At 61.1% G+C, this 55808-nt stretch carries 57 protein-coding genes and 2 pseudogenes (1 of these 59 running past the window's edge); 41 read left to right on the top strand and 18 right to left on the bottom strand.

Annotation, left to right across the window (positions count from 1 at the left end; all coding sequences use genetic code 11):
• Window positions 1–1304, bottom strand: partial view of a cytochrome c biogenesis protein DipZ gene (locus IB244_RS17495; protein WP_192304910.1) — the 5' portion only. The gene continues 463 nt to the left of window position 1, outside the view; only the first 1304 of its 1767 coding nucleotides appear in the window; it begins with the start codon at window positions 1302–1304; the stop codon falls past the left edge of the window.
• Between the two features lie 336 nt (window positions 1305–1640).
• Between IB244_RS17495 and IB244_RS17490 the strand changes: the two genes are divergently transcribed.
• From IB244_RS17490 to IB244_RS17480, 3 genes are all read left to right on the top strand, one after another.
• The gene (locus IB244_RS17490) at window positions 1641–2573 is read left to right on the top strand and encodes a LysR family transcriptional regulator (protein WP_018117202.1); all 933 of its coding nucleotides are present in this window, start codon (window positions 1641–1643) and stop codon (window positions 2571–2573) included.
• A 140-nt stretch (window positions 2574–2713) separates the two neighbouring features.
• Window positions 2714–3427 carry an SDR family NAD(P)-dependent oxidoreductase gene (locus IB244_RS17485; RefSeq protein ID WP_025660047.1) on the top strand — a complete coding sequence of 238 codons (714 nt, stop codon included), beginning with the start codon at window positions 2714–2716 and terminating at the stop codon, window positions 3425–3427.
• A gap of 80 nt (window positions 3428–3507) precedes the next feature.
• On the top strand, window positions 3508–3747 hold the full coding sequence (locus IB244_RS17480) for a tautomerase family protein (RefSeq protein WP_018117200.1): 240 nt from the start codon (window positions 3508–3510) through the stop codon (window positions 3745–3747).
• A 100-nt stretch (window positions 3748–3847) separates the two neighbouring features.
• Here the strand turns inward: IB244_RS17480 and fabI are convergent, their stop codons facing one another.
• The 7 genes from fabI to IB244_RS17445 all read right to left on the bottom strand — a co-directional run bounded on the left by fabI (window position 3848) and on the right by IB244_RS17445 (window position 10976).
• A complete protein-coding gene (gene fabI / locus IB244_RS17475; RefSeq protein WP_113471275.1) occupies window positions 3848–4630 on the bottom strand; it encodes an enoyl-ACP reductase FabI in 783 nt (260 codons plus the stop codon).
• Between the two features lie 38 nt (window positions 4631–4668).
• Window positions 4669–5841, bottom strand: coding sequence for an acetate/propionate family kinase (locus tag IB244_RS17470; protein WP_113161538.1), 1173 nt, complete (start codon window positions 5839–5841; stop codon window positions 4669–4671).
• 4 nt (window positions 5842–5845) lie between these two features.
• Complete coding sequence (locus tag IB244_RS17465; RefSeq protein WP_246734432.1) at window positions 5846–6814, bottom strand: phosphate acetyltransferase; 969 nt, start codon at window positions 6812–6814, stop codon at window positions 5846–5848.
• 31 nt (window positions 6815–6845) lie between these two features.
• On the bottom strand, window positions 6846–9095 hold the full coding sequence (locus IB244_RS17460) for a DUF3141 domain-containing protein (RefSeq protein ID WP_192304908.1): 2250 nt from the start codon (window positions 9093–9095) through the stop codon (window positions 6846–6848).
• A gap of 380 nt (window positions 9096–9475) precedes the next feature.
• The gene (locus IB244_RS17455) at window positions 9476–9808 is read right to left on the bottom strand and encodes a hypothetical protein (RefSeq protein WP_018117196.1); all 333 of its coding nucleotides are present in this window, start codon (window positions 9806–9808) and stop codon (window positions 9476–9478) included.
• Window positions 9809–9990: 182 nt separating this feature from the next.
• Window positions 9991–10473, bottom strand: coding sequence for a peptide-methionine (R)-S-oxide reductase MsrB (msrB, locus tag IB244_RS17450; protein ID WP_018857299.1), 483 nt, complete (start codon window positions 10471–10473; stop codon window positions 9991–9993).
• A 107-nt stretch (window positions 10474–10580) separates the two neighbouring features.
• Window positions 10581–10976, bottom strand: a complete 396-nt coding sequence (locus IB244_RS17445; protein ID WP_018857298.1) for an organic hydroperoxide resistance protein — start codon at window positions 10974–10976, stop codon at window positions 10581–10583.
• A 153-nt stretch (window positions 10977–11129) separates the two neighbouring features.
• On the opposite strand from IB244_RS17445, the gene IB244_RS17440 reads away from it, so the two are divergent.
• Together IB244_RS17440 and IB244_RS17435 are read left to right on the top strand one after the other, a co-directional pair.
• The gene (locus IB244_RS17440) at window positions 11130–11636 is read left to right on the top strand and encodes a MarR family winged helix-turn-helix transcriptional regulator (protein ID WP_018857297.1); all 507 of its coding nucleotides are present in this window, start codon (window positions 11130–11132) and stop codon (window positions 11634–11636) included.
• 202 nt (window positions 11637–11838) lie between these two features.
• The gene (locus IB244_RS17435) at window positions 11839–12312 is read left to right on the top strand and encodes a VOC family protein (protein ID WP_018857296.1); all 474 of its coding nucleotides are present in this window, start codon (window positions 11839–11841) and stop codon (window positions 12310–12312) included.
• A gap of 130 nt (window positions 12313–12442) precedes the next feature.
• Here the strand turns inward: IB244_RS17435 and IB244_RS17430 are convergent, their stop codons facing one another.
• Window positions 12443–13522 (bottom strand): DUF3095 family protein, encoded by a 1080-nt coding sequence (locus IB244_RS17430; protein WP_409564070.1) that lies wholly within the window; start codon window positions 13520–13522, stop codon window positions 12443–12445.
• A 782-nt stretch (window positions 13523–14304) separates the two neighbouring features.
• Between IB244_RS17430 and IB244_RS17425 the strand changes: the two genes are divergently transcribed.
• The 4 genes from IB244_RS17425 to IB244_RS17410 all read left to right on the top strand — a co-directional run bounded on the left by IB244_RS17425 (window position 14305) and on the right by IB244_RS17410 (window position 15375).
• A complete protein-coding gene (locus tag IB244_RS17425; protein ID WP_167354905.1) occupies window positions 14305–14454 on the top strand; it encodes a hypothetical protein in 150 nt (49 codons plus the stop codon).
• 33 nt (window positions 14455–14487) lie between these two features.
• A complete protein-coding gene (gene rpsU, locus IB244_RS17420) occupies window positions 14488–14724 on the top strand; it encodes a 30S ribosomal protein S21 (RefSeq protein WP_018857293.1) in 237 nt (78 codons plus the stop codon).
• 59 nt (window positions 14725–14783) lie between these two features.
• On the top strand, window positions 14784–14978 hold the full coding sequence (locus IB244_RS17415; RefSeq protein ID WP_018117188.1) for a hypothetical protein: 195 nt from the start codon (window positions 14784–14786) through the stop codon (window positions 14976–14978).
• 139 nt (window positions 14979–15117) lie between these two features.
• The gene (locus IB244_RS17410; RefSeq protein WP_018117187.1) at window positions 15118–15375 is read left to right on the top strand and encodes a DUF982 domain-containing protein; all 258 of its coding nucleotides are present in this window, start codon (window positions 15118–15120) and stop codon (window positions 15373–15375) included.
• A 134-nt stretch (window positions 15376–15509) separates the two neighbouring features.
• Here the strand turns inward: IB244_RS17410 and IB244_RS17405 are convergent, their stop codons facing one another.
• On the bottom strand, window positions 15510–15809 hold the full coding sequence (locus tag IB244_RS17405) for a DUF2934 domain-containing protein (RefSeq protein WP_018857291.1): 300 nt from the start codon (window positions 15807–15809) through the stop codon (window positions 15510–15512).
• A 188-nt stretch (window positions 15810–15997) separates the two neighbouring features.
• Here IB244_RS17405 and IB244_RS17400 point away from each other — a divergent pair, with 188 nt between their 5' ends.
• Complete coding sequence (locus IB244_RS17400) at window positions 15998–16258, top strand: YMGG-like glycine zipper-containing protein (RefSeq protein WP_018857290.1); 261 nt, start codon at window positions 15998–16000, stop codon at window positions 16256–16258.
• Between the two features lie 28 nt (window positions 16259–16286).
• Here IB244_RS17400 and IB244_RS17395 read toward each other — a convergent pair whose 3' ends face one another.
• A complete protein-coding gene (locus IB244_RS17395) occupies window positions 16287–17009 on the bottom strand; it encodes a 3-keto-5-aminohexanoate cleavage protein (RefSeq protein WP_018857289.1) in 723 nt (240 codons plus the stop codon).
• A gap of 303 nt (window positions 17010–17312) precedes the next feature.
• On the opposite strand from IB244_RS17395, the gene IB244_RS17390 reads away from it, so the two are divergent.
• Genes IB244_RS17390 through IB244_RS17375 form a run of 4 tightly spaced genes read left to right on the top strand, consistent with a single transcriptional unit; the run spans window position 17313 to window position 20987 of the window.
• Window positions 17313–17933 (top strand): TetR/AcrR family transcriptional regulator, encoded by a 621-nt coding sequence (locus IB244_RS17390; protein WP_018857288.1) that lies wholly within the window; start codon window positions 17313–17315, stop codon window positions 17931–17933.
• Window positions 17930–18895, top strand: coding sequence for an HlyD family secretion protein (locus IB244_RS17385; protein WP_018857287.1), 966 nt, complete (start codon window positions 17930–17932; stop codon window positions 18893–18895). The genes IB244_RS17390 and IB244_RS17385 overlap by 4 nt, the downstream gene beginning before the upstream one ends.
• A complete protein-coding gene (locus tag IB244_RS17380; protein ID WP_018857286.1) occupies window positions 18892–19842 on the top strand; it encodes an ABC transporter ATP-binding protein in 951 nt (316 codons plus the stop codon). The genes IB244_RS17385 and IB244_RS17380 overlap by 4 nt, the downstream gene beginning before the upstream one ends.
• Entirely contained in the window at window positions 19839–20987 is a 1149-nt protein-coding gene (locus IB244_RS17375) for an ABC transporter permease (RefSeq protein ID WP_018117179.1), read from the top strand. The genes IB244_RS17380 and IB244_RS17375 overlap by 4 nt, the downstream gene beginning before the upstream one ends.
• 59 nt (window positions 20988–21046) lie before the next feature.
• Here IB244_RS17375 and IB244_RS17370 read toward each other — a convergent pair whose 3' ends face one another.
• Window positions 21047–21679 carry a PQQ-binding-like beta-propeller repeat protein gene (locus IB244_RS17370; protein ID WP_192304906.1) on the bottom strand — a complete coding sequence of 211 codons (633 nt, stop codon included), beginning with the start codon at window positions 21677–21679 and terminating at the stop codon, window positions 21047–21049.
• 9 nt (window positions 21680–21688) lie between these two features.
• On the bottom strand, window positions 21689–22909 hold the full coding sequence (locus IB244_RS17365; RefSeq protein ID WP_018857284.1) for a hypothetical protein: 1221 nt from the start codon (window positions 22907–22909) through the stop codon (window positions 21689–21691).
• A 121-nt stretch (window positions 22910–23030) separates the two neighbouring features.
• Here IB244_RS17365 and IB244_RS17360 point away from each other — a divergent pair, with 121 nt between their 5' ends.
• The 5 genes from IB244_RS17360 to IB244_RS17340 all read left to right on the top strand — a co-directional run bounded on the left by IB244_RS17360 (window position 23031) and on the right by IB244_RS17340 (window position 27750).
• The gene (locus IB244_RS17360) at window positions 23031–23828 is read left to right on the top strand and encodes a DUF899 domain-containing protein (protein WP_018857283.1); all 798 of its coding nucleotides are present in this window, start codon (window positions 23031–23033) and stop codon (window positions 23826–23828) included.
• Between the two features lie 5 nt (window positions 23829–23833).
• Window positions 23834–24115: a hypothetical protein gene (locus IB244_RS17355; RefSeq protein WP_018857282.1), complete on the top strand. Its 282-nt coding sequence runs from the start codon at window positions 23834–23836 to the stop codon at window positions 24113–24115.
• Window positions 24116–24187: 72 nt separating this feature from the next.
• Entirely contained in the window at window positions 24188–25066 is an 879-nt protein-coding gene (locus IB244_RS17350; protein WP_192304904.1) for an aldo/keto reductase, read from the top strand.
• 234 nt (window positions 25067–25300) lie between these two features.
• A complete protein-coding gene (locus IB244_RS17345) occupies window positions 25301–26758 on the top strand; it encodes a CHAD domain-containing protein (protein WP_018857280.1) in 1458 nt (485 codons plus the stop codon).
• A 203-nt stretch (window positions 26759–26961) separates the two neighbouring features.
• Window positions 26962–27750 carry a DUF481 domain-containing protein gene (locus IB244_RS17340; protein ID WP_018857279.1) on the top strand — a complete coding sequence of 263 codons (789 nt, stop codon included), beginning with the start codon at window positions 26962–26964 and terminating at the stop codon, window positions 27748–27750.
• Between the two features lie 60 nt (window positions 27751–27810).
• On the opposite strand, the gene IB244_RS17335 is transcribed toward IB244_RS17340, so the two are convergent.
• Window positions 27811–28515 carry an SDR family oxidoreductase gene (locus IB244_RS17335; protein WP_018857278.1) on the bottom strand — a complete coding sequence of 235 codons (705 nt, stop codon included), beginning with the start codon at window positions 28513–28515 and terminating at the stop codon, window positions 27811–27813.
• Window positions 28516–28644: 129 nt separating this feature from the next.
• On the opposite strand from IB244_RS17335, the gene IB244_RS17330 reads away from it, so the two are divergent.
• The 3 genes and pseudogenes from IB244_RS17330 to IB244_RS17320 all read left to right on the top strand — a co-directional run.
• On the top strand, window positions 28645–29538 hold the full coding sequence (locus tag IB244_RS17330; protein ID WP_025660063.1) for a LysR substrate-binding domain-containing protein: 894 nt from the start codon (window positions 28645–28647) through the stop codon (window positions 29536–29538).
• A gap of 260 nt (window positions 29539–29798) precedes the next feature.
• A complete protein-coding gene (locus tag IB244_RS17325; protein WP_018857276.1) occupies window positions 29799–30158 on the top strand; it encodes an RT0821/Lpp0805 family surface protein in 360 nt (119 codons plus the stop codon).
• 753 nt (window positions 30159–30911) lie between these two features.
• Window positions 30912–31028 (top strand): annotated as a pseudogene (locus IB244_RS17320) (DUF3175 domain-containing protein); the annotation flags it as partial.
• A 115-nt stretch (window positions 31029–31143) separates the two neighbouring features.
• Here the strand turns inward: IB244_RS17320 and katG are convergent.
• Window positions 31144–33324, bottom strand: coding sequence for a catalase/peroxidase HPI (gene katG, locus IB244_RS17315; protein ID WP_169682242.1), 2181 nt, complete (start codon window positions 33322–33324; stop codon window positions 31144–31146).
• Between the two features lie 469 nt (window positions 33325–33793).
• Between katG and IB244_RS17310 the strand changes: the two genes are divergently transcribed.
• From IB244_RS17310 to IB244_RS17275, 8 genes are read left to right on the top strand one after another with little or no spacing between them, the layout of a single operon-like run.
• On the top strand, window positions 33794–34525 hold the full coding sequence (locus IB244_RS17310) for a FadR/GntR family transcriptional regulator (protein WP_026371801.1): 732 nt from the start codon (window positions 33794–33796) through the stop codon (window positions 34523–34525).
• Entirely contained in the window at window positions 34522–36105 is a 1584-nt protein-coding gene (locus tag IB244_RS17305) for an ABC transporter substrate-binding protein (protein ID WP_018857271.1), read from the top strand. Before IB244_RS17310 ends, IB244_RS17305 begins: the two co-directional genes overlap by 4 nt.
• Window positions 36106–36162: 57 nt before the next feature.
• Window positions 36163–37122 carry an ABC transporter permease gene (locus IB244_RS17300; protein ID WP_026371800.1) on the top strand — a complete coding sequence of 320 codons (960 nt, stop codon included), beginning with the start codon at window positions 36163–36165 and terminating at the stop codon, window positions 37120–37122.
• A gap of 2 nt (window positions 37123–37124) precedes the next feature.
• Entirely contained in the window at window positions 37125–38000 is an 876-nt protein-coding gene (locus IB244_RS17295) for an ABC transporter permease (RefSeq protein WP_018857269.1), read from the top strand.
• Window positions 38001–38020: 20 nt separating this feature from the next.
• On the top strand, window positions 38021–38941 hold the full coding sequence (locus tag IB244_RS17290; RefSeq protein WP_018857268.1) for a dihydrodipicolinate synthase family protein: 921 nt from the start codon (window positions 38021–38023) through the stop codon (window positions 38939–38941).
• A gap of 5 nt (window positions 38942–38946) precedes the next feature.
• A complete protein-coding gene (locus IB244_RS17285) occupies window positions 38947–39960 on the top strand; it encodes an ABC transporter ATP-binding protein (protein ID WP_037089755.1) in 1014 nt (337 codons plus the stop codon).
• Entirely contained in the window at window positions 39961–40929 is a 969-nt protein-coding gene (locus IB244_RS17280) for an ABC transporter ATP-binding protein (protein ID WP_192304902.1), read from the top strand. It begins immediately after the preceding gene.
• Complete coding sequence (locus IB244_RS17275; RefSeq protein ID WP_113471484.1) at window positions 40926–41858, top strand: dihydrodipicolinate synthase family protein; 933 nt, start codon at window positions 40926–40928, stop codon at window positions 41856–41858. The genes IB244_RS17280 and IB244_RS17275 overlap by 4 nt, the downstream gene beginning before the upstream one ends.
• Window positions 41859–41979: 121 nt before the next feature.
• On the opposite strand, the gene IB244_RS17270 is transcribed toward IB244_RS17275, so the two are convergent.
• Window positions 41980–42462 (bottom strand): BON domain-containing protein, encoded by a 483-nt coding sequence (locus IB244_RS17270; RefSeq protein WP_018857266.1) that lies wholly within the window; start codon window positions 42460–42462, stop codon window positions 41980–41982.
• 217 nt (window positions 42463–42679) lie between these two features.
• On the opposite strand from IB244_RS17270, the gene IB244_RS17265 reads away from it, so the two are divergent.
• From IB244_RS17265 to IB244_RS17220, 10 genes and pseudogenes are all read left to right on the top strand, one after another.
• Window positions 42680–43450: an SDR family NAD(P)-dependent oxidoreductase gene (locus tag IB244_RS17265; RefSeq protein WP_018117156.1), complete on the top strand. Its 771-nt coding sequence runs from the start codon at window positions 42680–42682 to the stop codon at window positions 43448–43450.
• Window positions 43451–43810: 360 nt separating this feature from the next.
• Window positions 43811–45145, top strand: coding sequence for a histidinol dehydrogenase (hisD, locus tag IB244_RS17260; protein WP_018857264.1), 1335 nt, complete (start codon window positions 43811–43813; stop codon window positions 45143–45145).
• Window positions 45146–45213: 68 nt separating this feature from the next.
• The gene (locus tag IB244_RS17255; protein WP_018857263.1) at window positions 45214–46230 is read left to right on the top strand and encodes an ABC transporter substrate-binding protein; all 1017 of its coding nucleotides are present in this window, start codon (window positions 45214–45216) and stop codon (window positions 46228–46230) included.
• A gap of 25 nt (window positions 46231–46255) precedes the next feature.
• A complete protein-coding gene (locus tag IB244_RS17250) occupies window positions 46256–47116 on the top strand; it encodes an ABC transporter permease (protein WP_018117153.1) in 861 nt (286 codons plus the stop codon).
• Between the two features lies 1 nt (window position 47117).
• Window positions 47118–47900, top strand: a complete 783-nt coding sequence (locus IB244_RS17245) for an ABC transporter ATP-binding protein (protein WP_018857262.1) — start codon at window positions 47118–47120, stop codon at window positions 47898–47900.
• Between the two features lie 402 nt (window positions 47901–48302).
• Entirely contained in the window at window positions 48303–49649 is a 1347-nt protein-coding gene (locus tag IB244_RS17240; protein WP_018857261.1) for an LLM class flavin-dependent oxidoreductase, read from the top strand.
• Between the two features lie 26 nt (window positions 49650–49675).
• Window positions 49676–50521, top strand: a complete 846-nt coding sequence (locus IB244_RS17235; RefSeq protein ID WP_018857260.1) for an ABC transporter permease — start codon at window positions 49676–49678, stop codon at window positions 50519–50521.
• Between the two features lie 80 nt (window positions 50522–50601).
• Window positions 50602–51576: an ABC transporter substrate-binding protein gene (locus IB244_RS17230; RefSeq protein ID WP_409564071.1), complete on the top strand. Its 975-nt coding sequence runs from the start codon at window positions 50602–50604 to the stop codon at window positions 51574–51576.
• 12 nt (window positions 51577–51588) lie between these two features.
• A complete protein-coding gene (locus IB244_RS17225; RefSeq protein ID WP_018857258.1) occupies window positions 51589–52359 on the top strand; it encodes an ABC transporter ATP-binding protein in 771 nt (256 codons plus the stop codon).
• Between the two features lie 70 nt (window positions 52360–52429).
• Window positions 52430–52668, top strand: a pseudogene (locus IB244_RS17220) (LysR family transcriptional regulator); the annotation flags it as partial.
• 59 nt (window positions 52669–52727) lie between these two features.
• Here the strand turns inward: IB244_RS17220 and IB244_RS17215 are convergent.
• Both IB244_RS17215 and IB244_RS17210 read right to left on the bottom strand, forming a co-directional pair.
• Window positions 52728–54044, bottom strand: coding sequence for an epoxide hydrolase family protein (locus IB244_RS17215; RefSeq protein WP_018857256.1), 1317 nt, complete (start codon window positions 54042–54044; stop codon window positions 52728–52730).
• Window positions 54045–54068: 24 nt separating this feature from the next.
• The gene (locus IB244_RS17210; RefSeq protein ID WP_018857255.1) at window positions 54069–54464 is read right to left on the bottom strand and encodes a cupin domain-containing protein; all 396 of its coding nucleotides are present in this window, start codon (window positions 54462–54464) and stop codon (window positions 54069–54071) included.
• Between the two features lie 392 nt (window positions 54465–54856).
• On the opposite strand from IB244_RS17210, the gene IB244_RS17205 reads away from it, so the two are divergent.
• Window positions 54857–55744, top strand: a complete 888-nt coding sequence (locus IB244_RS17205) for an alpha/beta fold hydrolase (RefSeq protein ID WP_246734431.1) — start codon at window positions 54857–54859, stop codon at window positions 55742–55744.
• The last annotated feature ends 64 nt before the right edge of the window (window positions 55745–55808 follow it).

Raw genomic sequence — 55808 nt, 5'->3', positions numbered from 1 at the left:
GCCGCCTCGGCGCCCTTGGCATCGAGCGTGACGGTAGCTGCGTCGACCTTCTTGCTTCCAGCGGCTTCCGCCAGCAAGTCCTGGATCACCCGTTCGGACTGTTCGTAGTCTCCCTCGCCGAACTGGGTGTGCCGGATCTGGCCCTTGGCATCGATGAAGTAGTGGGCGGGCCAGTAGTTGTTGGCGAATGACCGCCAGATCTTGAAGTCGTTGTCGATCGCAACGGGATAGCCAATCTGGAACTTGTCGATCGCCTGACGGACGTTATCAACACGCTTCTCGAAGGCAAATTCGGGCGAATGGACTCCGATCACGACGAGGCCCTGATCCCGGTACTTCTCTGCCCAGGCCCGAACGTAGGGGATCGTCCGGATGCAGTTGATGCAGGAGTAGGTCCAGAAATCGACCAGAACGACCTTGCCGCGCAATTCTTCAGCCGTAAGCGGCTTCGAATTCAACCATTCCACGGCACCGTCAAGCGACACGAAGCGGCCGAGCACAGGCAGATCGCTTTGGTATCCCTTGCGCGCATCGTTCGCGGCGAGCTGCATCGCACTGCCCGACGGCTTTCCGGCCGTATCGCTTGCGTTATGCAGCCTGTCGAGCAACGACTGCTCGATGCGGGTACTACTCGCATAGGAAAGGCGCGACAACAGGCCGGTATCGAGCCCGAGCGCAATTGCCGTGACACCGGCCAGCACGGCGACGCCAAGCGCCTGCCGCAGACGTTCCCCAATGCCGAGCGATCGCTTCATCGCGGCAAAGACCTTCTCCCCGGCAAGGACAGCCATTGCTAGCGAGGTAGCAGCACCCGCAGCGTAGGACGTCAGCAGGAGCGTCGTCTGAACGTTTGCCCCTTGCAGTGCGGCGCCAGTCAGGACGAGCCCGAGGATCGGACCGGCGCAGGGCGCCCAGAGAAGGCCGGTTGCGACGCCGAGAAGGAAGGACGTGCCCACGCTCCCCTTCTTGCCGCTCGCCTGCTGTGACAGGCGGCTGCCCAGGGCCACCGCGGGCCGCGTTACCACCGCGGCGATACGCGGCGAAAGCAGCGTCACGCCAAAGCCCGCGATCAGGGCGACGGCAGCGTATCGACCAATTTCGTTGGCATGCACAGCCCAGCTTCCGCCGACCGCAGCAAGCGTTGCCACGCCGGCAAAGGTCACGATCATACCGAGTAACATCGGCAGGATGCTTCGTGTAAACGGCTGACCTGCCCGCGACAGGACGAATGGCAGGACCGGGAGAATGCAAGGGCTGACGATGGTCAGCGCCCCTGCGAGATAAGCAATCAGGAATAGGATCATGTCGTCATCCCCTGCAGTTGACCGATGCTCACACACTGGTCGTTGATGGTGCCTGCATAGGACCGGTCCGAAGTATCCCGGATGTGTCGCATTCCCCCCGAATTGTATCAGAATGCAAGCGACCTCAGCAGCCGCCGATCAACGGCGAAAGCCGCCCAACTTGGCCCGCGCCAATTGCCAAATGGCGGTAGTCACTTCCCGCTGCCAATCTCCTTGCGCCACTTGGATTGGTAGACTTACCAGAAGCCAGTTGCTCCCGGCCCATGCGTATTTACTTCCCACCGACTTCGGGTGAATACTCGCCGCCGAACAATCACTATTCCGCGAGGCGGCAGAATGGATCGCATCGACGCAATGAAGGTGTTTGTGACGGCAATTGACGAGGGCAGTCTCGCCGGAGCCGCCCGTAATCTCAAACGATCGCCAACGGCAGTCAGCCGCGCTCTGAGCTTCCTGGAGGCGCATGTCGGTGTCGAACTGCTCCACCGGACGACCCGGACGCTGAAGCTGAGCGAGGCAGGTCAACGGTATGCGGCGGCCTGTCGGCGTGTGCTGGTGGATCTCGAGGAAGCCGACATGCTTGCCGGCGGCGAGCGCGCGGCACCGCGCGGAACGCTGACAATTTCGGCGCCGCCGATCCTGGGAGAAGAGGTGTTGCGCCCCATAGTGGACGACTTCCTCGAACTTCACCCGACGGTCTCTGTCCGGTTTCTTATGCTGGATCGGTTGGTGAACCTGGTTGATGAGGGCGTCGACCTTACCGTGCGCATTGGTCACCTGCCGGACTCCTCGCATGTCTCCACCCGTCTCGGTGGCGACGTGCGACGCGTCGTCGTCGCCTCCCCTCGCTATCTGGCCAACCATCCTCGTATCGTCGAACCCGCCGACCTGGCGAAACATCAGATTGTCGCGTTCAGCAACTTCGGCCTGGATTCCTGGAGCTTCACGCCGGCGAAGGGCTCGTCCATTCCGCGCACGGTTCACTTCACACCGCGCTGCATCGTCAACAGCGTTCGTGCAGCAGCGGCATCCGCTGCTGCAGGCGGCGGCTTGACGAGGCTCTACTCCTACCATGTGGCATCTTATGTGCGCGATGAACGCCTGAAGATCGTGCTCGCCGACGCCGAACACCCGCCACTTCCGGTGCACCTGCTCGCGCCGCAGGGCCGGATGTCTGTGCCGAAGGTTCGCGCCTTTGTCGATTTCGCGACACCTCGCCTCCGTTCCGAATTCGCGAATATGGCAGCGGCAGCAGGCACTCTCGCCTGATTATGCCGACATTCGGTTGATTGTTGTCCGAACAGCGACAATTCTCTCAAATGTCGAATGGATCTAAATAAATTGCACCAACGCCGAGGGCGGAGGGCGGCCTCACCTGAAACGGCCGCGGCAATTGAAAGGATCACATCATGAGCACGCAACAGAAGGTCGCCATCATCACCGGCGCATCGCAAGGCATCGGCGCAGAATTGGTGCGGGCCTACCGCGACCGGAACTATCGCGTCGTCGCCACCTCCCGGTCGATCAAGCCCAGCGTCGATGCGGACATTATTGACGTCGCAGGCGATATCGGCAAACCGGAGACCGCGGAGCGGATCGTGCGCGAAACGCTCGAGCGCTTCGGCCGCATCGACACACTGGTGAACAATGCAGGCGTTTTCCTGGCCAAGCCGTTCGTCGAAATGACCCAGGAAGACTACGACCATAACCTCGGTGTCAATGTGGCTGGTTTCTTCCACATCACCCAGCGCGCCGCCACGGAGATGCTGAAGCAAGGTTCGGGGCACATCGTCAACATTACCACCAGCCTCGTCGACCAGCCAATCGCTGGCGTGCCCTCTGTGCTTGCTTCCCTGACCAAGGGCGGTCTGAACGCAGCCACCCGGTCGCTGGCGATGGAGTTCTCGAAGAGCGGCATTCGTGTAAACGCGGTTTCTCCAGGGATTATCAAGACGCCGATGCATGCGGTTGAAAAGCACTCGGCACTGGCCGGGCTTAATCCGGTCGGCCGCATGGGCGACATTCGCGATGTCGTCGACGCCGTTCTCTATCTGGAGACCGCGGGCTTCATCACCGGCGAGATTCTCCATGTCGACGGCGGCTCGAACGCGGGCCGCTGGTAGCCAGCACTATGGAGCGGCTGCGCTGCAACAGCGCGACTGCCGTCAATGACGCAACCAACCCTCTTTCATTGGAGACGGAAATGCCTATCGTCACTGTACAGGTTACCCGCGAAGGAACCACGCCTGATCGCAATTCGGTCACGGCCGAAGAGAAGGCCGCAATCATCGAGGGCGTCAGCCAGGTTCTGCTCGACGTCCTCAACAAGCCGCTTGAATCGACCTATGTGGTGATCGAAGAAGTCGATCTCGACAATTGGGGCTGGGGCGGTCTGCCGACCGTGCAATACCGCAAACAGCGCGCCGCGGCAGCCAAATCCTGACGCTCTCCGAAACCTCAACCGAACCCGTCGCTCGCACTCTGAGCGTCGGGTTCGGCTTGTTTTAGCGACGATACTTCCGATGGCGCCACCCCTTGTCGGATCAATCTATGATGTGATAGCCGCCATCGATGTAGATGGTATCGCCCGTCATCAATCGCGCCGCGTCATGCGCCAAGAAGGCAGTCGCCATGCCGACATCGTCAATCGATACGAGGCTGCGCGCCGGGGCCGTTTCCTGGGCCTTGTTCAGGAGTTCGTCGAACTCGGGAATGCCCGAGGCTGCCCGCGTTGCCAGCGGGCCCGGCGAGATCGCATGCACGCGGATGCCTTTGGGGCCGAGTTCCGCGGCAATGTACCGAACGGCGCTTTCCAGCGCCGCCTTGGCGACCCCCATGACGTTGTAGTTCTTCACGACCATCTGGCTGCCGTAGTAGGTCATCGTGAACAGGCTGCCGCCGCGTTTCATCAGCGGTTCGGCAAGATGCGCCATGCGAATGAACGACCAGCAGGAAATGTCCATCGTCTTCAAAAACCCCTCCTGCGGCACATCCACGACGCGTCCCTGCAGCGTATCCTTCGGCGAAAAGGCGATCGAATGCACGAGAAAATCGAGTTCGCCCCATTGTTCCGCGACGCGGTCGAACACCGCCTCCAATTGTCCCGGGACCGCGACGTCGAGCGGCATGAAGATCGGCGCTTCCAGCTCCTCGGCCAGTGGCTCGACATGAGGCCTGGCCTTGTCGTTGAGATAGGTCACTGCAAGCTCCGCGCCAAAGGCGCGAAATGACCTGGCGCAACCCCAGGCAATCGACTGGTCATTGGCAATGCCGACCACCAGTCCGCGCTTTCCTTCGAGAAGCTTGGCCTTTACCTCGGGAATCATGTCAGCCCTCTCTTCAGCTCAATAGGTGTGGCAGGCGCCTATGCAGCGATAAGCGCGAACGTATGCCGTGCGATCATCAGTTCCTCGTCGGTCGGCACCACATAAAGAGCGACCTTGCTGTCGTCGCTCGAGACGAGCAACTCACTGGCCTCGTTTCGTGCTGGGTCGAGCGAGGCTCCAAGCCAGCCAAGTTTTTTGGCAATCCGGGCGCGCATCACCGCTGAATTTTCACCGACACCCGCCGTAAACACGAAGGCGTCCAGCCCGCCGAGGGCCGCAACCAGCGCGCCGGCATTGAGGCCGATGCGATGCACGAAATGGTCGAGCGCGAGCCTCGCGCCGGCGTCGTCGCTGGCAAGCAGGTCGCGCACGTCGTTGCTGATGCCGGAAAGCCCCTTGAAGCCCGACTCCTTGTAGAGGAGATCCTGCAACTGCGGTGCCGTCATTCCATGCTGCTGGAGCAGGTAGAGAAGTACACCAGGATCGATCTGCCCGCATCGCGTGCCCATCGGCAACCCGTCGAGCGCCGTGAATCCGAGCGTGCTCTCGACGCTTAGCCCCTTATACAGCGCGCACATGGATGCGCCGCTCCCGAGATGCGCGACGATGACCCGTCCGTTGCCAACGTCAGGCGCGATCTCGGCCAGGCGTCCGGCCACATATTCGTAGGACAGCCCGTGAAAACCATAGCGCCGGATACCCTCGTCGAAATAGTGCGCCGGAATGGCATAGTGGTCCGTCATTGGGTCATGGCCGCGATGAAAGGCGGTGTCGAAGCAGGCGACCTGTGCAAGCTGCGGCTGGCGTTCCAGCAACACACGGATCGGCGCGAGGTTGTTGGGCTGGTGCAAGGGCGCCAGCGGCGTGTATTGCTCCAATTCGCGGAGCAACTCCTCATTGATGCGCGCTGGACGTGAATGGTTCGGACCGCCATGAACAACCCGGTGGCCGACAGCAACCAACCGGCCCTGCTGCCTCTGACGCAACCACTCCCCCACCAGCCGCATCGCCGCCGGCAGATCGGGAACGGCTTCGGGTGGATGATTTTCGTTCGCCAGCCGCTCGCCGCCGGCGCTCTTGACGGTCAGGTGCGGCGCGGTGCCGATCCCCTCCATCTGCCCCTTGATCAGCCGCTCCAACGAGTCCGCGACCGAAAATACCTCGAACTTCAGGCTGGACGAACCGGCATTCACGACGAGGATGGTGTCCATGGCCTCAAGCACCCTGTATCGGTGCCGTGCGGCGGCGCGCATCGGCAAGCAAGACGCCGACGGCGCAAGAGGCAAGACGGGCCCGCACCGAATCTGCCCGCGATGTCAGGATGATCGGCACGCGCGCACCGAGCACGATGCCAGCTGCATCTGCCCTTGCCAGGAAGGTGAGGTTCTTCGCCAACATGTTGCCGGCTTCCAGATTGGGAACGACGAGGATTTCGGCGTGGCCGGCAACCGGAGAGTGGATACCCTTTATCCTCGCCGCTTCCGGGTCGATTGCATTGTCGAAGGCAAGCGGTCCGTCGAGAATACCGCCGGTAATCTGTCCGCGCTCGGCCATCTTGCAGAGCGCGGCGGCGTCGATTGTCGAAGGGATCTTCGACGTGACCGTCTCGACGGCCGAAAGGATCGCCACCCGCGGCGTGCCAAGGCCGATCTGCGTGAAAAGGTCGATGGCGTTCTGGATAATGTCCCGCTTGGCGTCGAGATCCGGCGCGATGTTGATGGCTGCGTCGGTGATGAAGAGCGTTTCCGCATGATGCGGGACGTCCATGACGAAGACATGGCTGATCCGCCGCGCTGTCCTCAGTCCTGTGGCTGATGAGGTCACGGCCCGCATGAGCTCGTCCGTGTGCAGACTGCCCTTCATCAGCAGTTCAGCACCGCCTTCGCGGATGATTTCCACTGCCTTTGCCGCGGCCGCGTCGCTGTGCGGCGTGTCGATCAGTTCGAACGGCGAGATATCGAGGCCGTGCGATTTTGCGACCGCACGCACCTTTTCCACCGGCCCGACAAGGATCGGATGCATCAGCCCGACCTCGGCTGCTTCGACAGCGCCGCGCAGCGACGTCTCATCGCAAGGATGGACGACGACCGTTCGCATCCGCGGAACCTGCTTTGCTTTAGCGATCAGCCGCTCGTATTTCTCATGACTCTCGGCTTCTTCCCTGGCGTTGTTCAGATCCGGCATCTGCGTCTGCTCCATGTTGAAAAGACCGGGTTCAAGCCCCGCGTCTGACAGCCTTGACCGGGGTGGGCTTCATCGGCGGCGTTACGGGCTCGGCGACGGTCTCGCTGCCAACGTCGAAGAGCCCGATGATCCTCTGCCACCGCTTCTCGGCTTCTTCCGAAAGCGGACCCCGCGCATTCAGAACCTGCCGAAGCGAATACAATGCTTGGCGGCGAACGCCCTCCTCCGGCGGCAGCAGGCGGGGGATCGCGTTCACGGCGTCTTCCTCATCGATCAGCAGCATGAAGAACTGATCGCGGATTAACGCCTTGAATTCGCTGAGCGTCATTGCCGGCATTCCGTCCTCGGCGCGCCGCATCCGGCGGATGGCGGCAAAGCCACGCTCATCGGCTGCGCCACTCGCCATCGCGACGTAAAGCAGGCTGCGCGCCATGCCCTCCCGAAGCCCGCCGTTGCCGATTTGCGCCTTGAGTTCCTCGATCCTCGCCTTGAGCATCTGGACATGCATGCCGGTCTTGGCCGCGCGCCGATGTGGCGTTGCATCGGACGGATCGATACCGACAGCCGCCTGCAGCAGCGGAGACCCATAAATGGTGAGAAAGGTCGCCTCACTCAGCGCCTCCATCCCCTCGCGCCAGGCGTCCAGCCCCGCTACCATCTGGCGCGAGACGGCCTGCTCCATGGCCAGAAACGGATTGTCCGCAGGAACCGGACGACGTTCGTCCGCCACCTCGACAGCGAGATCCGCAATCGGCGCCATCCAGGGATTAACGTCGGAGAAGAGCTCATATTGCAGCCGCAGCGGGTGCGTTGCCCGCAATTGTTCCGCCGCCCAGTCGGGCACCATGGCGCGGACGAAAGGCTGGAGGAACGTCTTGTAGAGCGACAGGTTGATGTCCGAGACCTTTGCGACGGTCGCAAAGCGGCGATCGTCCTCGGCGTCATTGCAACCGAGCTCACGGATATCGTCGAGCGTTCTTGCCTCGCATCGCATGATCCAATCGCCCTCGACCAGGTCTCCGCCGATGGTCTCGTCTGTCCTTGCTTCGAAGGTCGCTTCGTAGAGACCGGGCGGCAGCGCATCGATCAGGTCGATATTGCTGGAGAACTCGCCGTGCTCCTTGCGGGCAACGCTCGCGGACACGAAGATCCCGAGATGGCCGATCGTTTCATGTACCGTGTAGACGATCGTCTGCCCGTGCGAACGTATCTCGTTCACATCGTCGTAGAGGTCCAGCACCCAGCCGAGCGCCTGCGCGGGCGGCGTGATGTTGTCCCCTTTCGAGCAGAAGACGACGATCGGCGCGCGAATATTGCGTAGGTCGATCGCCTCGCCATTCGATGTCTTTATGCGGCCCGCCGCCAGATTATTGCCGACGAAGAGCTCGTCCACGATGAATTGGATCTCTTCGGCATTCAGGCTGACGTGCCCGCCCCACCACTCTTCGAAGCCGAGATAGCGCGGCGCCTCGGTGTCGATCTTGGAGTAGAGGTTGTACTGCTTGGTCCAGAGCGTGTTGGCCGGGTTCTGGTTCTCGAAATTCTGCACCAGCCATACGCCGTCGAACTGCCCGTGTCCGAGGTCGCTGGTAAGCGCCGTCAGCCAGCTGCCGCCGAGCAACCCACCCGAGTAGCGCATCGGGTATTTGCCGCGTTCGCCGGCCCAATAGGACAGCGGCGCGCCGGCAATGATGACCGAGCCGAACAGTTCCGGGCGCATGGCGGCCAGCATCATGACGGCCCATCCGGCCTGGCAATTTCCAATCACACAGGGCTTGGCGTCCGCCTGAGGATGCAGGGAAATCACCTTTACAAGAAAAGCAGCCTCGGCCTGCGCGATGTCTTCGATCGTCTGCCCCGGCACTGGCTGTGGGAGGAAGCCGATGAAATAGCAAGGATGCCCAGCCTTGAGCGCGACACCGATCTCGCTGTCCGCCTTGAAGCCGCCGATGCCGGGCCCGTGTCCGGCTCTCGGATCGACGACAACGAACGGCCGGCGCGTGTCGTCAACCTCGATCCCCTTGGGCGGGACGATCCGAACCAGCGCGTAGTTGACGGGTCTCGGGAGGGAACGTCCATCAATGACGATCTCCGGCGTGAAGCTCAGTACATGCGGCGCCGTCGCTTCGGCGTGAGCCCGATATTGGTTGCCGCGCTTTCGCATGACATCCCAGAACAGCACGCTGCGCTGCGTGGCATCCATGGCATAGTCGAAAAAGAAGCCCGCAGGACCGAAGTGAGTGGCGAAATCAGCTGTCGGAAGATACGAAGGGTACCGCATGCCAAATCTCCTCGTTCACCCTCTCGGCGAGAGGTCAAAGACTTATGCTCGGAGTGTATTCGCGATCTGCGTCTGCACTGTGAATAGTTAACCGCACCGTCATTCATGCGCTTTGTTCGCACATGCAGCATAAGTCCATTCGGTCCACGGCACCAACGTATTTTACGGTAGCATACGGAATTCGACGCAGGTCGGGCGAGACCGCGATGGAGCGACGTGCAAAACGACCGCAGCGCGTCACGAAGATTATTTGCTGCCCCAACATCAGGTCACAAGCATTTTATAGGCTGGCAGCATGGCTACAGCGTTACCCAGCCTGAGGAACCGTCGCGCTCAATTACCTCGAGGGACCGGCGTCCGGTCAACGGTCGTGGTTAACCTCAGCGCCTGGGTTGGCTCGGTTGCAGATCCTGAAAGCCGATCTCAGGACATCCTCGAATGTTGGCAAAGGTGATATCGCGGCGTTCACCCCACTCGGTCAGCCCTCTCAGCGTCACGACGTTCTCGTCGCGATAGACCAGGTCAGTCCGACGGATACCTGCTCGCCGTGCCCTGTTTTGCGCTTGGCTGACGTTGCAGGTGCCTTCCGATGGCGACACTTGCCAGGTGCTCGTCCCTCTGCCGTCGGATTGCCAGCCGCCTGACTGAGCTGAGGCCACCGACGGCGCTAAAGCGACGAGGATCATCAAGGTCTTGTGGAAGGCGGCTTTCATGATCCCTGCCCCGGTTGCACTGCGCTTGAGCACTCAGGGCCAAGATAGACGGACCTGCGCATAGCGCAATCACCAGTGGGCGGACCCGCGCTCCATTTGCTCGCAAATGAAGGTGAAGTCGTGCGCCAGCGTTAATAACCGCCTAACGCTGGCGCCGATCGTCTGAGTTATCGAACCCGCAACTACCGCGCAAGCTCGCCCTCGGGACGACCGCGTCCAAGCTTGTCAGGGAGCGGCTGCCCTTTCGGCGTGAACTCGAGCGACCCTGAATTTATGCAGAAGCGCTCGCCTGTCGGAGGCGGGCCGTCGAGAAAGACGTGCCCCTGATGCGCGCCGCAGCGTGCGCAAACGATCTCTGTTCTGACCATGCCGTAGCGGGTATCGCGAATGCGCCGCAGGTGATCCTTGGCGGCAGGCGCAGTGAAGCTCGGCCAGCCTGTCCCGCTTTCGAATTTGGAAACGGCCTTGAACAGGGGAAGACCGCAGAGGCGGCAAGTATAGAGCCCCTCGCGTCGCTCGTGGAGGAAGACGCCACAAAACGGCGCCTCCTCGCCATGCTCCAAGAGCAGATGACGGTCGTCCTCACTGAGATCCGCCACAAGCTGCTGCATCTGTTCTTGTGTGGGAGGGGTGAGATCGAACTGCAATTCGACGACATCACGCATTCCTGTTTCTCCTTGGGTGCTCCGGCGGATTGCCGGAACGTCACATGAGTTTACCTCAGCAGGGCCGGCGCCGATGTAGCGCTGCGCCGGGCGCGTTCTTCATCCGTTCAGATGAGATTGAGCGCCACGTCGATATTGCCGCGCGTTGCCTTGGAGTACGGGCAGATCTCGTGCGCTGCGTGGATCAGTTCCTCTGCGACATCTCGGTCGATGCCCTGCAGGCTGACGTTGAGCCGCGCGCGCAGAAAAAAGGATCCGCCGTCGGCGTTCAGATCGATTTCCGTGTCGATCTCGGGCTCGACGGGCAGCTTGATCTTTCTCTGGGCTGCAGCGAGCTCGATGGCGCCAATGAAACAAGCAGACCATGCGGCGCCAAAAAGGCGTTCGGCAGCCGGGTGCGGCTGCGACAGGCGAAGATCCAGCTCGCCATCGCTGCTGCGTGTGAAACCGTCGCGACCACCCTTGTTATGGGTCTTGCCGGTAAAGAGGAGCTTCTCAGTCATCGTAAAATCCTTTCGGGTCAGCTTTTCATTCGCATCCGCTTTAATCGAATACGATCTAAATATGTTGCTCGAAAGGTGTCGTCAATACCATTGCGATTTAATCGGATGCGATTTATATAGAGAGAAGCGAAAAGCAACCGAGTAGGATCTCCCATGTCCGCATCCAAAACCGCCAAAACCCTGGAGACAGAGGCGCCCGTTTCCGGCGAGGCCGACAGCAAGAACAACAAGCTTTCGAACTTCCTATGCTTCGCGGTCTATTCCGCAAACCTGGCCTTCGGCCGTGCGTACAAGCCGATCCTGGACCAGCTGAACCTGACCTACACTCAATACATCGCGCTGGTTGCCCTCTCCGATAAAGACGACCAGACGGTCGGAACACTGGGCGAAAAGCTATTCCTGGAATCGAACACGCTGACCCCCATGCTCAAAAAACTTGAATCTCTGGGCTATATCCGCCGCAAACGCGATCCCGCTGATGAGCGGCAGGTACGATTGAGCCTGACGGCGGCTGGACGCGACCTTGTCGCTGCGGATCCCGGCGCGCCACTGGTCGATGCGACCGGCCTCGGAGAGGACTTCCCAGTCGTGCAGAAATCCGTGGTACGCCTGCGCAACAACCTCCTGAAGGCAACGCAGGACGGATCGGCAAAGGATTGATCTCTACTGCGCCCGTGAGCGTCGATGTATTCGGCGCTCCGCCGCCTCAGGTGCAGATGCCACCAAGGAGAACTTCCATCCCGGCGATTGGCATGGCGCTTGGCAACTGCGCGCGTGAAATCGCCTGCATAGGGTGGAGAAAGACGGGTTGCCCCTTATCTGAGGAAGGAGATCCGAAACGGAGACCGAAAGGACCCGCGCAATGGCAAAGAACACGATCTGCCTGTGGTACGACAAAGATGGTGAGGCTGCCGCCCGGTTTTACGCCGAAACTTTTCCCGATAGCGCAGTGGACGCCGTCATTCGCGCACCTGGAGACTATCCAGACGGCAAGCAGGGAGATGTATTGGTTGTCGAATTCACGGTTGCGGGCATTCCGTGCATCGCCTTGAATGGCGGTCCAGTATTCAAGCAGACCGAAGCCTTCTCATTTCAGATCGCAACGGAGGATCAGGCGGAGACCGACCGCTATTGGAACGCCATTGTCGGCAATGGCGGTCAAGAGAGCGAGTGTGGCTGGTGCAAGGACAAGTGGGGTGTGTCCTGGCAGATCATACCGCGCATCCTGACCGACGCGCTTGCGGCAGGCGGTGATCAGGCAAAGCGTGCTTTTGATGCGATGATGACCATGAAGAAGATTGACGTTGCGGTGATCGAAGCCGCCCGGCGTGGTTGAGGTGCCAGCGCGGCGCGCCACATCCTCTCTCCGCCCGAACGTCCATCTAGCGCGCAGCCACGGTTAGGGGCTGCAGTGGCAGTACGCCGGCAATTCTCCTGAATGGGACGCGCGTCGGGCAGCGTTTACCCTAGCGAGCTGACACCATCGGAAGCTCATTTGCCTCCATCATCTCGGCCGCCTTGGCGTATCCGCCACCCATGCCGTCCAGAAAGTGCAGATGCGAATCTGGTTTGCCCGAAGGCACGAAGCAGGTCATGAGCGCGTGAGATTGGCGATGCAGTCCGAAGTTGACCTCACCCCGCGCCTTTGCTGCAACCAGGATGGCTTCGACCGCTTCAATCTGTTCGCGTGTGCAATCCAACGTTAGACGCAGGCCATCGTCAAATTTGCGGAAGTCTGAGTTGGAGGCGACCGCCAACCAGGTTTCGAGGTTGACCGACCTCGCCCTGTCCTTGGTGATGGCGGTATCCCGCGACAGGGGATGGGCTTGCCGCGTGCCGGCGTCGAGAACGGAAAGCACGCACTTCGCCAATGCCGCGAAGGCTTCGGGGCTCCGGCCCTCGGATGGCTCGACCAGTAGCGACAGGATCTCGCCCCTCTGGCTCGGAAACGGCTCCCAATCGCAGCTCAGGCCGGTCAGATCGGGCTCGGTTGTGTAGCTGCCTGGCTTCACCAGATATCGGCCGTTCTTGATTTGCCGCTCTGCCCACTTGAGACCGCCGCCGGCAAACATCGCGTAAGTCGCGTCTTCAGAGGCGGCGTAGCGCGCGACGCGCACGTCGCGTCCGTTGGCACGTATCTCGCCCACGGACAGGTGGCCGGCCCGGAGAGCAAGGTTGAGATTGGTCTTGGCAAAGGCGACAACCTGCCGCAACGCTGATGTCGCGGTCATGATCCCCTGCGGTGGCAGCGCGAATGCCGCACCGTCTCCGCGAAACACAAAGGGGAAATCAAAGTCGCCCCAGGCATTCCCAACCGCGGCAATCACCGATGCGCCGGCATAGTTGACGTCTTCATAGCGCCCGGACTTGATCGCGGACGTCGAACCGACGACGTCTGTTATGCCGACCAGCCAATCGTCGGGCAGCGCCTCATAGATAGACGGGTCAAGCACTCGCGAAAACTCACTATAGGCCTGGGGCGCGTTTGGGTGTTGGCCGCCCATCGCGCGTTCATCGGTTTGCACGGCATCGACGGCTGGCTCCATGAACCTTTTCCCTTGCCTCATAGCAAAGTCCCTTTCTGTTGATTTACTTCGTACACGAATAACTCGGATGCGCTTTAAGTACACAAACAGGATCGCGAGGTCAATACATTTGCGATTTAATCGGATGCGATGTATGCGTCGCGGAAAATTGCGAAGATCACTCGGCGCCAGTAGGACCGAGACAGTCGCCGCGGCTTTCTTCGAAAATTCGGACCTGGGACATCCTGACCCGCAGCGGAAAGAGCATCATCCGAATTGGGGTCGGCTACGAACGGCGGATCACCATTCGAGCCCGGCATTCCCCGAAAGGTTCATAGCGGACATCCGCGAAACAGGTGACAGCTCCCAAAGTTCATGTGGATTACCGTATGTGATAAATTCCCTATTTCCATACTTCAGGTAGCATGTGCTTGGATGATTACATTTCCTAGTCATCAAGAGGTCACTGCAAAACTCACATCGTCTGTTTTGCGGTGACCTCGCCAAAATCCCAACCAAAATCTCAGCGGACCGACGCTTAGAGACGCCCTCTCAGAGTTTGGCCGCAATGTCGCCCGCAACATAGAGCAAGCAGCGTCGACGGCGTAGGCGACGGGCGTATGACGCAACGAAGCCTTGCAACGCATCGCTCGCGTTCCCATCTTATGGCGGTCACCCGAAAAATTCGAACCTGACATGGTCGACGCATCGTGCGTCCCATCTCACTGCGTTTCCTCCGGTCTGCGTGATGGAAACAAAGGTCGCCATGTCGAGCATGCCGCCAGTGCGGCAAAGGACTTCAATTGAACAAACCCATTACCGCCGCCGCCCCAGCGGCGAGTCCGCGCGAGCGCGATGACGCCGCTCGCCGCCCGGACAAGAACTGGAAACCTTACCCCTGCCTTCTCACCCGTCGTGAGCTGCAGGAGCTGATCGCCGAGCAGCTTGGCTGAGAGGCACTCAATCGCAACAACAAGGAGAAAAAGATGCAGGTCATTGTCAGAGACAACAACGTCGAACAGGCCATGCGCGCATTGAAAAAGAAGATGCAGCGCGAGGGTGTTTTCCGCGAAATGAAGGAACGCCGGGCTTACGAGAAGCCATCGGAGCGACGCGTGCGCGAACGAGCACAGGCGATCGCCAGACAACGCAAGGCCAACCGCAAGAAGTTGCAGCGCGAAGGTCTCCTGGCCTCGCCCAAGCGCCGCTCATCGGGCCGATAACTTTATAAGATGACCGCCGGGAGTCCTCGGCGGCATTCCACCCCAAGAAAGGGTCGATTATGGAAGAACTGCATAGCTTGACTGTTTCGGACGAACGACTCGAAGACTGCCGGGAGGTGATCGAGCCGGATCTTCAGGATCTGATCCGAACGACGATAGCATCCGGCTTTACCGCTGAAGAGGTTCTGATCGCAATCAGCGAACTTGTGGCGGAGGACTTCGCCGTATCGGCAAGACTGCCAAGTGTCCACTGACTCGCGTCGAGTTGGCTGCCGAAACAGCCTCGCATCAATATGTTGTCGAGGCATCGTCTTGAGGGCGGGATAGGTGTTGAACGGCTCCCGCGAACACCTACATCCCGCTTATCGTTTGTTGGCAGAGAGGAGGTTCATCATGAACACGATCAGCCATGCAACCGAACCAAGGTGGGCCGCACCGGTGGCTATCCGGATTGGAACGCGCCCCTCTGAACATATTCATGGTCCGGCTGAAGCTGTTGACTATCTGGAGCACAGGTGGCCACTCCAAAGCAGCATGCACGTTGAGGCGGCGAAGCGTCGGTGCGTGGAAGCCATGAACCACCTTGCACACCTGGAAGCCGCCAGAGATGCCTTTGTCGCAGCCGCGGTCGAGGCCAAGGTTTTGGCGTGACTTGCTCCGAGGCGAAGGCCGCTGATGATCACGGTCGTCTTCGCCGCCCAGTTGCGCAAAGTCCAACAGCTGCGCCCGACATCCGAACGCCCTGTGTCAAACCACGTTGGCCCGGGCGGGGAAGGCGCTGACGATTAGTGTGTCGTGACGGACTTTGGAGAACGCGTGCGACGGGGCTTGTCTCCGGGCGCAGCCGTTATCGCGATCGCGGCCGCCTTTGTCTTCTTCGCCGTAGGCTTGTCGGCAGCGGGTTTCGGCGCGGCGCGCGGCTTGGCGGATTTGGCCTTGGCCGTCGGCTTGCTTGCATTGTCTGCCTGCTGGCCGAATTCCTTGAACGCCTGTAGCCAGTGTTTCATATCCTGGCCGTGCGGGCGCCCCTCCTGCTCCCAGATTTCATAAGCACGACGACGGATTTTCTCTTCACGCTCGTTCATGATGGGACCCTGCTTTTGGTTGAAACCCAATCTTAATTGGAGCAAGCGGTCCAATAGGCAATGGAGATACCAGCGGTCGATTGATCGAACGAAGCAGGCTTGGCGGCGAACTAAAAGCAACAATTGTCTTTTCCGAAATCCCTCTATCTACCCTCGCGCGAATTAAATCGAACAGGAAGGAAAGCGAGATGAAACGCACGTCGATTTTGCTGCTTCTGGCAGGGGCCACGATTGCCGGATGCACGCCCACCGAGCAAGGCGCGGGAATTGGTGCAGCCTCCGGCGCGGTCATCGGTGGCGTGGCGACCGGCAACGTGCGCGGTGCCGCCGTGGGCGCAGCGATCGGCGGTGCCACTGGCGCGGTCATTGGCAACGTCGCTGGGCGGCCTGGTCAGTGCTACTTCCGTGACCGTTACGGTCGGCGATACATCGCCAGCTGCCCGCGTTGAGCGGGCGCTCGCGGCACGGGCTCGAGGATCAGCTCTCGCTGCTAAAGATCTCGACGGCCGCCGCGACAAGCTCGGCATTGTTCGCGGCGATCATCCCGCTGGGAAGGAGCTTTCCATCTTCCAGGCCGACGCGGGTGGAATAGCGTCGTTCCTTCGCCAGCCGGACAAACGGCCAGACGGTCGCGTCGAAGCCATGCATCAGGACGGACCGCTGCACATTCCCACGCTGTAGCGTGCCGACGATCCCCTCCGCGACATCGAAAGCGCCCCTCAGGTCCTGTTCGTTGTCAAGTTCGATGAGGATGCGCAAAACGCGCTCATGGGCTTCAAGTCCGATGTACCGCTCCGCATCCGCGACTGACGCCAACCCGACTTCAATCCCAACTCCCTTATCGCGGAGCAATGCCATGACGGCGGGGGCATCGTCCTCCGAGAGGTTCACCGACGCATAGTCGGGCAGGACACTCCAGCAACGAATGGCCTCAAGGGTGCGGTGCGCGTCGCCTTCAATCCAGGCACCGGTGGATATGCCGAGAAACGAACCCGGACAGGAGCCCCGAACCGCAGCAATGGTCTCATCAACAGCGCCGAGACTTTCCTTCCCGTCAACGGCACGCGGATGAATGTGGAGTTCCGCGGCACCGGCAGCGACCACGGCGGCGGCATCCCGTGCGATTGCTTCAACCGTGACAGGCAATTGCGGATGATAGTCGATTGGCCGCGCGCCGTTGATACAGGCCTGAACGATCATGGAAATTGAACCTCTTTCGTGTCTGCCTGGCGCAGTTGATACCTGCTGACGAGAAATGGCAACAAACGCGATCCGTCGTCGACGATCCGCATCTCCGTCGTGAGGAGACGATGGCCACGTTCCGAAGACGCTACCGGTTGACGGTCTGGAGTGAGGACGCCCCATCATGAGGCCCTCGCCCCCTTAGCGCGGAATGTCCGTTCGTCGTCATCATCGTAGGGCCGCTTCACATCGGACTCGGCTTGCGAAAAAGCGCACGTTGCGTTAATGACTGTCCAGTCAGTCATAATTGGATGCAAGAGAATGGCAGAGAGAAAGCGGGAGAAACGAGACCCCGAGCAGCGCCGCGCCGAGATCCTCGCCGCCGCCTTCGCCTGCTTTGCGGAGCGCGGTTTCGCGGCGACCCGCATGGAGGACGTCGCGGCGCGGGCGGGCATCGCCAAGGGCACGGTGTACTTGCATTTTCCCGACAAGGAGCGGCTGTTCATCGATCTCGTCTCCGGCATCGCCTCGCCGATCCTCGGCGAGGTCGGCGGCATGGTTGAGAAGGATGCGATCCCGGCGCGGGCCGCCGTTGCGATGTTCTATTCCATCTTCAAACGCGAGGTTTTGGAGACAGAGCGCCGGCACCTTCTGCGGTTGATCCTCGCGGAAGGACCGATGTTCCCTGTCGTGACCGAATTCTATTACCGCGAGATCATCACCAAGGGTCTAGCGATCCTGCGGATCGTGCTTGCCCGCGCCGCCGCACGCGGTGAACTGCGCAATCCCGCCGTCGCAGACGTTCCGCAACTGGTTATGGCGCCTGCTTTGATGTCGATCGTCTGGGCGACGCTCTTCGAAGGCTACGAGCACCTCCACGCGCAGAAGCTATTCGACACATTCCTCGACACGCTCTTCGTGCCCCAAGGAGGCGCGATATGAGACGAATCCTTACCGTCGCTCTCGTGGCCGCCGCGGCACTTGCCGCTCTGCCCCTCCTGTTTTCTGACAGGTCTCAACGTGCCTACCAGGGGTGGGTCGAGGCCGACACACTTTTCATCGGCGCCGACACCGGCGGGCGGCTGGTCAAGCTCGACGTCGTCGAAGGCCAGGCGACTGCGCCCGGTTCGCCGCTCTTCAGCCTGGATTCGCGGAGCGAGGAGGCAGCCGTCGGCTCCGCACGCGCTTCGCTGGCGCGCCTGCAGGCAGAACTGGAACTCGCCGAGGCCGCGCAAAAGCGACCGGAAGAGATCGATGTACTGCGCGCGAGCGAACGTGAGGCGATCGCCCGGCTGGAGCTTGCCGCACAGGAGCTCGACCGCACCCGGGTGCTGGTCCAGCGCGGCACCGCGACAAAGGCGGACCTCGATACGGCGACGGCCACCGAAGCCGCCAACCGTGCCGTCCTCGATAATGTCCGCGGCCAGATCACGCTCGCCAACCTGCCTGCCCGCATCGAAACGCTGCGCCAGTCGAGGGAAGCAGTCGCGGTCGCAAAGGCCGATCTCGCCGCTGCGGAAGCCGCGCTCTCCCGTCGCTTCGTCTCGGCGCCGGCAACAGGCAGTATCGAGACCATCTACTATCGCGCGGGTGAGGTCGTCCCTGCCGGCCGGCCGATCGTGGCGCTCCTGCCGCCGGAGAACATCCGTGTCCGCTTCTTCGTACCCGAAACCGAGCTTGCGCTTTTCTCGCTGGGCCAGCCGATCCGCGTTGCATGCAGCGCGTGCCAGCCGACCGACGCGACGATCAGCTTCATCTCAAAGAACGCCGAATACACGCCGCCGGTAATCTACAGCCTCGATGAGCGTGCCAAACTCGTCTACCGCGTCGAGGCGATCCCGACCGATCCCACGGCGCTGCGTCCTGGCCAGCCGGTGGATGTCACCGCGGGAGCGCGACCATGAGCGACACAGCCATCGCCGTCGATGCTCCGGAGACCGTCATCGACGTCCATCACCTCACCAAGAGTTTCGGCAGCCGAAAGGTGGTCGATGACGTGTCGATGACGGTCAAGAAGGGCCGCATCCACGGCTTTCTTGGCCCCAACGGTTCCGGCAAGACCACGACAATCCGTATGCTCTGTGGTCTGCTGACGCCAGACAGCGGCAATGGCACATGTCTTGGCTTCGACATCCTGACCGAGAGCGATCGTATTCGCCGCCGTGTCGGCTACATGACTCAGAAGTTTTCGCTTTATCAGGATCTGTCGATCCGGGAAAACCTCGAGTTCGTCGCCCGCGTCTACGGTCTGGCCGATGCCCGCGGCAAGGCAAGCGCCGCCATAGACCGCCTTGGCCTGAAGGGCCGCGAACAGCAGCTTGCGGGGGAGCTCTCGGGCGGCTGGAAACAGCGTCTCGCGCTCGGCGCCTGTATCCTGCCCGAACCGGCGCTACTCCTCCTCGATGAGCCGACCGCCGGTGTCGACCCCAAAGCCCGCCGCGACTTCTGGAACGAGATCCACGCCCTCGCCGCTGACGGCCTCTCTGTCCTGGTCTCCACCCACTACATGGACGAGGCCGAGCGCTGCCACGAGATCGCCTATATCGCCTACGGCAAACTGCTGGCGCAGGGAACGGTGGACGAGGTGATTGCCGGCACCGGCCTCGTGACATGGACCGTCTCCGGGCCCGAGGTGCATCGTCTCCAGTCCGAACTTGAGAATGTGCCGGGCATCGACATGATGGCACCGTTTGGGACCAGCCTGCATGTTGCCGGCCGCGATCCGAAGGCGCTCGAAAAGGCAATCGCGCCTTATCGCGAACGGCCCGACCTCAAGTGGCAAAAGGGTGAAGCGACGTTGGAAGATGCCTTCATCGACCTGATGCGTCGCGCGGAGGATAATTTCCAATGACGACGCGACCGGCAAACCGCAACGGCATCTCATTCGGGCGCTTCTGGGCGATGACCATCAAGGAATTCATCCAGATGACCCGCGACCGCATAACGTTGGCGACGATGGTCGCCTTGCCGATCATGCAGTTGTTCTTGTTCGGCTTTGCGATCAACACGACGCCGCACAATCTGCCGACCGCTGTGTTGATGCGCGAGAACACGGATGTCGGCCGATCTATTTTGGCCGCCCTCGAGAACACCGATTTCTTCCAGATCCGCTCTGTCGTTACCCGAGCCGAAGACATGGATTCGCTTCTGGAATCCGGCAGGGCTTTGTTCGTCGTGGAAATTCCGGAAGGGTTCGAACGCTCGCTTCGGCGCGGCGACACGCCCTCGCTACTGGTCGCGGCCGATGCCACCGATCCGGTCGCATCGAGCTCGGCGCTGGGTGCGCTATCAGGCATCGTGACGTCGGCGCTCGCCAATGACCGCCAGGTCGAGTTCTCCGAGCCGACCAGGCCCGCATTCTCGATCGTCCAGCACCGGCGCTACAATCCGGCCGGTTCGTCGACTTTGAATATCGTGCCCGGCTTGCTCGGCACGATCCTGACGATGACGCTGCTGATCTTCACGGCTCTTTCGGTCACCCGGGAATTGGAACGCGGCACCATGGAAAACCTGCTTTCCATGCCGATCAAGCCGCTGGAAATCATGCTGGGCAAGATCGCGCCCTATGTGCTGATCGGCCTCATCCAGTCGCTGCTCATTATCACGGCCGGCCTGTTTGTGTTCGGCGTTCCAATCCTCGGCAGCCCGGCTTCGCTCGCGGCCGCAACCGCGCTCTTCGTCATCACCAATCTGTCGATCGGCTACACCTTCTCGACGATTGCGGCCAATCAGCTGCAGGCGATGCAGATGGCGATGATGTTCTTCCTGCCGAATATCCTGCTGTCTGGGTTCATGTTTCCGTTCGCCGGCATGCCGCAATGGGCGCAATGGATCGGTGAGGCACTACCGCTGACCCACTATATCCGGATCGTCAGGGCAATCATGCTGAAGGGCGCCAGCATCCAGACCCTTGCCTACGACACCACTGCCCTGGCCTGCCTGATGGCGGTCGCCATGTTCATCGCCGTGCGCCGCTTCCGCAGGACATTGGACTAGTCACAGGCCGAACTCGCGGTTTCCCGCGCCGACCGCGCACATGCGCGAGCACGGTCTGACTATTTCGGCCGGCGGACGGCCCGGATCTTGCCGCTGTTTCCACCGCCGCAAAACAGCCGGTCCGCGCCATCGGACTCAAGTCCCGATACACCGATACCAGCCAGCATCTCGACCCGTTCCAGGACCTGCCCGGTCTCTGGTTCAATGTGCCTGATATCGCTTTCGTCGCCCTCCCAGGTGGCATGCCAGAGCTCATCGCCGATCCAGGTCACCCCGGTAACAAAACGGTTGGACTCGATACTGCGAAGGACAGCGCCGGTTTCGGGATCAATCTGATGGATCTTCCGGCCGCGATACTCTCCGACCCAAAGCGTTCCCTCCGCCCAGGCGAGCCCGGAATCACCGCCATTGCCGGGGGCCGGAATCGTCGAGACTATCTCGCCCGTCTTCGGGTCGATCTTCTGGATCCTGTCCTCGGCAATCTGGAAAAGATAGCGCCCATCGAAAGCCGTTCCGGCGTGTGCCGCAACGGCGATCGTATTCACGACCTCACCGACATCGGGATCGAGGGCATTCAGCCTGTCGCCGGACGCGAACCAGACATTCCGACCGTCAAAGGTCACGCCGCCCACCTGCTTCACATCTGGAAAGGGGCCATATTCACGAAGGATTTCAGCTTGGGAGTGTTTCATGGGCTTATCCTAGTCGTTGGGCAGTGGACCTGGGAGTAACAAAGTTGACGGGAATCCCGGTAGTGACGGGATAGTCCAGCGGCGTGCTGGTCCTCGTCCGAAAAACTGCACCTTGCCCGTTTCAGCGAGGGCATCAAGCGCGCGTTGCACGGTGCGCGCGCTCGCACCAATCGCGATTGCCAGCGCCGAACTCGACCAGGCCTCCCCATCGGCCAAAAAAGCAAGGATCTCACCATGCTGCTCCTCGACCGGTGGAGCCAGGATGACCACCTGGTCGGCACGCCGCGGCGCGAGCACAAAGCCGTCCTTGGTTGCCTTGATATCTGCTATGCGGTGAAGCTCGCCGCGCAGCCGCCCGATTTCGACGCGCAACCTGGCGCGATGCGATTCATCGGCATCCTTCGCCCTGAATGCACGGGCAACGAGCACGTTCCTCGATACATCCGCCGGCCAACTCTCCGCCAGTGCACGGGCGAGCGCGAACAAGACCGGGCGCGTTGTCAGCGACACGAACGCGTCGCCCTCCCGCACGACGTAGCGGCACGCGTCGACGACAAGCGTGCCGGACGACAGGACTGTCTCGACTTCTTGCAGCAGCAGCAACCGCTCCTCGCCGCGGCTGGTCAGTCGCGCCGCCGGCGCCTTCAGAACCTCGGAGACCCCTTCGACCTCCGCACGAAGCGCGGGGATTCCCGCCTCCCTCGCCGCATTTTCCGCCCGGAGCAGTGCCGCGCGCGCAACGCCCGTCTGGAGCCGGCGGATGGCGATCCCTGCGACGACAAGCTCGTTCGCCGTTCGCAAGGGCGGCGGGAGCGGTGTTGGATCGACCCCGGCGAGCAGCCGTTCGGCTTCGTCGAGATGGCCGATGAGCAGCGACCGCCTGGCTTCGAGATGTCGCGCATGTGCGGCGTTCAAGCGGTCATCATGCGCTTCGAGCACTTCCCGCGCGGAGCTGAGTGTCTTGGCAGGCCAGGTTAGATCGCGCGAGACCAGAGCGATTTCCGCCTCGGCGACGAGACAGCGCGCCCGTGCGACCGGCTCCCTTGGCCCAAACGCACGGGCAGCCGTCTTCAGCAGGACCTTTGCCCTCGCGAGATCCCCGAGCTGGGCCATCGCGATGCCGCGAAGGGCGAGCGCGGGCGCGTCATTCCGCAGCGCCACCCTCTTCAGCGCACCGAGAAGATCGCCTGTCGCAAGCAGCCTCGCCGCGGCGATGATCATCGAGTCCATCGAAATCCCGTCAAACTTGTAACTCCCACCCTCGCCCACTGCGGTCCTAGTCTGCTCACGATCACCAAGCAGCCGCAAGGAGCGGCATGCTACGTCAACAGGCACCAAGAGGAGAAGTATGATGACGATGCACATGACAGGCACACGCGAAGAATGGCTTGCGGCGCGGCTCGACCTGCTCGCAGAAGAGAAGGAACTGACCCGTCGCAGCGACATGCTGGCACAACGCCGTCAGGAACTGCCGTGGGTACGGATCGACAAGGACTACAGGTTCGAGACCGACAGCGGCAGCGCTTCGCTGGCCGACCTTTTCAAGGGCCGCTCGCAACTGCTCATCTACCACTTCATGTTCGGTCCTGACTATACAGCCGGATGCCCCTCTTGCTCCTCGATCGCGGACGGCTTCAACGGCGTTGTCGTTCACCTCGAGAACCATGACGTCGCCTTCACCGCCGTTTCCCGCGCGCTGCTTCCCAAACTACAGGCCTTCAAAGAGCGGATGGGATGGACCTTCGACTGGGCCTCTTCCTTCGGTAGCGATTTCAACCACGACTTCAGCGTTTTGTTTAGCCAGCAGCAACAGCGCGAAGGCGGGATAGAATATAACTACCGGCGTGAACCGCCGGCACCGGGGCCGCAGGAGAGCGAAACCGTACAGGAATGGAAGTTGCGCGGCAGCGAGACCCCGGTCGGCCAGATCGCCGCGATGACTGGAACCGACATCGCCACCTATACGCGCGACAGGCCGGGCCTCAGCGCCTTCGTGCTCGAGGACGGCGTGGTCTACCACACCTACTCCAGCTATGCCCGCGGCCTGGACGGTATTTGGGGCGTGTATCAATGGCTCGACCGCGCGCCCTTCGGCCGCAATGAGCAAGGTATCTGGTGGCGGCATCATGACGAATACGGCCGGAGGTAGAGCCGATGCTTTCCTCCGACCAGACAAGGCGCAGCGCATCGGTCGAGAAGCCGGCCGACAATGCAGCAAACATCGCCGACTGGCTGTGTATTGCGGCAGCGCCCACCTTCGCCATCATGGCGGTTGTCACCATGGCAAGCGGCGGAGCAGAGACAATCTGCTCCGCAATGCAGGATGTCTTTCCCATGGATGGCATGGCCATGATGTACCTGCTGATGTGCGCTTTCCACCTGCCGCCGTGGCTGCGTCTGATCTCCGGGCGCACGGTCAAGTCTGAACAGTCCTGACTTGCATTGCTCCCTGCCCGCTCCACTTAAGGCCCGAGCAAATCCACCTAACAGGCAATCGGGAGAAGATCAGTGCCAGGCAATTCCACGATCTCAGCGGCTGCATCGGGCCAATTTTCGATCGGTAGCATCGCGATCAACCGTCTCGGCTTCGGCGCCATGCGCATTACCGGACCCGGCATATGGGGACCGCCTGCGGACAAGGCCGGAGCACTGGCAACCCTGCGTCGCCTGCCCGAGATCGCGGTCAACTTCATAGACACGGCAGATTCCTACGGCCCCGACGTTTCGGAAGAACTCATCAGCGAAGCGCTGCATCCTTACAAGGGGCTGCTGATCGCGACCAAGGCAGGGCTGACCCGCGAAGGACCGGATCTCTGGACGCCAAACGGGCGGCCGGACTATCTTCTCGAGCGCGCGAAAGGCAGCCTCAAGAAACTCCGTGTCGACCGGATCGATTTGTGGCAATTGCATCGCATAGACCCGAAGGTTCCTCGCGACGAGCAATTCGGCGCGGTCAAGATGCTCCTGGATCAGGACATCATTGCCCATGCCGGCCTAAGCGAAGTTTCGGTTGAAGACATAAAGGCCGCCCGAAAGGTCTTTCCCGTCGCGACGGTCCAGAACCGCTACAACCTCGTCGATCGCGCCAGCGAGGACGTGCTTGACTACTGCGAGCGCGAGGGCATTGGCTTCATACCGTGGTACCCGCTGGCCGCAGGCGAGCTTGCCCGTCCAGGGTCCATCCTCGACAGATTGGCCAAGAGGTACGACGCGACGCCAAGCCAGATTGCTCTGGCGTGGGTGCTCAAACGCAGCCCTGTGATGTTGCCGATACCGGGAACCTCCAAGGTAAAGCATCTTGAGGAAAACGTAGAGGCGGCAAGCATCGCTCTCGATGAAGCGGATTTTATAGCGCTGGAAACAGCGGCTCGCCAATCCGGCTCCTAGCGCCGACCTGGCCTCTAGTAGCATGTCCAACCGACGCACGAGGTGGCTCCTCACCTGCCTCTTATAGTCGGACGGGGTACCGCAACGAGCAGCGATCGCTTTTCTTGTGAAAGATCGCTGCGGTTGCATTCCCGCTCAGGTTTTTGTCATCAGGACGTTTTATCCCGATGCCACCGCTCTATATCGTGAAAGAGTTGCCTCCACCTAGGACTGTGCAACCGAGCGGAGAGGTAATTGGCAACAGAAACAGAACTGAAACTTGAACTGAGCGCCGACGCGGTGGACACATTGCTGGGATCCGGCTTGCTGGGAAGCCCGATCTCTGTCGATTCCATGACCTCCATTTATTTCGACACGCCCGACCGCCAGGCATGGGAGGGCGGCTATTCTCTGCGAATCCGTACGGTTGGCGAAGCGCACGTCCAAACGGTCAAGGCTGCGGGACCGAACAGGGCCATCTTTGCGCGCTCCGAGTGGGAAACGCCGCTCACGGGCAACACTCCTGTGATCGATTACACGACCCCGCTGAGGTCCGAACTCGATATCGAGGACGGCACTCTCGTCCGGCAGTTTTCCACCCTGGTAAAGCGACATCGTTGGAACGTCGATCAGGACGGGAGCCAGATTGAAGTTGCCCTTGACATGGGCTCGATCGTTGCCGGCGACCGCGAGATGCAGATCCGGGAATTGGAGCTGGAACTGAAGGACGGCAAGCCATATACGCTGTTCACCCTTGCCCGCAGAATCGAGGCGCTTGTCCCGATCCGTTTCGGTGTCGCTTCGAAAGCGGAGAGAGGATACCGCCTGCTCCGCGAGCAACAAACGGCATACAAGGCGGAACCCGTGCATCTCGACCGCGACCTGCGGGTCTCGGCCTCGTTCCAGGTCATTGCTGAAGCATGTTTCCGGCAGTTCCGGCTGAACGAATCGATCGTCATAAATCGCCCGAACCCATCGGCACTTCATCAGGCCCGCGTGGCACTCAGGCGGCTGCGATCTGCCTTCTCGCTCTACAAGGTGATACTGGTCGACGCCGAATCTCAGCGGTTGAAGGAAGAGTTGAAGTGGCTGGCGGGCGTTCTCGGAGAGGCACGCAACATCGATGTACTGATTGCCAGGGTTGGAAACAGCGACGTAAAAAGTCGTTTGCTCGAAGCACGCGACAGCGCCTATGAGCAGGTGCTGAACGCGCTTTTCAGCTCGCGTGCCGAAGCCTTTATGCTGGACCTTAACGAGTGGCTGCATTGCGGAGAGTATCTCGCGCTGGTGGAAACGGCAGAGATTCGGAACGGACCGGTGGTCGATTTCGCAATCGACATCCTTGACCGTCAACGCAAGAAACTGAAAAAACGCGGCAAGTCTCTGGTCGAAGCCGACGATGAGCATCGGCACGAAACCCGCAAGGCGGCAAAGAAGTTTAGATATGCGAGCGAATTCCTAAGGTCCCTGTTCTCCAGCAAGCAGGCCGAGCGACGCTACGAAAAGTTCATCCAAGCGATGGAGAAATTGCAGGACGAACTCGGTCTCCTGAACGACATGGTAACCGCGCCGACTGTCATTCACAATTTGGAGCTGGAATCACATCCCGGCGTCGAATCCCTGATGGTCGCTGGCAACAGCGAAAAACTGATCACCGCCGCTCAATCGTCGTTGGACGAACTGATGGAGCGAAAAAGGTTCTGGCGGGGATGAAGCAGCCGCTCCGCGCTGCCGGGATGCTGTCCCACGCCGCGTGCCGAGATCGCCTGGCGCGGAGCGTACTCTTCTCATGTGAGATATCAGGAACAGAATATAAGCACTTTGCGGACGGCGAGAGTTAGTGCAGTCTGCGATATCAGTTCAGGTCGATGAATCGGGGCTATTGTGACCTGATCGCGAGAGGGGACAGGTTCATCATGAATAGCAGGATTTCACTGATCGCATGCGCCGCTGCCGCAATGGCGTTCGTCACACCCACGCATGCAGCAGATCTCCTGCCCGCCACGGCGCCACAACCTCAGGCCGTGCAACCGAATGGCTGGACGTTTTCCTTCGCACCCTACTTCTGGGTTGCGGGCCTCGACGGCAAGACTCAGGTGTTCGGCCTCCCGACCGTCGACATCAATCAGAATTTCAGCGACATCTTGAAGGATCTGGACTTTGCCTTCATGGCAGCCGGTGACGCCCGCTATGACCGGTTCAGCGTCTTCACTGACATAATCTATGCTCGCATAACGACGGATGCGGCAACACCGCGGGGCGTCGTCGCTGACGAGGTCGATGTCAAGTCAGTCACATTCAGCGCACTGTTGGGCGTCGGATACACCGTCTACGAAGATCCGAAGACTCGCTTGGATGTGGTTGCCGGTGCCAGATACTGGCATGCCGAAACAACGATAGGGCTAAGCGGTGGCCTCATCGGCAACGTGTCGCGGACCGATAGCGCCAATTGGGTGGACGGGGTCGCGGGCATCAAAGGCAACTACTCGCTGACCGACACGGTCTATCTCACCGGCTGGGGCATGATCGGCGGCGGAGGTGCCGACCTGGACTGGGACGTGCTGGCGGGCATTGGCTATAAGTTCAACGACACCGTCTCGGCGGTTGCCGGTTACCGCGCCCTCGGCGTCAACTACAGCAACGATGGCTTCACCTACGACGTGATCGAGCACGGCCCGATTTTCGGAGCGATCATCCGCTTCTAATCGCCGTTTCCTGATATACCGCCCCGGAGGCCTTTCACCCCGGGGCAGTGCCCGCCGGCATCAAACCGAACGGGTTAGTCCGCCGTCAACGCGAATATTCTGCCCCGTCATGTAGGCTGCACCGGTCGATGCAAGGAACGCAACCGTCGCGGCGATTTCCTCGCTCGTGCCATAACGCTTCATCGGAACGCTGTCGCGGCGCTCCTCCGTCGCCGGCAGGCTGTCAATCCAGCCCGGAAGAACGTTGTTCATGCGGATATTGTCGGCGGCATAGGTGTCGGCGAATATCTTGGTGAAGGACGCCAGCCCGGCGCGGAACACGGCCGACGTCGGGAACATCGGGCTCGGCTCAAACGCCCATGCGGTCGAAATATTGATGATCGCGCCGGCCTTCTGCTTCTGCATGTGCGGCGTCACCAGCCGTGTCGGACGGATGACGTTCAGAAGGTAGACCTCCATGCCCCGGTGCCAGTCCTCGTCCGATATGTCGAGGATGGGCGCGCGCGGACCGTGGCCGGCGCTGTTCACGAGCACGTCGATGCGTCCCCAAGTGGAGATCGCGAGATCAACGAGCTTGCGGAGATCGTCATTTGATTGGTTGGAGCCGGTGACGCCGACGCCCCCCAGCGCCTTTGCAAGCTCTTCGCCCTTCCCCGACGATGATAGGATCGCCACCTTGAACCCATCGGCTGCAAGACGCTTCGCCGCGGCGGCGCCCATTCCGCTGCCGCCGGCCGTGATCACCGCTACCTTTTCTACTGACATCATACTCTCCTGCCTTAAAGAGGACCCGCATGCAATTGCGGTCTACAGTTGCCTGCAAAGCGTGATATCACTCGTGTGGCATCGGTGCGAGCCAGTTTCGTTCTCAGAAAGCAGTAGAAAATCTATTGAATGGCAGAAGGTATTAGACGTCTTCCCTCGCTTAATGGCCTTCGCATGTTCGAGGTCGTCACACGGCACCTGAACTTTCGCCTGGCAGCCGAGGAAATCGGGGTCACCCAGGGTGCTGTCGCCCAACAGATTCGGGGCTTGGAAGCAGAGTTGGGCCTGAAGCTGTTCGACAGGCTTCCGCGAACGCTGGCGTTGACGGAGGCTGGCCAGAGCTATGTGACCAACATCCGCCGTGCTTTCGAGCTGATCTCGGAGGCAACCGAGACATTGAAACCAGAACCGCTTCACCTGACAATCAGCGTGACGCCGACATTCGCCTCGAAATGGCTGATCCCTCGCCTGCCGGATTTTACCGCGGCTCACCCCAACATTGATCTGCGCATCTTGGCGAGTGATCGCATTGCCAATTTCCAAACCGATGCGGTGGATCTCGCCGTCCGTCATGGCCGGCCACCCTTCGGACCGAACTTGAATGCGGAGCTGCTGTTCGATCACGTGATTATTGCCGTCGGCAGCCCGCTACTGGTGGAGAAGCTCGGCTTCCCCGACCAAGAGGACAATTTCTCGCGCTACCCGCGCCTTCACGATGGCCACGATCTCTGGCCGCAGTTTCTGGAATTGGCGTTTCCGAACGGAGCGCCGGCGACCGCCAAGAATATTCGGTTTAATCAGACCTCCCTGGCGATTGAGGCCGCGATTGCTGGCCAGGGCCTTGCTCTGACGAGCACGTTTTTTGTGGACGAGGACATTGCGTCGGGCCGCCTTCTCCGTGTGTTGCCAACCGAACTTACCGCTGGGTCGGATTTCTACGTCATCTCGCCACGAAAGCCCCGTCATGCGGCATCCGTGGCTGCCGTAAAAAGCTGGCTCGCGGACGCTGCGCGCCAGAACTGATAGGCCAGACGACGATCAACCGGCACCCGCGGGGCCGTGAATCCGCAATCAACGGACTAGAAGGTCACCCGGCGGGTCGGGATGGCCGGGCAGCATCGTTGAACGCCGACTTGGGGCAGGCGCGCAGTCGGTGGAACTCACAAGCAATGCGTCGGAATGAACGGAACTGGCTGGCACTGCGCCCATTTCTATAGTAGTTCCTCAGGTAGCTGTCAGAATTGCACGCTACGATGCGGGAGAACTATCATCGGAAAGTCTAGATGACGCGAAAGAACATAGGCGTGATGCAATTGGCCCTCGCGGCCTTGCTGTTGGCGGGATGCACCAAGGTAGAACCCTTGGAAACCACCGCGATCCCGCAGTCGAGTCCGACGCCTGCGAAGACGGATCAGGCGGTCATCGCAGATACGGTCAGTCGCGGCGCGGTCGGAGTGAACCCCCTTGCCTGGGCGAATCCGTCGACGGGAAGTGTGGGGGTGATCGAAGAAATTGGCGTTGATCCTGAAAGTTCATGCCGCGCCTTTGTAACGACCCAGCGGACGCTGGAGGGAGAAACCCGATTCAAGGGTCTCGCCTGTCCGTCTGGCGACTCGGATTGGAAGCTCGGACCCGCGCGATAGCCGGAATGCCACGCGTCCTCGCGTGGCCAAATCAAGCGCCGCCCGCTAGCCGAACAGACCCAACCTTGTTCTTGTGAGCCATTGCCGGCGGTCGACGACACGCCGGGATCTCTGCCTCGAACACCTAGCGGATGCAGTCCCTACGGACTGATGACCGGCTTACGCGTGGATTTGATCTGAGATCTCACCGCGAGGCTTGATCGTGCTTTGCGTGGTTGCACGGTCAACTGCCTTGCCTGCGGGCGCTCGACCAAATCCGCCTGGATTGGTGATCTCCTCTTGTGCCTGGGTGGAGCTCGACTGTCCGAGCGACGGACCGGCCTGGTCGGGAAGCGATTGTGCGCCGCAAGGCGCAAACAGCCAGACCAACAGCAATGCGGATAAGGCAAGAGAAATACGCATCTCCATCATTGGATTGTTGGAGAGCCGTTCGAAACGCTTGATGTTCCGCGCGTGCACCCGTCCAATTCGGCAAGCGCCACAAATTGCATGGGCCCGCCAGAATGCCTGACGGGCCCGAGACGCAATACAAGCGGCCGCATCTGGCCGGCCCCATAAAACCACAACCGCGCATTGACTGCACGTACCTCATTGGCGGTAAAGCGGCCTACCTTTCGGTGATTTTCTGGTGCGAGCGCTTCAGCACCGTCACGTCGTCATAGACGTTCTACGCTTCGCACTTGGCGTGCTAACGGGCGTGGCTCATTGGCGGCGGTGCCGTCCTGCATCGAGGAACCGGCGTCACAACGGCTGATGCTGAATTTCTATATCAACCGTGCAGGTCAGCAACTCTCCAAGGCACAGCGAACAAAGCTGGAGAAGGCGAAGGACGAGCTTCGCAAGGATTTCGGGCGGAAGCCCAAGGGATGAGAAAGCAGAAAGCTGCTCAACCGGCGACCGAGACCTTCACCACAGCCGAGCGCGGTGACAATGAGGACGGATGCATGGACGCGGCTTACCGCCGCGCCCACCAATATTTTATCGATCAGGCCAGATCGAAACGATCGGCGTTCATCACCTTGTTCCAGGCTGCGACGAAGTCCTTGACGAACTTCTTCTTCGCATCGGACTGGCCGTAGACTTCTGCAAAGGCGCGGAGCTGCGAGTGCGAGCCGAAGATCAGGTCGACGCGGGTGCCGGTCCACTTAAGTTCGTTCGTCTTGCGGTCGCGTCCCTCGTAAACGCCTTCCTTACCCGCAACCGGGGACCACTGGGTGCCCATGTCGAGGAGATTGACGAAGAAGTCGTTCGTCAGCGCCTCGGGACGAGACGTGAAGACGCCATGCTCGGGCTGACCAGCCTTCAGCACGCGCAGTCCGCCAACGAGAACGGTCATTTCCGGCGCGGTCAGCCTCAGCAGTTGGGCGCGATCGACAAGGGCCTCTTCCGGCTTCATGAACTGCCGGCCGCCGACATAGTTGCGGAAACCGTCAGCACGCGGCTTCAGCGCGGCGAAGGACGCCACGTCGGTCTGTTCCTGCGAGGCATCCATGCGACCAGGCGTGAACGGCACGGTGACGTCATGACCGCCAGCCTTTGCCGCCTTCTCGACACCGGCAGCGCCGGCGAGAACGATCAGGTCGGCGAGCGAGATCTTCTTGCCATCGGTCTGGGCGGCATTGAAGTCCTTCTGGATAGCTTCGAGGACACCGAGCACCTTGGCGAGCTGCGCCGGCTGGTTCGCTTCCCAGTCCTTCTGAGGCGCAAGCCGGATGCGCGCACCGTTGGCGCCGCCGCGCTTGTCGGAGCCGCGGAAGCTCGAGGCAGAAGCCCAGGCGGTCGAGACGAGCTCCTGCACGGACAAGCCGGTCAAAAGAACCTTCTCCTTCAGCGCGGCGATGTCAGCATCGTCGACAAGCTTGTGGTCGACGGCCGGAATGACATCCTGCCAGATGAGGTCTTCCGCCGGGACTTCCGGACCGAGGTAACGGACCTTCGGACCCATGTCGCGGTGGGTCAACTTGAACCAGGCGCGCGCGAAGGCATCCGCGAACTGATCAGGATTTTCGAGGAAGCGGCGCGAGATCTTCTCGTATACAGGATCGAAGCGCAGCGACAGGTCCGTGGTCAGCATTGTGGGAAGCTGCTTTTTCGACGCATCAAAAGCATCAGGAATGGAAGCTTCGGCATTCTTGGCCTTCCACTGCTTCGCACCGGCCGGGCTCTGCGTCAGCTCCCACTCGAAGCCGAACAGATTCTCGAAGAAGTAATTGCTCCACTGAGTCGGCGTCTGCGTCCAGGTCACTTCAGGACCGCCGGTGATGGCGTCCTTGCCGACGCCGGTACCGAAGGTGCTCTTCCAGCCGAGGCCCTGCTCCTCGATCGCACCGCCTTCCGGCTCCGCGCCGATCAACGAAGGATCGCCGGCACCATGCGTCTTGCCGAAGGTGTGACCGCCGGCGATCAGCGCCACCGTCTCTTCGTCGTTCATGGCCATACGGGCGAAGGTTTCGCGGATGTCGTGGGCAGCCGCGACCGGATCGGGGTTGCCGTTCGGGCCTTCGGGATTGACGTAGATGAGGCCCATCTGCACGGCGCCAAGCGGTTCAGAGAGTTCACGCTCGCCGCTGTAGCGCTCATCGCCCAGCCAGGTTCCCTCAGGACCCCAGAAGAGTTCCTCGGGTTCCCATACGTCCGCGCGGCCGCCGGCGAAACCGAAAGTCTTGAAGCCCATGGATTCCAGTGCAACGTTGCCCGTCAGGATCAACAGGTCGGCCCAGGAGATCTTGTTGCCGTATTTCTGCTTGATCGGCCACAGCAGGCGGCGGGCCTTATCGAGGTTGGCATTGTCAGGCCAGCTGTTCAGTGGCGCGAAACGCTGCTGACCGGCACCGGCGCCGCCGCGGCCATCAGTGATGCGGTACGTGCCTGCGCTATGCCATGCCATGCGGATGAACAGGCCGCCGTAATGACCGAAGTCGGCCGGCCACCAGTCCTGCGAATCGGTCATCAGCGCATGAAGGTCCTTCTTCACCTCATCGAGGTCGAGCGTCTTGAATTCCTCGGCATAGTTGAACGCCGTCCCCATCGGATCGGACAGGTCGGAATGCTGGTGAAGGATCTGAACGTCCAGCCGGTCCGGCCACCAGTCGCGGTTGGATCGACCACGGGGCGTATTGCCATGCGCAACAGGACATTTGCCCGCGCTGTCGGTTTTCTGGTCCATAACGTTCTCCTTGATTACCTTGAATTTTCTGCCGTCTAAAGGGGGATCTGCCAAACCAGTCAACGGCGCTGCGCCGTTTCCAAATGAGGTTCAGCACTCAAGCCAAGGGTACACCGATCGACATACATCCTCCCTTTCCTCCTTCATATCGGAAAATGGCGATAATTCTAAGTTGGATTTACTGATCGTTACGATAACCAAAACCTATGAGTTGGATGGATTACGCTCCCCGCAGGATTTGCCGAACTTGTGTGGCAGAGATGGGGAAACAAGGAGATCCTGGCTCCAATCCCTCGGCCAGCCCCCCCGAGCGGGCGGCAAGGCCACGGGCGGAAGACCAAGTACCAAGCCTCTTTGCCGAACCCTACGACAAACCTCCCTACGGCGCCTTCGTTGACATGTTCATTTGACAGATATCCTACAAGTGGATATGTATCTCGGCATCTGAATTTCTGCAGCGAGACCCGGCATGCCCCTAAAGACCATGAAGCCTTTGACAAGAGCCCCCCTGCTGCATGTGTCCGTGCAGGAGAGCCTGCGTGCTTACATCAATGACAATGGCCTGAAGCCCGGAACCCTTTTGCCGGCAGAGAGCGAACTTGCGACCCAACTCGGCGTCAGCCGCAACTCCCTGCGAGAGGGCATCAAGGCGCTGGAATCCCTGGGCGTCCTGGAATCGCGCCGCGGCGTCGGAATCTTCGTGAAGGCCTTCTCGTTCGAGCCGCTGCTCGACAACCTTGCCTATGGCCTTGGCGGGGCGCTTCGCCAGATTGAGGAAGTGATCGAGATCCGCCGGACGCTCGAAGTCGGCCTGATCGGCAAGACCTTGGAGACGATCAGCAAGGACGACATTGCCGAGCTCCGCGCCACCGTCAACCGCATGAAAGCGCACGCCGAGCGCGGTGAATCCTTCGCCGAGGACGACCAGCTATTTCATCGTCTGCTCTTCCGCTGCCAGGAGAACGAAACGCTGAGCCGGCTAATCGACGTGTTCTGGCTCGCTTTCTACAAGGCCTCGGATTTCGTCAATCTCGATAACGTCGACCCGATGGCCACCTGGCGGGATCACGCCGCCATCGTCGATGCCGTCGAAGCCCGGGACCTGGAGGAGGCTCGCCGCCGCCTCGACCGCCACTACGAAGGCATCGCGCAGGTAATCACAAACAACAAGACAAGTTCAAATGTGGGAGGAACGCAATGAACACTCTGTCCCGACTTTCGGCGATCGCAATCGCCGCGATGATGGCAACAACAGTCGCGTCAGGCCTCACCCGCCCGGCGCAAGCCGCAACCCTGTCGGGCGGCTTCGACGTCGGGCCTGGCGGATTCCAAGGCAATTTCAATCCGCTTGCAGCCACCGCCGGCTTCACATGGCTCAGCATCTATTTCGAGCCGCTCGTGACTTACGATGCGAAGCTGCAGAAGCCGGTCGGCGTTCTTGCATCGTCCTATGAAGTGAGCCCCGACCAGCTGACCTACATGTTCAAGCTCGTCGACGCGAAGTGGCACGACGGAAAGCCGTTTACCGCCAAGGACGCCAAGTTCACGATGGAGCTTGCCAAGAACGCCAAGACCGGCTCCGTTCTCGCGGCCCGCCTGACGCCGGTTTCATCCGTCGAAGCTCCCGATGAGCACACGCTTGTTCTCAAACTCAGCGCCCCATCTGCAAGCCTCATGGATACGCTCACCAAGGTCATGATGCTGCCCGAGCATGCGCTCGCCGCAATACCGGCCGACCAGCTCGCCAAGAACCCATGGTGGTCGACGTCACCGATCGGCACCGGCGCATTCAAGTTCACCAAGTATGTCAACGACCAGTATGTCGAACTCGCCGCCAACACGGACTACCGCGGCGGGAAGCCGGCCCTGGAGAAGATCATCAATCGCTACTTCGCCGATCCGGCGGCGGCGATCGCCGCTCTTCGCGCCGGCGAAATCCAGTTCACCTATGTCGATTCCAATGAGGTCCCAACATTCAAGGAAGACAAGTCTTTCCGCGTGATCGAAGGCAATTCCTTCGTCGTCAACTATCTGGGATTCAATCATGAATCACCGATCTGGAAGGATTTGCGTGTTCGTCAGGCGGTGATGCGCGCCATCAACCGTGACGCAATCATCCAGAGTCTCTACGGCGGTGCTGCGAAGCCGGCCAATTGCGCCTATGTCGCTGACCAGCTCGTTCCGAAGGACATCGATCCCTATGCTTATGATCCGGAAAAGGCAAAAGCGCTCCTGAAGGAAGCTGGCTGGGACCAGATCAACGGCGGCAAGCCGATCACGCTCCTGACCTACTACACGACGCCCTTGGCGACCAATGTGCTGGCCGCCGTTCAGGCGATGCTGGCGCAGGTCGGCATTAACGTCGTGCCACGTGCCGTCGATGCGCCGACCTATAACAGCATCGTCCTGAAGCCGGACGCGGATATTTCGCAGTTTCAGCTGGTTTATGCCGGCCTGCAAAACGGACCGGACGCCGGCAGCATCAATGTCGGGCTAAACGAAAAGCAGATCCCGCCGGCCGGCCCGAACGTCGTTCGCGCCCGGATGCCCGATCTGACGGCCGCGCTCGATGCCGCCCTCGGCGAGCCAGACGCGGCAAAGCGCGACGGGCGCTATCAGCAGGTCTGCAAGGTCATGAACAGCCAGCTCCCGTGGGGCACGCTCTGGGTGGCAAACCGCTATGGCGTCGTCTCCACCAAGGTCAAGGATTTCGTCTGGACTCCCGCTCCCGGAGGCGGTCCCTACCAGGCCGATCCGCAGCGCTGGTCGATCGCCGAGTAAAGACCGCCCATTGGTACGAGGGGGTGGCATCTGCCACCCTTTCAGGACGGAGTTGCAATGCTGAGATACAGTCTCCGGCGCCTGGCGATTGGGATAGGCATGCTGCTTGCCTTGAGCATGCTGATTTTCCTTCTGCTGCGCCTCACCCCTGGCGATCCGATCGACGCCTATATCGATCCGAATATTCCCATGTCGCCAGCTGATTTGGCCGAGCTGCGCAGCAGGCTCGGTCTCGACCAGCCGCTGCCCGTACAATATCTGGCCTGGTTGCAGCAGGCCTTGGCCGGCAATCTTGGCTACTCGATCAAGCGGATGGATCAGTCGGTGCTCGGCCTCGTCTTGTCGCGGATCGGCCCCACCGTCCTATTGATGGGAACGGCTCTCGTCATCTCGATCATCGTCGGCATCGCCACCGGCATCGTCAGCGCCGTACGGCGCAACTCCTTCGCCGACCTCTCGTTTTCGGTACTTGCCCTCACAGGCATTTCCAGCCCGGCTTTCCTTAGCGCGTTGATCGGACTTTACGTCTTCGCGGTGCGGCTCAAATGGATGCCATCCGGCGGCATGCTGACGCCTGGCGAGGCCTTCTCGATCCTCGATCTGGTGCATCACCTGATCCTGCCTGCATCTCTTCTTGCGGTCGCTCAAGCGGCTCTGATCATGCGCTATATGCGCGCCTCCCTGCTTGAAGTGCTCAATCAGGATTATGTTCGTACGGCGCGGGCGAAGGGTGTCGTCGAGTTCTGGGTGATCGTCAAGCATGCCTTGCGCAATGCGCTGCTGCCTGTCGTTACGCTCATCGGCTCGACCATCGGCCTTGCCATCGGCGGCGCAATCTTCATCGAGAGCGTCTTCAACTGGCCGGGTATGGGCCTGCTGCTGGTCGATTCCGTCGAGACCCGCGACTACCCGGTCATCATGGGCGCGACGCTCATTATCGGAGCCTGCGTGATCGTCGTGAACCTTCTAACGGATATCACCTACGCGGTGATCGATCCGCGCATCAAGGTGGCGTAACTATGCTGGCCAGAACCCCTAGCCGCAGTCCCGGCCCCCTCGCCCGTGCACTCGACCGCTTCCTGATCAACCGCGCCGCCGTTTTCGGTGTCTGCCTGGCTGTTCCTGTCCTGGCAATGATCCTCACCTATCCCCTTTGGTGGAGCTTCAAGCCGAACGACATCGACCTGTTGGCGATGAACTCGGGCCCAAGCCTGAAACATTGGTTCGGTACCGATGGCGTCGGGCGCGATGTGTTTGCCCGCGTCATGGAAGGCGGCCGCATCTCGCTCCTCGTCGCTATTGCGTCGACGCTGCTGTCGGCCGTCATCGGCTTTCTCTTCGGTGCTGTCTCAGCCCTTGGCGGCCGCTGGGCCGACGCCGTGGGCATGCGGTTCGTCGACCTCGTGATGACGTTGCCGCCGGTGATTTTTCTCCTCGTGCTCGCCTCCATCGCCGGCACGGGCATCTGGCCGACGGTACTCGTCATCTCGTTGCTGTCCTGGCCACTTCTGGCGCGAATGGTGCGTGCACGGCTTCTGGAACTCCGTGAGCGTGACTTTGTCATCGCCGCTCGGGGAATGGGCGCCGGCCTGCCGCATCTCCTCTTCCGGCATGGCTTGCCGAATTCGATCGATATCCTTGTTGTCTACGCGACTTTGCAGATTGCCAACGCCATCCTGCTTGAAGCCGGACTTTCCTTCCTTGGCCTCGGCATCGCCCCGCCGGCCGCAAGCTGGGGCAACATGCTGAATGCTGCCCGGTCGACGGCGGTCCTCGAACAATATCCCTGGCAATGGCTGTTCCCGGGTGGGGCGCTCATCCTTGCCGTGCTTGCCATCAACTTCATCGGCGACGGTCTTCGGGACGCTTTTGACCCTCGTGCTGAACTAAACTGATCATCCGAAAGAAAGAGACAATGACGAAATTCAAAGGTGTAATTCCTCCGGTCGTGACGCCACTCAATGCGGATTTCACGGTCGACTATCCGTCCTACACGCGGGTCCTGGAGCACCTCATCGAGGGCGGCTGTCACGGTGTTTTCGTGCTCGGCTCGACAAGCGAAGTAATTTTCCACGATGACAAGACCCGCCGCGAGATCATCGAGCATTCGGCAAAGGTGGTGAATGGCCGCGTGCCCCTGATCGTCGGCGTCATCGATCCGACAACAGATCGCGTCATTCATCACGCTGACGTTGCCAAGCGTGCCGGCGCCGACGCCGTCGTTGCCACCGCGCCTTTCTATACTGTCACCAGCCAAGCCGAGATCCTCGACCATTTCCGCTTTATCCGCGACGCCGTCGACGTACCGCTCGTCGCCTACGACATTCCGGTCTGCGTTCACGTCAAGCTGCAGCGCCAGACGACGGTGACTTTGGCAAGAGAAGGCACGATCATCGGCCTCAAGGATTCGAGCGGCGATGACGGCAACTTCCGCTATGCCCTGCTCGATCTTGCCGATCAGCCGGACGTGTTCCTGATGACCGGCTCGGAGATTGTCGTCGACAACGCCCTGCTGATGGGCGCCCACGGCGTAGTCCCTGGCATCGCCAACGTCGATCCGCATGGTTACGTGCGCCTGTGGGATGCCGCCCAGCGTGGCGACTGGGTCGCCGCACGCAAGGAGCAGGAACGGCTTTGCCGGCTCTTCGAAATCGTCTGGGTTGCCCAGGGCCGCGTCAGCGGCGGCGCCTCCGGCATCGGTGGCTTCAAGACCGCGATGAAGAGCCTCGGCATCATCGACAACGCCGTCATGCCGCGCCCGCGAGCAGCGCTCGACGAAGCTGAAACAGCGAGGATCAACGAGATCCTGCGTGCAACCGGTCTGCTTCGCGGGTGATCTCCATGCAGTCAACCGAACCGATCCTCGCCATTCAGGGCCTCAAGACCATCTTCCGCATTCGCGGAGGCGATGTCACGGCTGTCAACGACGTCGACCTGACCGTCGGCGCGGGAGAGACCGTGGCCTTGGTGGGAGAATCGGGTTCGGGCAAATCGGTAACCAGCCTTTCCGTCATGCGACTTCTGACCCGCAACATCGGGTCGATAGCGGCAGGCAGCATCCGGCTGCGCCGAAAGGACGGATCCGGGTGTAATCTGGTTTCGCTGACGGAAGACGAGATGCGCGACATTCGCGGCGACGACATCGGCATGGTCTTCCAGGAGCCGATGTCCAGTCTCAATCCCGTCTATACGATTGGCGACCAGATCTCCGAGCCCATTCGCATTCATCGCGGAGCAAGCCGGAGAGTCGCGATGGCCAACGCGATTTCGCTGCTGGAGAGCGTCGGGATTCCAGACGCCAAACGTCGGGCTGGCCAGTATCCGCACGAGCTGTCCGGCGGCATGCGTCAACGTGCGACGATCGCCATGGCGCTTGCCTGCGATCCAACCTTGCTGATTGCGGATGAGCCGACCACCGCACTTGACGTGACGATCCAGGCGCAGATCCTGGACCTGTTGCTGAAGCTCCAGCGCGAGCGCGGCATGGCCATACTGTTCGTCACGCACAATCTCGGCGTCGTCGCCCAGATCGCCCATCGCGTCGCCGTCATGTATACCGGCCGCATCGTCGAGGAAGGCCCGGTCGGCGAGGTCTTCAACAATCCAAAGCACCCGTACACGAAGGGCCTCCTCGCCTCGATGCCCCGGCCTGGCGATGCGACCCGGATGAAACAGTCGGGCGAAAAGCTCGCGGCCATCCCCGGTGTCGTTCCGAGCCTCATGAACATGCCTTCCGGCTGCGCCTTCGCACCGCGCTGCCAATTTGCAATCGAGGCCTGCGGGAAAGCGGTTCCGGCACTCGAAGCCGTCGGACCGCTTCATAAGAGCCGATGCATTCGCTGGCGGGAGATTTAGATGACCCAGCCTTTGCTTTCCGTTCGCGACCTGTCGAAAAGCTACGCATCCCACGGTACGCAGCTGACAATCCTGAAGGACATTTCCTTCGACATCGGTAAGGGTGAAGTCGTAGGGCTCGTCGGCGAATCCGGCAGTGGAAAAACGACAATCGGCCGCTCTGTCCTTCGCCTGGTCGAGCCGTCATCTGGCAACGTCCGCTTCGATGGCGTCGAACTGACCGGCCTTTCATCCACGGCGATGCGACGCATGCGTCCGCGCATGCAGTATATCTTCCAGGATCCCTTCGCCAGTCTCTCGCCGCGCATGACCATCGGTGAAATCCTGACCGAGGGCCTGAAAATCCAGCGCATCGGAACCCGCAAGGAACGGCTCGAACGCGCCCGTGTGGCTCTCGAACAGGTCGACTTGCCGGCAGAAGCGATCAATCGCTACGCGCACGAGTTCTCGGGCGGCCAGCGCCAGCGCATCGGCATTGCGCGAGCGCTGACCCTGGCCCCGGAACTGATTGTCGCCGACGAGCCGGTGTCGGCGCTCGACGTTTCCATTCAGGCGCAGGTCATAAACCTGCTGCGCGATCTGCAGCAGCGGCTCGGGCTGACCATGCTGTTCATCTCGCACGACCTGGCCGTCGTGGAGTACATCTGTGACCGGGTGATCGTCCTCTATCTCGGTCGCATCATGGAAATCGCGACGAGCAGCGATCTCTATGCCCGGCCGCAGCATCCCTATACGCGCGCGCTTCTCTCCGCCATTCCCTCCACGGATGTCGGCGCCAAACGCGACCGGCAGGTGCTGAGGGGTGAAATTCCAAGCCCCGCCAATCCTCCGAGCGGCTGTGTTTTCCGCACCCGCTGTCCGCACGCAATCGAAGCCTGCAGCCAGGCCGTTCCGGAGTTGCGGGAAGTCGCGCCGGGGCATCTCAAGGCGTGCATTCGCGACGACATACCTTTGGGAGCCATGCCTTGACGACGCAGAGACGACATTCGATCGCCGGCAATTGGGCGAGCCTTCTCCTGCCGCTCATGGGGAACGACGCGATCGATTTCGCGGCACTCGGCGAAGAGATCGACATCCTGATCGAAGCGGGGGTCGATGGCATCTATTCGAACGGTACGGCTGGCGAGTTCCACAATCAGACCGACGCCGAGTTCGAGAGGATCCAGATCACCCTCGCGGAGCGTTGCACGAGTGCCGGCATGCCCTTCGTGATCGGCGCTTGCCAGCCCGATCCGCACATCGCTCTGTCGCGTGTTGCACGCGCATCCGCTCTGAAGCCGCTGGCGATCCAGGTCATTCTGCCGGACTGGTGGCCGGTCACGGATGTTGAGGCAATCGATTTCCTGAAACGCGCGGCGAATGAGGCAGAGGCAATCCCCCTGATCCTCTACAATCCCCCACATGCCAAGCGGGCACTGTCGCCGCGCGATCTGGCTGCCATCTGCCGCCCGTTGCCTGCCGTCGTCGGCATCAAGCTCGCCGATGGCGATGCCGCTTGGTATGCCGCTGCCCGCGAATACCTTGACGAGTTCGCACTTTTCATTCCCGGCCATCACCTCGCGACCGGCATGAAACACGGCGTTGCCGCCGGCGCCTTTTCCAACGTGGCCTGTCTCAGCCCGCGCGGCGCCCAGTGGTGGACCGATTTGATGGCAGAAGACATCGACGCGGCGCTGGCCATCGAGAAGCGGATTTGCGCGTTCATGGACAGCCACATCGTTCCATTCCGCCAAACTTACGGCTATTCGAATGCCGCGCTCGACAAACTGCTCTGCGCAATCGGCGGCTGGGGCCCCGTCGGAACGGAGCTGCGCTGGCCATACCGCTCCATCGAGAAAGCCGAGGCAGACCGGCTCCGAGCGATCGCCCGAGCGGAGTTGCCCGAACTCTTCCGTTGAGCATGCGAAGATCCAACTTCAAGGACCGGACGGATTTCGCGGACCCTACGCACTGTGGCGCCAATGTATCTGACGGAAGAGCGCAAGCGCTCGACCGTCTGGATCTCGCCGTGCCATTTCGTCAATCGTCAGTCGGAATATGCGAGTCAGCCGCTATTGTCTCGATGTTGTTCCGGACATGCCGCACGCCATCGACAGCGAGTACCGCGAGTTCAACCTTGCGTGCCATTCCTATCGTTTCGACTTGTCCCTCAAGGGTCACGGTATGGCCGTCCGCGTGAACGTCAATACTGTCGATATCAAGGTCAGGGATGTTCTCGAGGTTCTCAGTCACCTTCGCTTCCAGTTCACCGCTGTCGTCGCGATCGATCATACCTGGGCGCAGCGAATCCTTGAGAGGATTCTCATTGCCATCCTCGTCCACACCGTCCACCCGGAAGCCACTATTGTCGTCTCGGCCGGAGTCATCTGAACCATAGGCGCGATTTGCCGAAGCGGCTCCTTTTGGCCCCTTATCGGCATAAGGCCAGCCTTCATCGATATTGCGCTCTTCGAGATCGCGATAGTCTTCTTCACGCGACAGTTCCTTGTCCTTCCCGGGCATGATGATCTCCATCGGTTGCGCTGTCTTGAAGAAACTCATCGGTCCCGAGATTGTTCAGGACCGGGTCCGGCGCTCAATGCCGGCGGGACACAATGGCACGCTGATCGCATCGCACTAGATATGGCGGCGAAAAGGTGATTGCATGGCGCCGTTTTCACAGGCTGCTTCGGCGCGTTGAGCCGGACGACGCAGAGCGCCGTTTGCGAAGGGAGCAGCAATGTCCGTATCATCTTTCAGCCTTGAGGGCCGTATCGCCGTCGTGACCGGTGCCAGCCGTGGGCTCGGCCAGGCGATCGCGCTGGCGCTTTCCGATGCAGGCGCGGATCTGTGTGTGACGGCGCGCGAGGAAGCTGCCCTTGCTGAGACCAGAGCGCGCATCGAGGCGCGCGGCAGGCGCTGTTATATTGCGGCCCAGGACGTGACCGACCTCGCGTCGATCGAAACGACCCTGTCAGCCTTTGAGGATTCGGCCGGCCATATCGACATTCTGGTCAACAACGCCGGCGTCGAGCAGGTGTCCCCGTCGCTGGATGTCCATGGCGAGCTCTGGGACCGGATCATCGACACCAACCTCAAGGGCTCCTTCTTCTGGGCACAAGCGACGGCCCGGCAGATGGCGCGGCAAGTCTCGGGCGGCAGCATCGTCAATCTCTGCTCACTAACTTCCTTCGTCGGCATTCCGACCGCGGTGCCCTACGGGGCATCGAAATCCGGACTGCTCGGGATGACGCGGGCGCTGGCCACGGAGTGGGCGGGAATGAACATCCGCGTCAACGCGATCGCGCCCGGTTATTTCCGTACCGCGATGACGGAGGACTTCTATCGTGACGAGGCCTGGCAGGCGCGCATGCTGGATCGGATCCCGCAACGCCGCTTCGGCGAAGCCGCCGACATCGGCGGCGCCGTGATTTTCCTCGCCAGCGACGCGTCCGCCTACATCACCGGCCACTGCCTTCCAGTCGACGGCGGTTTCCTTGCGTCAATCTGAGAGATCTTCCGCAGAACTCAGCCCTACGGCCGACCCTATCTGAACCGGTACGCGGCTTGCTCGGCTAATGAGTAGCGGGCGCCGCCGCCCAGGATCGGACTACCTTCCTGGCAATGCCGGCAGCAGCCTTTTGCATAAGTGTTTTCGCATGTTAGTGCCGTGGAGGCCAAACCGGTGCGAAGGGCAAGGCGGCTGCGGCGACGATCATGGAACACCTCGCAGCTGTGCGAAAAAGGCGTTGAAGGCGCCGATGGCGAGAGGTACGTACATAACGGCTACGGTGAAGCGCAGAGACCGCATGAGCGCAAAACCGTGCGAGGACTATCCGCGCCGTTTCCGGCGCAAACGAGGGCACCTGCAATGAGCGACGTTTCCTTTTACGACTATGCCAAGCTGAGTGCGGAGGCGAAAGCCAATCTCCTGCGCCGATCTGAGACCGATATTTCTGGTTTCATCGAAAAGGTGCGGCCGATCCTTGAGGCGGTGCGCGCTGAAGGCGACCGCGCGGTGGCGCGCTTCGGGCGGGAGCTCGACAAGGCCGACATCTCCGAGGATCGCATCAAGGTCAGCGAAGCCGAGTTCGACGCCGCCTTCAAGCTCGTCGATGACGCTGTCATCGACTCTATCAAGTTCAGCATCCAGAACATCCGCTCCTTCCACGAGGAGCAGAAGCCGCCGGCCATGTCGCTGAAGGAAATCCGGAACGGGGCCTTTGCCGGTGACCGGTTTACGCCGATCCGGTCCGTGGCACTCTACGTGCCGCGCGGCAAGGGCTCGTTTCCGTCAGTGACGATGATGACTTCGGTGCCGGCCGTGGTCGCAGGTGTTCCCGAGCTTGCCATCGTCACGCCACCGGCACCTGATGGCACGGTGGACGCGGCAACGCTGGTGGCCGCCCGCCTTGCCGGCGTCGAAACGGTCTACAAGGTCGGCGGCGCACAGGCGGTTGCGGCCGTCGCTTACGGCACGGAGACGATCAAGCCGGCGCTCAAGATCGTCGGTCCCGGCAGCCCTTGGGTGGTCGCGGCCAAGCGCAGCCTTGCCGGCGTCATCGACACCGGCCTGCCCGCCGGCCCCTCGGAAGCCATGATCTTCGCCGACGATACCGTGCATGGCGGCCTTGCGGCACTCGATCTCTTGATCGAGGCCGAGCATGGGCCGGACTCCTCCGCCTATCTCGTCACCCACAGTCGCCGCGTCGCGGAAGAGGCGCTCGCGGCCCTGCCGCAGCATTGGGCGCGGATGACCGAACAGCGCGTCGCCTTTTCCCGGACGGTCCTCTCGGGCACCTGCGGCGGCATCGTGCTGACTTCGTCGCTCGAAGAGAGCTACGAAGTCGTGAACGCCTTCGCGCCCGAGCACCTGGAAATCCTGTCGCGCGACGCCTTCGCCCATCTCGGCCATATCACCGAGGCCGCCGAAATACTGCTCGGCCTCCACACGCCTGTCAGCATTGCCAACTTCTGCCTGGGGCCGAACGCCGTGTTGCCCACGAGCCGCTGGGCGCGCACCTTCGGGCCGCTCTCGGTCACCGATTTCGTCAAGCGCAGTTCGATCGGCTACGTCACGGCGCCGGCATATCCTGAGTTTGCCCAACATGCCCACCGGCTCGCCGTCTACGAGGGCTTCTCCTCGCATGCCCACGCGGTCTCGCCGGTCCGCGACGCCTATCTGCGAAGGGATGGCGAACGCTGAAGATAGATAGCAGTGGCGTTGCCGATTATGCCTAAATCAACAACTCAAAGGACAAAGAGAGGGTAACCATGACAGACCAATCCATCAGACACCAATTCTCTCGCCTCGCCTTCGCCGTCGGCCTCGTCGGGCTGCTGACGCAGGCGCTGCCTGCCGGTGCGGCCGACATTCCAGCCAAGCCGGAGGCGGGCAGCTTCAAGCTCGGCATCGAGCCCTGGCTCGGCTACGGCCAGTGGCACGTGGCAGCCGCCAAGGATCTCTTCAAGAAGCAGAACCTCGAAGACGTCCAGATCGTCAATTTCACCGAGGACAAGGACATCAACGCAGCGCTGGCGAGCGGCCAGCTTGATGCGGCCAACATCGCCACCCACACCGCCATGGCGATGGTCGCCGCAGGCCTGCCTGTCAAGATCGTCTCGCTCCTCGATTTCAGCCTCTCGGCCGACGCGATCCTCGCCGGCGGTGACATCAAGAGCGTGGAAGACCTGAAGGGCAAGAACATCGCCTTCGAAGAAGGAACGACGAGCGACATCCTCCTCAACTACGCGCTGGCCAGCCACGGCCTCACCATCGATGACATCACCCGCGTGCCGATGCCGGCCGCCGATGCGGGCTCGGCGCTGATTGCCGGCCGCGTCCCCGTTGCCGTCACCTACGAGCCCTATATCTCCGCCGCCCGCGCCCAGGACAAGAACATCAAGATGCTCTTCGAGGCCGGCAAGGATCCGGGCCTCGTCTCGGACGTCTTCGTGGTGCGCGAGGAAGTGCTGAAGTCGAAGCCAGGCCAAGTGCTGGCGATGCTGAAGGCCTGGGACGCCGCGCTCGCCGACTACAAGGCCAACACGGCGGAAGACCGGACGATCATCGCCAAGGCAGTCGGCGCCTCGCCGGAAGATCTCGCGACCGCCTTCGACGGCGTGCAGTATTACTCGACCGCTGAAGCAGCAAAGGCCTTTGCCGGCGACTTCACCAGCAGGACCTTCGGCGACGTGCTCAAGGCGGCCAAGCAGGCTGGCATTCTGACCGCCGACGTATCGGCCGAGAAGATCATTGATCCCTCCTTCGTCGACGCTGCCAACAAGTAGCGGCGCTTCAAGAAACGGATAAGCCATGTCTGCTCCCGAAGCCTCCTCCACATCCAAGGGCGGCTCCCGAGCGCAACCGCGCGCGGGCGTCGGCCGACCGCCGAGCGCCTTCCGCATCGGCGATCCGCTCGGCGCGCACGCGTTCGTGGCGATTGCAGTCTGCGTCTTTGTGCTGCTCTTTGCGTTGTGGTGGGCGGCGACGGGGACGGGCTGGGTCAAGCCGATCTTCCTGCCGCACCCTGGCGCTGTTCTTTCCAAGATGGTGGAACTGGCGCTGGACGGTACGCTCTTAAGCGACGCCGGCGTCAGCCTTTACCGTATGGCGGTCGGCTTCGCGCTCGCCTCGGCGATGGCGATTCCGATCGGCATCATGATCGGCTGCTTCAAGACCTGGGAAGCGGCGATCGAACCCTTCGTCGATTTCGTGCGCTACATGCCGGTCGTAGCCTTCGTGCCGCTGACCATCCTGTGGGCCGGCACCGGCGATATTCAGAAATTCGTGATCATCTGGATCGGCACCTTCTTCCAGCAGGTGCTGATGGTGATGGACTGCGTCAAGCGCGTGCCGCCCGATTTCGTCGGGCTCGGGCGCACGCTCGGCCTCTCGGAAACGCGCATTCTGACACGCATCGTGCTGCCCTCGTCGCTGCCCGGCATCTGGGATACGCTGCGCATCAGCCTCGGCTGGGCTTGGACCTGGCTGGTGCTCGCGGAACTGGTCGCCGCCACGTCGGGGCTGGGATACCGCATCGTCGTCTCGCAACGCTATTTCCAGACGCAGACGATCATCGGCTACATCCTTCTGCTTGGCGTGCTCGGCCTGATCACCGACCAGAGCATGAAGGCGCTGGAGCGCGTCCTCTTCCGTTATGCGTCGAGGCATTGAGATGAGCGAGCCGAAACTGAAGCTACAGTCCCTCAACAAGTGGTACGGTTCGAAGAAGAACCGCATGCACGCACTGAGCGACATCGACCTGGAACTGGCCGATAACGAATTCGTCTCACTGGTTGGCGCGTCCGGCTGCGGCAAGAGCACGCTCCTGTCGATCGTCGCGGGCCTGCAGGGCTTCGACGACGGCGTGCTCCTGACGGACGGGGTGCCGATCGTCGGACCGGGCCTCGACCGCGGGGTCGTCTTCCAATCCTATACGCTTCTGCCCTGGCTGACGGCGCAGCAGAACGTGGAATTCGCGCTGAGCGCCGCGGGGCTCACGGGTGCGGAGTGCCGCGACGTCGCGCGCCACCATATCGAGTTGGTGAAACTCGGTCGCTTCGCCGACAGCTTTCCCTCCGAACTCTCCGGCGGCATGAAGCAGCGCGTGGCGATCGCTAGGGCCTTGTCTTATCGGCCCAAGATGCTGCTGATGGACGAGCCGTTCGGCGCACTCGATGCCCTCACCCGCCACCAGATGCAGGAGCTTCTGACCCAGATCTGGGAAGAGCACCGCCTGACCGTGCTCTTCGTCACCCACGACGTCGAGGAGGCCGTCTACCTTTCGGACCGGATCGTCGCCATGAGCATCAATCCCGGCCGCATCAACGCGACCTTCCACGTCGGCCTCGCCCGGCCACGGCATCAGGACATGATCGCCACGCCGGACTTCATCGCCCTGCAGAAGGACGTGCTCGCCGCCATCCGCGCCGGATCACAACAGGACGACGGCCACTGATCTCGTTCGCGGTGCTTTGTCGAGCATCGGACGGGGGACGAACCAGCAGGGTCAGGGCCCGCCGTCCTTACCCGCGCGGCTCCAATCGCCGATGAACCCTCTTTGGCGCGGCGTATCGGTTCCAGACCTCTCGGCGTCTTCGCCTAATCGGCGACCGATCAATGTCGGCGACGTGTCAGCGCAATGCGAGACAACTGCCTCCTTCCAACTTCTCGTCTGACGGCAGGAGCGCGTTGTAGTGGAAAACCATTGCAGGGAGCCTTCCGAGGAAAAATCTTTCACCCTATGACCGCACACACGAAAAAATAAAATCTATGTAATCTATATACTATGTGCCAGTCTTTCCCGACTTGCCCGCCTGCCCGTCCGGCAGCAGCGTGAAGCAGCAACGGGAGATTGAAAATGACGCGACAGATCAAGCTTGGTGCATTCCTTCCTGGTGGCGGGCAGCACATTGCGTCCTGGCGTCATCCGGATCAGCCGCTCGACGGGGCGACGAGCCTGAAGTTTCACATCGAGCTTGCGCAGGCGGCCGAACGTGGTCTTTTCGATGCCTATTTCCTGGCGGACGGGCTGGCGGTGGCTTTCGGCGGCGGCATCGAAGGCGGCAATGCAAAGGTAGCCGGGTTCGAGCCCGTCACGCTGTTTTCAGCCCTGGCGCCCTTCACCGAAAATCTCGGTTTCATAGCGACGGCGTCAACCACTTACGAGGAACCCTATTCGGTCGCCCGCAAATTCGCTTCGCTCGACCTGATCTCCGGCGGGCGCGCCGGATGGAACGTGGTGACCACCGCAACCGAAGCCGCGGCACGGAATTTCAACCTCGACAAGCAAATCCCTCATGCCGCACGCTACCGCCGGGCCGAAGAGCATCTCGCGGTGGTGAAGAAGCTTTGGGAAAGTTTCGAGGATGACGCCTTTATCCGCGACCGCGAAAGCGGTGTCTATTTCGATGTTGACAAGGTGCATCGCACCAATCATCGCGGCGAGCACTTTTCCGTCGAGGGGCCGCTCAATGTTCCGCGTTCGCAACAGGGACATCCGGTGATCGTGCAGGCCGGACAATCCGATGACGGGCGCGGACTTGCGGCGGCGACCGCCGAAGTCATCTTCACGGCACATCAGAAGCTCGAAAGCGCGCGGGAATTCTACCGGGATGTCAAGAACCGTGCCCGCGCCTTCGGCCGCGATCCGTCCCATGTCCTGATCATGCCTGGTGTCTCGCCTTTCGTCGGCCGGACAGAGGCCGAGGCGCGTGAAAAATACGAGCGACTGACGAGCCTGATTGTGGAGGAGGACGGACTGGCGCTGATCAACGCGCTGACCGGTGGCGAACTCGACCTTGCCGGCTGCGATCTCGATGGTCCGCTGCCGCTGGCGCCGCCGACAGAGGGGATGAAGAGCCGGCAGGAGCTGATCCGCCGCATCGCGGACGACAACGATTTTTCTATTCGCCAGCTCTATCAATGGATCGCGTCCGCGCGCGGCCATTTCACGATCGTCGGCTCGGCCGAACAAGTCGCCGATACGCTGCAGGAATGGTTCGAGAACGAGGCTGCGGACGGCTTCAATATCCTGCCGCCCTGGCTGCCTACCGGCCTCAACGATTTCGTGGATCTCGTCATTCCCGAACTGCAGCGCCGCGGGCTGTTCCGGACTGCTTATGAAGGCAAGACGCTGCGCGAAAATCTCGGGCTGCCATTTCCCCACACGAGGTGGAGTGCCGCCTACACCGAAGCCGCCGAATAAGCGAAACCGCAAAAGGAGCACTGGCCATGGCCCTGGATACGGAACAGCAGATCGCCCTGCAGAGCTATAACATCACCTCTTTCTGGCGGCAGAAGCCGGTGCGGGAGGCCCTGGCATTCTTGCGCAATTTCCTGTCGCGCTATGGTCTGCTGATTGTCTTTGCGCTCTTTTGGGAGATCGCACCGTCGCTCGGCTGGACCAATCCGGCTGTGTTGCCGCCGCTGGGCGCGATTTTGCGGGCCCTCTGGAACGGCGTTACCGTCGGCACCTTCTCCGGCGACATTCTCATCAGCCTGCAGCGCGCGGGCACAGCCTTTGGCGCGGCAGTCGGCGTCGGCATTCCGCTCGGCCTGTTCATGGGGCATATCCGGATCATCGAGCGCAGCCTCGATCCCATCCTGCAACTGTTCCGCCAGACCTCGGCGCTCGCGCTTTATCCGGTCTTCATCCTGCTGCTCGGTCTCGGCGAAACCTCGAAGATCTTCGTGATCTTCTGGGCGACGCTCTTCCCGATCCTGCTCGCCACCATCGGCGGCGTGAAGCAGGTGGATCCGAAGTTGATCGAGATGGCACGCGTCTATGGCACCAAGCCGCTCACCGTCTTCCGCCGTGTGGTTTTGCCGGCGGCCCTGCCGCAAATCTTCGTGGGCCTTCGACTCAGCGCCACGACCGCACTTCTGCTGCTCATCGCCGCCGAAATGATCGGCGCCAATTCCGGCATCGGCTTTCAGGTGATGAACGCCCAATACAACTTCCAGATTCCATTGATGTTCGCCGCCATCCTTTTGCTCGCCCTCCTCGGTCTGTCGGCGAATTTCATTCTGGAGACCCTGCAGGCCCGGCTCTGCCGCTGGTCCAAGGTCAAGAACTGATCATCCGCATATCTCAGCCCTTCCACTCCAAACTTTCCACGGAGACTAACATGCAGATTTCCCGTCGCTCCTTCGGCCGCATGGCCGCCGCCGCTAGCCTTCTCCTCGCGGGCACGGCTGGCACCGTCTTCGCAGCCGAGCCCGAGCAGGTCACCATTCGCTATCTCGCAAGCCAAGGCGGCCTTTCCGGTCACGAGCTTGCCGAAGCACTCGGCTATTTCAAGGATACGGGCATCACCTTCAAGAATGTCGGCTATGCCCAGGGCGGGCCTGCCTCGCTCTTCGCGCTGGCTTCCGGCGACGTCGAACTCGGCAGCGCGGCGACGGCCGCCGTCCTGAACTCGATTGCTGGCGGCAATGATTTCGTCGCCGCCTATGCGTCGAACGGCATCAACAAGACCACCGAGAGCATTTTCTACACGCTTGAAGGCAACCCGATCAAATCCATCAAGGATCTCGCCGGCAAGACGATCGCTGTCAACACGCTTGGCGCCCACCTCGACTATACCGTACGCGAGGCGCTCCACTCCGTCGGCCTGCCGGAAAACGCCGCCAAGCTCGTGGTCGTGCCCGGCCCGCAGCTGGAACAGGTCCTGCGCTCAAAGCAGGTCGACATTTCGGCTTTCGGCTATTGGCAGAAGACTTTTGAAGGCGCCGCCCTGAAGAACGGCCCCCTTCAGAAGGTTTTCGGTGACACGGATGTTCTCGGCGAAATCGCCGGCGGCTTTGTCGTGCTGCGCCGCGACTGGATCAAGCAGCATCCGGCCGCCGCCAAGACCTTCGTCGAGAAGTCGCAGGCCGCGCTCGAATATGCCCGCCTCCATCCCGAGGAAACGAAAGCTGTCATCGCCAAGGTTCTTGCCTCGCGCAACGAGAACCCTGATATCGCGCAGTATTTCACCGGTTACGGCGTGCGCGAGGGCGGCAAGGCCGTTCCACGCGACTTGCAATTCTGGATCGACATCCTCGCCCGCGGCGGCGTCCTGCAGCCGGGACAGCTGAAGGCCGAGGATATTCTTTACGATCCGGCGAACTTCGCCGTCGCCGCGAATTGAGGAAGCAGACAGATGGCACTCGCTGAACTTGCCACGCGTGGAGAGGTGACGATCCGGAACCTTTCCAAATCCTTCTCGATCAACGGGCGCCATCTCAATGTGCTCCAAGCGGTCAATAACCAGATTCGCGCCGGTGAGAGTCTGGCTATTGTCGGAGCCTCTGGCTCCGGCAAGACGACCCTGCTCAGGGTTCTCGCCGGCCTCGAAGAGGCCGACCGAGGCGAGGTATTGATCGACGGTCAGCCGGTCCATGGTGTGGGCACCGATCGTGCCGTGATCTTTCAGGAGCCACGGCTTCTCCCTTGGCTGAGCGTGCTCGACAACGTCGCCTTTCCGCTGGAAAACCGCGGATTGCGAAAAGCAGAGGCTCGGGATCGCGCCCGACACTACGTGGAACTCGTCGGTCTCGGCGATTTCACCGAGGCGCTGCCGGCCCAGCTCTCGGGAGGCATGGCGCAGCGTGTCGGCATCGCAAGGGCGCTAGCGGTGAAACCGGAAATTCTGCTTCTCGACGAGCCCTTCGGCGCGCTTGATGCCATGACCAAGATCACGATGCAGGAAGAGCTGGCGCGCATCTGGCGGGAGGAAAAGGTCACCATGATCCTGGTAACCCACGATCTCGAGGAGGCCGTCTACCTTGCCGACCGGGTCCTCATTCTCGCCAAGGAGAAAGGCGGCCGCACACGCGAGATCGACATCGACCTGCCACGCCCACGTAACCGGAGCGAGGCGCGTTTCGTCAAGTTCCGCGAGCAACTCTTGAACGAGTTCGGGCTGCACTGACCGCGGGCCTGGAACACAAACAGAAGAACGTTATCCAGCAGATCAGCGACCGTGCGGCGAACGCCGTCCGCCCACGATCGAGGCCGAGGGTCGGGAGGCTGTTCGCGAGATCGTTGCGGCCGGCGGCTGTGTTGGTTTGTTTCCCGGGCCGAGTTTGGACGGGGCCGATGCTTTGTTCCTTTGGAAATCGTGGGGGCCGACGACATGCTTATGGACGAGGCCCTGATCTGTCTCAAGGAGCGAACCGGAGCCAAGCCAGTCAACGCCTTCTTCAAGATCGCGCGGTCGGAGGACCTCGTCAAACATTGATGAAGGCGGGTGCCGGCCGTTCTATTCCGCGACGGCGTCCCTCAACGATCGACAACACCTTATCGCAAACTCCGAAATGCCGCCCTGATCTCTTCGCTGAACAGTTTCGGTTCCTCCCAGGCGGCGAAGTGGCCTCCCTTCGAGGCGCGGTTATAGTAGACCAGCTTGGGATAGGCGCGGGAGAGCCATTCCTTCGGGGGCTTGTAGACCTCGCCGGGGAAAACAGTCACGCCGACGGGCACCTGAATCGCCGTAAGCTTCGCGCCTGAGACCGTGTTCTCCCAGTAGATGCGTCCGCTCGAAGGCCCGGTGTTCGTCAGCCAGTAGAGGGTGATGTTGTCGAGGATCATGTCCTTTGTCAGAGCCTTTTCAGGTTCACCGCGCGTGAAGACCCAGTCTGCGATCTTGTCATAGAGCCAGGCAGCTAGGCCGACTGGAGAGTCCGCAATACCGTAACCGACAGTTTCCGGACGCGTATTCATGATGGCGGCGTACCCGAAGCCATTATTCAGAAAATCCCTGGCATCGTCGAAGATCTTCTTCTCGTCGGGAGAAAGAGTCGCGGGGGCCGGGGCGCCGTTCTTGAGCGCCTGGGCAGCGTCCGGCGGAAAGGTGGTGCCCCGCTCGATCCGGTTGACGTGAATGCCGAGTAGGCCTTCCGGTGCCCGCCGGCCAAGGGCATCGGAAATGATCGCGCCCCAGTCACCGCCTTGGGAGACGTAGCTTTTGTAACCTAGACGCTTCATGAGCACGTCCCAAGCGCTCGCGATGCGCTGGGGGTTCCATCCGGTCGTGTTCGGCTTCTCCGAAAAACCGAAGCCCGGGATGGACGGCAGCACGAGGTGGAAGGCGTCTTCGGCCTTGCCTCCGTGCGTCGTTGGATCGGTTAGCGGGCCAATCACATTGAGGAGTTCGAACACTGAGCCCGGCCAACCATGCGTCATGATCAACGGCAGCGCGTTCTCGTGCGGGGAACGCACGTGAATGAAATGAATATCAAGCCCGTCGATGTTCGTCAGGAACTGCGGAAAGGCATTCAGCCTCCTCTCGGCGTTGCGCCAGTCGTAGCCGGTCTGCCAGTATTCGACGAGACCGCGCAGCTTTTCCGGCTGGACGCCTTGGGATCGATCTGTGACGGTCTCACCGTCAGGCCAGCGCGTGGCGGCGAGCCGCCGCCGCAGGTCAATCAATTCCGCTTCAGGAACCTCGGCCTTGAAAGGGCGAATTTCGCCGTTCCAGCCCGGTTTCGCCATTCTGGTTTCTGCCGCTTTCGCAAGCGACGGCAACACCGCGGTCGACAGGGCGATAGCCGTTCCCCCGAACAACAGCGTCCGACGAGAAAGGTCGATGGCTTCTACCTTGGCACTTGCTGTCATGACGTATCCTCCTCCTTTGTCGGACTATTTCACGGTCTCAAGGAGCTTCGCATTCTTGGTGACGATGTATGTCGCCAATTCCGAAGCCTTGCCTTCGCCGACGTTGCGCGCGGAATGGACAACGCCATCGGGGATGAACAGGGTCTCGCCAGCTTTGAGCGTCAGGGCTTCCCTGCCCTCTAGCTTGTATTCGAGTGTCCCTTCGAGAACGTAGGCAACTTCCTCGCCAGGATGTCTATGATTCACTGCGAAAGCGCCGGGATTGAAGTCGACGCGCACCTGGACGACTTCCTTGCCGGCGACGCTGATGTCCTCCTTCACCAGATCGGTCCGCTGAATTTCGGGCTGCTGGGCCTGCGCGGGCTGGTAGATGACGGCGGCAGCGACAAGAGCCGCGGAGACGATAAACCGTGCGTTCATGGATTGCTCCTTCGTTGGCACTAGCAGGCGCAACCAATGCCCCATGCTTCCGAGCCAAAATCGGACCGTTCGGTATCCCGGATATTTCTGATGCCGGTCGCAAATGTATCGGAACCAAGCCAACCGAGGGTCTGGATACAATGCAATACAAAATCGTCCGCCGCAGATTCTGCGTGGCTTGACGATATGTTGCATATGCATCATTATGCCTTACAGGGAATGAGCCCAACGGTCTCTCCTGTACAATATCATCATTCTAGAACAAACATTCTGTTGCGTACGCAACATACAGGCAAATTGGTACGGAACTGGTTGGCGACGGTCTCGCCAAGCTTCCGCAATCACTATCGTCGCCTCCAGAGGCGAGCAACAACACACGAAGGAGCCTTGAAATGTTGAAACACTCGATACCCCTCCTTTCCTCGCTCATGCTGAGCGCGGCATCGGCTGGTTCAGCCGGCGCTTCTCCCAGCAGCATCCATGCCGAGATCGGATACATAGAGGTAGCCCCCGACATCACGCTTCGACGCATGGTCGCCCACAGCGCCGCGCCTAAGGGGACTGTTCTCTTCCTCCACGGATTTCCGGAGACGCTACTCGTCTGGAAGGATATCGCGAACGCACTTGCGCGGGACTACGAAGTCCATGCTATCGATTGGCCAGGCTACGGAATGTCATCGCGACCCGCAGTCGCGACGTTCTCGTATTCGCCACGAGACTACGCCGACATTCTGAGAGCCTACATCAAGTCTGCGCATGTCGATCGCTCAAGGCTGACAATTTACGCGACCGATATCGGATCGCTTCCCGCATTGCTGGCAGCGATTGAGGAACCTGATATCGCCAAGAACATCGTCGTCGGAGACTTCGCTCCGTTCAACAGGCCCGAATACATGTACAAGAGCCTCCAGAACCTCAAGAGCGAGCCGGCGGCATCCAAAACCCGTATCCACATGAACGGGACGAGCGCGGAAATCCTCGCAAACGCCTATCGCCGCGGCCTGCCACCCGAGGAACAGTTCGACCTTCCGGCCGAGGTGCTGAAGGACATGACGGAGGGATGGGGGCACGGCGACATCACGTCCGCTGACGCGTTCTACCAATACTACTCGCACTTCACGCGCGACCAGGACTATCTCGAAGAGCACCTCGGTGAACTCAAGACTCCCGTCAAACTCGTCTGGGGCGAAAAGGACCTCTACATCAAGAAAGAGATGGTCGATCGTGAAGAACTCGCTTTCAGGCAGGTTGTTGCGGCATCGGTCGGCTCTGGAACGTGAGGAGGAGTGCGGCGAACAGACACAAAAGTTGCCTGAACCATCGCAGCAGGAGGGAGAAGTTGTA

This window comes from Rhizobium sp. RHZ02, assembly GCF_014851575.1.
GTDB lineage: Bacteria > Pseudomonadota > Alphaproteobacteria > Rhizobiales > Rhizobiaceae > Rhizobium > Rhizobium altiplani.
Note: the sequence above shows the minus strand (reverse complement) of the source record. Positions and strands in the feature narration are given on the sequence as shown.

Bases quoted from the DNA above. Each gene is read 5' to 3' on its own strand.
- IB244_RS17490 (WP_018117202.1), top strand. From the start codon at position 1,641: ATGGATCGCATCGACGCAATGAAGGTGTTTGTGACGGCAATTGACGAG.
- IB244_RS17485 (WP_025660047.1), top strand. From the start codon at position 2,714: ATGAGCACGCAACAGAAGGTCGCCATCATCACCGGCGCATCGCAAGGC.
- IB244_RS17480 (WP_018117200.1), top strand. From the start codon at position 3,508: ATGCCTATCGTCACTGTACAGGTTACCCGCGAAGGAACCACGCCTGAT.
- fabI (WP_113471275.1), bottom strand. From the start codon at position 4,630: ATGATTCCCGAGGTAAAGGCCAAGCTTCTCGAAGGAAAGCGCGGACTG.
- IB244_RS17470 (WP_113161538.1), bottom strand. From the start codon at position 5,841: ATGGACACCATCCTCGTCGTGAATGCCGGTTCGTCCAGCCTGAAGTTC.
- IB244_RS17465 (WP_246734432.1), bottom strand. From the start codon at position 6,814: ATGCCGGATCTGAACAACGCCAGGGAAGAAGCCGAGAGTCATGAGAAA.
- IB244_RS17460 (WP_192304908.1), bottom strand. From the start codon at position 9,095: ATGCGGTACCCTTCGTATCTTCCGACAGCTGATTTCGCCACTCACTTC.
- IB244_RS17455 (WP_018117196.1), bottom strand. From the start codon at position 9,808: ATGAAAGCCGCCTTCCACAAGACCTTGATGATCCTCGTCGCTTTAGCG.
- msrB (WP_018857299.1), bottom strand. From the start codon at position 10,473: ATGCGTGATGTCGTCGAATTGCAGTTCGATCTCACCCCTCCCACACAA.
- IB244_RS17445 (WP_018857298.1), bottom strand. From the start codon at position 10,976: ATGACTGAGAAGCTCCTCTTTACCGGCAAGACCCATAACAAGGGTGGT.
- IB244_RS17440 (WP_018857297.1), top strand. From the start codon at position 11,130: ATGTCCGCATCCAAAACCGCCAAAACCCTGGAGACAGAGGCGCCCGTT.
- IB244_RS17435 (WP_018857296.1), top strand. From the start codon at position 11,839: ATGGCAAAGAACACGATCTGCCTGTGGTACGACAAAGATGGTGAGGCT.
- IB244_RS17430 (WP_409564070.1), bottom strand. From the start codon at position 13,522: ATGGAGCCAGCCGTCGATGCCGTGCAAACCGATGAACGCGCGATGGGC.
- rpsU (WP_018857293.1), top strand. From the start codon at position 14,488: ATGCAGGTCATTGTCAGAGACAACAACGTCGAACAGGCCATGCGCGCA.
- IB244_RS17415 (WP_018117188.1), top strand. From the start codon at position 14,784: ATGGAAGAACTGCATAGCTTGACTGTTTCGGACGAACGACTCGAAGAC.
- IB244_RS17410 (WP_018117187.1), top strand. From the start codon at position 15,118: ATGAACACGATCAGCCATGCAACCGAACCAAGGTGGGCCGCACCGGTG.
- IB244_RS17405 (WP_018857291.1), bottom strand. From the start codon at position 15,809: ATGAACGAGCGTGAAGAGAAAATCCGTCGTCGTGCTTATGAAATCTGG.
- IB244_RS17400 (WP_018857290.1), top strand. From the start codon at position 15,998: ATGAAACGCACGTCGATTTTGCTGCTTCTGGCAGGGGCCACGATTGCC.
- IB244_RS17395 (WP_018857289.1), bottom strand. From the start codon at position 17,009: ATGATCGTTCAGGCCTGTATCAACGGCGCGCGGCCAATCGACTATCAT.
- IB244_RS17390 (WP_018857288.1), top strand. From the start codon at position 17,313: ATGGCAGAGAGAAAGCGGGAGAAACGAGACCCCGAGCAGCGCCGCGCC.
- IB244_RS17385 (WP_018857287.1), top strand. From the start codon at position 17,930: ATGAGACGAATCCTTACCGTCGCTCTCGTGGCCGCCGCGGCACTTGCC.
- IB244_RS17380 (WP_018857286.1), top strand. From the start codon at position 18,892: ATGAGCGACACAGCCATCGCCGTCGATGCTCCGGAGACCGTCATCGAC.
- IB244_RS17375 (WP_018117179.1), top strand. From the start codon at position 19,839: ATGACGACGCGACCGGCAAACCGCAACGGCATCTCATTCGGGCGCTTC.
- IB244_RS17370 (WP_192304906.1), bottom strand. From the start codon at position 21,679: ATGAAACACTCCCAAGCTGAAATCCTTCGTGAATATGGCCCCTTTCCA.
- IB244_RS17365 (WP_018857284.1), bottom strand. From the start codon at position 22,909: ATGGACTCGATGATCATCGCCGCGGCGAGGCTGCTTGCGACAGGCGAT.
- IB244_RS17360 (WP_018857283.1), top strand. From the start codon at position 23,031: ATGACGATGCACATGACAGGCACACGCGAAGAATGGCTTGCGGCGCGG.
- IB244_RS17355 (WP_018857282.1), top strand. From the start codon at position 23,834: ATGCTTTCCTCCGACCAGACAAGGCGCAGCGCATCGGTCGAGAAGCCG.
- IB244_RS17340 (WP_018857279.1), top strand. From the start codon at position 26,962: ATGAATAGCAGGATTTCACTGATCGCATGCGCCGCTGCCGCAATGGCG.
- IB244_RS17335 (WP_018857278.1), bottom strand. From the start codon at position 28,515: ATGTCAGTAGAAAAGGTAGCGGTGATCACGGCCGGCGGCAGCGGAATG.
- IB244_RS17330 (WP_025660063.1), top strand. From the start codon at position 28,645: ATGGCAGAAGGTATTAGACGTCTTCCCTCGCTTAATGGCCTTCGCATG.
- IB244_RS17325 (WP_018857276.1), top strand. From the start codon at position 29,799: ATGACGCGAAAGAACATAGGCGTGATGCAATTGGCCCTCGCGGCCTTG.
- katG (WP_169682242.1), bottom strand. From the start codon at position 33,324: ATGGACCAGAAAACCGACAGCGCGGGCAAATGTCCTGTTGCGCATGGC.
- IB244_RS17310 (WP_026371801.1), top strand. From the start codon at position 33,794: ATGCCCCTAAAGACCATGAAGCCTTTGACAAGAGCCCCCCTGCTGCAT.
- IB244_RS17305 (WP_018857271.1), top strand. From the start codon at position 34,522: ATGAACACTCTGTCCCGACTTTCGGCGATCGCAATCGCCGCGATGATG.
- IB244_RS17300 (WP_026371800.1), top strand. From the start codon at position 36,163: ATGCTGAGATACAGTCTCCGGCGCCTGGCGATTGGGATAGGCATGCTG.
- IB244_RS17295 (WP_018857269.1), top strand. From the start codon at position 37,125: ATGCTGGCCAGAACCCCTAGCCGCAGTCCCGGCCCCCTCGCCCGTGCA.
- IB244_RS17290 (WP_018857268.1), top strand. From the start codon at position 38,021: ATGACGAAATTCAAAGGTGTAATTCCTCCGGTCGTGACGCCACTCAAT.
- IB244_RS17285 (WP_037089755.1), top strand. From the start codon at position 38,947: ATGCAGTCAACCGAACCGATCCTCGCCATTCAGGGCCTCAAGACCATC.
- IB244_RS17280 (WP_192304902.1), top strand. From the start codon at position 39,961: ATGACCCAGCCTTTGCTTTCCGTTCGCGACCTGTCGAAAAGCTACGCA.
- IB244_RS17270 (WP_018857266.1), bottom strand. From the start codon at position 42,462: ATGCCCGGGAAGGACAAGGAACTGTCGCGTGAAGAAGACTATCGCGAT.
- IB244_RS17265 (WP_018117156.1), top strand. From the start codon at position 42,680: ATGTCCGTATCATCTTTCAGCCTTGAGGGCCGTATCGCCGTCGTGACC.
- hisD (WP_018857264.1), top strand. From the start codon at position 43,811: ATGAGCGACGTTTCCTTTTACGACTATGCCAAGCTGAGTGCGGAGGCG.
- IB244_RS17255 (WP_018857263.1), top strand. From the start codon at position 45,214: ATGACAGACCAATCCATCAGACACCAATTCTCTCGCCTCGCCTTCGCC.
- IB244_RS17250 (WP_018117153.1), top strand. From the start codon at position 46,256: ATGTCTGCTCCCGAAGCCTCCTCCACATCCAAGGGCGGCTCCCGAGCG.
- IB244_RS17245 (WP_018857262.1), top strand. From the start codon at position 47,118: ATGAGCGAGCCGAAACTGAAGCTACAGTCCCTCAACAAGTGGTACGGT.
- IB244_RS17240 (WP_018857261.1), top strand. From the start codon at position 48,303: ATGACGCGACAGATCAAGCTTGGTGCATTCCTTCCTGGTGGCGGGCAG.
- IB244_RS17235 (WP_018857260.1), top strand. From the start codon at position 49,676: ATGGCCCTGGATACGGAACAGCAGATCGCCCTGCAGAGCTATAACATC.
- IB244_RS17230 (WP_409564071.1), top strand. From the start codon at position 50,602: ATGGCCGCCGCCGCTAGCCTTCTCCTCGCGGGCACGGCTGGCACCGTC.
- IB244_RS17225 (WP_018857258.1), top strand. From the start codon at position 51,589: ATGGCACTCGCTGAACTTGCCACGCGTGGAGAGGTGACGATCCGGAAC.
- IB244_RS17215 (WP_018857256.1), bottom strand. From the start codon at position 54,044: ATGACAGCAAGTGCCAAGGTAGAAGCCATCGACCTTTCTCGTCGGACG.
- IB244_RS17210 (WP_018857255.1), bottom strand. From the start codon at position 54,464: ATGAACGCACGGTTTATCGTCTCCGCGGCTCTTGTCGCTGCCGCCGTC.
- IB244_RS17205 (WP_246734431.1), top strand. From the start codon at position 54,857: ATGTTGAAACACTCGATACCCCTCCTTTCCTCGCTCATGCTGAGCGCG.